Raw genomic sequence first — 47,287 nt, forward strand, 5'->3', positions numbered from 1 at the left:
ATCGAATCGGGATCGGCCGGATCTTCGGGGTCGTACCAGGCCCCTGTGGACAACTGGACGACAGACTCGAGCAGCGCGTCGTCGACGACCACACCGGCCAGGCACGAACCGCGGTCGTTGAACACCCGCACCACGTCGCCGTCCGACACTCCCCTGGCCCCGGCCGCCGACGAGTGCATGCGTATCGGCTCGCGGCCCCGAATTTTCGAGTTCCGGCTCACCGCACCGTGATCGAGCTGACTATGCAGCCTGGTGCGCGGCTGATTGGCGATCAGGTGCAACGGAAACTGCTCGGCCCTCGGTCCGCCGAGCCACTCGGTCGGCTCGAACCACATCGGATGACCCTGGCAGTCGTCGTAGCCGAACCCGTCCACCGTCGCCGAAAAGATCTCGATTTTCCCGCTCGGGGTGCGCAACGCGTTGCCCACCGGATCGCGTCGGAAATCCTCGAAGAACGTCAGATCGTCCTCGGTCTTCATCCGAAACGAACCCTCACGCCGGAAGTTTTCGTATTCCGGAGTGTCGACGCCGTCGGCGCGTAGATATCCGCGCCACTGCTCGTACATGTGCTCGAGCCACTGCTGCGAGCTACGCCCCTCGGTGAACTGCTCGCCCACACCGAGTTTCGTCGCCAGCTCGGCGAACGTGTCGTAATCGTCGCGGGATTCGGCGAAGCGCTCAGCGGCGGGTGACATGGCGACGAGCAAGGGATCGTTGCGCGTGCAGCTCAGGTCCGATCGCTCCAACGACGTGGTCGACGGGACGACGATGTCGGCGTGCTTGGCCATCGGTGTCCAGTACGGATCGTGTACGACGACCGTGTCGGCTCTGCCGAGCGCGCGACGCAGCCGCCCGAGGTCTTGGTGGTGGTGGAACGGATTGCCGCCGGCCCAGTAGACGATCTTGATGTCGGGATAGGTCAATCGCTTACCGTCGTAATCGAATTGGGAGCCCGGGTTCAGCAGCATGTCCGAGACGGCGGCGACCGGAATGAGGTCGGGAACGGGATTGATCCCCTGCGGCAGAGTCGGCAACGGATACGGCACCGGGGCCAGACCGGGCTCGTTCATCGACCCGTACCCGTGCCCGAATCCTGCTCCCGGAACGCCTATCCCACCGAGCATCGACGCCAAGGTGACGCCCATCCACGGGGCCTGCTCGCCGTGCCGCGTCCGCTGCAGCGACCAGGTGACCGTCACCATCGTGCGTTTCGACGCCATCTCTCGGGCCAGATCCGCGATCACCGCGGCCTCGATGCCGCAGATCGTCGACGCCCACCGCGGGGTCTTGGGTGTGCCGTCCGTGCTGCCGAGCAGGTAGCGCTCGAACTCGGGGTATCCCTCGCAGTACTTCTCCAGAAACGCTGTGTCGTGCAGCTTCTCGTCGGCCAGCACGTACGCGAGTGCCAGCATCATCGCCACGTCGGTACCGGGTCGCGGCGCAATCCATCGAGCGTCGCCGCTTATGTCGTTGCGTAGCGGACTCACGGTGACGATCTGCCCACCGCGAGCCCGCATCGCGTCGAGTGAGTCGACCGTCGGATGATCGGACGTACCGCCGTGATTGATGCCGGTGTTCTTCACCGGAACTCCACCGAACGCCACCAACAATTCGGTGTGCTCGGCTATCACGTTCCAGGATGTGGAGCGCGAGAACATCTTCCAGTGCGCGCCGAGAACGTGCGGCATGATGACACCGGTCGCACCGAGTGAGTAGCTGTGCACCGATCGCGTGTAACCGCCGATGCAGTTCAGGAAGCGATGCACCTGGCTCTGCGCGTGATGGAAGCGTCCGGCACTCGCCCACCCGTACGAGCCGCCGTAGATGGCGCTGTTGCCGTATGTGCCGACAACTCTGCGCAATTCGTTGGACAGCAGGTCGGTCAACTCGTCCCACGAGACGTCGACGAACTCATCGCTGCCACGCTTGTCGGTCGGACCCGGGCCGCGCTCGAGCCAGCCTCTGCGTACCGCGGGTGAGGTAACGCGCGATCGATGGGTCACCGACCCGACGAGGTTTCCCAACACCGGGGAAGGGTTGCTGTCGGTCACCTGGGGATGGACCGCAGTGACTTCTCGTCCGTCCGACTCGGCCCGAAACATTCCCCAGTGGCCCATGTGCTGGACGCCGGCCGCTCCGGTCATCGAACCACCCCGGTCATCGAATTCCGAACGCGCTCAACGCTGCCAGCAGTGCATCCGGCCGCTGCGCCGTCGGCACCGGATCCACGAGAGCGAAGTTGCATCCGATCTCCCGCGCGGCACCGTCGGCCTCGTCGCTGTCGCCGACCATCAGCGTCCGCGACGGATCGACGCCCAGAGCGGCGACGGCGTGCCGAAAGATCTCGGGCTGCGGTTTGACGTGACCCACCTCGAACGAGAGCACGAATTCGTCGACGTACCGATCGAGACCGCGATCGACGAACGCAGGACGGATGTCGAAGGCGATGTTGCTCAACACTCCGACCCGAACCGACTCGTGCGCAAGCCTTTTCAGCACCGCTTCGGTGTCCGGATACGGCGTCCAGGAATCTGCGTCGATCACGCGTCCGTACACCGACTCGGCCTGCTGCGGGTCGCTGACCCCCGACTGTGCGAGCACGTGCAGGTACGCCTGTCGGTGCAGCGCCGGGTCGAGATCTCGGTTTCGCCAGGCGTGTCTGGTGGCGTCGTCGAACTCCACAGTCTCCCCGACCGGAGCAGTCATGCGCCGCATCAGCTCTGCAGCTCCCGCTCCGTCGACCGGAGTGCCGTCGGCGTCGTGGACGCCGTCGAACCACGAGGGCTCCTCCTCGAGCCTGAACAGCGTGCCCGAGAAGTCGAACAGGACGGCTTCGATCGCGGGTGTGCCCGTGGTCGTCACGGCAGAGATTCGACGAGCGCGTCCACCTCGACCCGAGGGCCGGTGAAGAACGGAGTCTCCTCGCGCACGTGACGCCTCGCCTCGGTGGCCCGCAGGTCACGCATCAGGTCGACGATGCGGTCGAGCTCGGGAGCCTCGAAGGCCAGAATCCACTCGTAGTCGCCGAGCGCGAACGACGGCACGGTGTTCGCCCGAACGTCCTTGTAGTCGCGTGCTGCCTTGCCGTGGTCGGCCAGCATCGTGCGACGCTCGTCGTCGGGCAGCAGGTACCAGTCGATCGAGCGGACGAACGGGTAGACGCAGATGTACGCGCCCGGATCCTCACCGGCGATGAAGGCCGGGACGTGGCTCTTGTTGAATTCGGCCGGACGGTGCAGCGCGGTGTTGCTCCACACCGGTGTGCTCGCCTTGCCCAGCGCGGTGGTGCGACGGAAATCGGAATACGTCGACTGCAGGTCCTCGATGCGCTCGGCGTGGGTCCACACCATGAAATCGGCGTCGGCGCGCATGCCGGCGATGTCGTAGACCCCGCGCACCGCGACACCCTTGTCCTCACGACCTTCGAAGAACACCTTCGCTTCCTTCGCGGCCGCGGCCCGATCCTCGCCCAGAACGCCGGGCGTGACCTTGTAGACCGAGAACATCAAGTAGCGAAGTGTCGAGTTGAGCGCTGAGTAATCGAGGCGTGCCATGGCCCTATCGTGCCACTTCGATCAGACGAGCGGCAGCGGTGGTGGCGGACGCAATACACGCCGGCACCCCGACGCCGCGCTGCCAGGCCCCGGTGACCTCGAGGCCGGGTAGGTCGGCGACCCCGGCCTCGATGGCGGCGACGCGATCGAGGTGACCCGGCGCGTACTGCGGCAGGCCCCCCGGCCAGCGCTGCACGGTCGCGGCGAGCGGCCTCACATCGATTCCGGCTACCGTCCGCAGATCGTTCGAGGCTGTCTCTATCGACTCCGCATCGGATCGGTCCGACGCCGTGGTGTCACCGAATCGGCCGAGCGAGGCCCGCAGCAGTACCGCGTCACGCTCACCGAGGTGTGGCCACTTGCGGCTCGACAGGGTGAATGCCTTGACGTCCAGGCCCGCGTCCGTGGCCACCAGGATTCCCGAATTCTGGGGTAGCTCCGTGGTCTTGGGGAACGCGAGCGCGACGACGACCGAGGATGCGAGTTCGATCTCCCGCGCGGCCTGCGACGCCGCGGGTGCCACCTCGGCGATGAGCCGACCGAGAACTGGGGCAGGGACCGCGAGCACCACTCCGTCGACGGATCCGACTCCGTCGACGAACCATCCGTCGGACTCGCGGCGGATCTCGCCGACGCCTGCTCCGAAGACCGTCCTGGCATCGGTCGCAGCGACGAGGGCATCGAGCAACACCGCATAGCCGTCGCGCAGTCCGCCGAACACCGGCCCCGGCGACGGGGTGGGCAGTGCTGCCTGCACTGCCTCGGTGAGGTTCGCCGCTCCGCCGTCCAATGCCGCAGCCAACGTAGGCAGTGCCGCGCGGACGCCGATGGAGCTCGACGAACCGGAGTACACGCCGCCGAGCAGCGGATCAACCGAACGGCTGACCACCTGGGAGCCGAATCTGGTGCCCACGAGTTCGGCCACGCTGACATCCGATCCCGCGGTCCAGGCGAAGGGCCGGGCGGTTTCGGTCTCGATGACGTGCAGGTCTTCGGGGTCCACCAGATCCCGAACGGAATCGGCGGACGACGGGATGCCCATCAGGGTGCCGGGCGGAAGCGGGTGTGTTCGACCGCCGGAGAAGACGAGCGGTCGCACCGGTGCCGGGTACACCAGCTGATCCGACAGACCGAGCTCGGCGAGCAGTGCCGGCACCTCGGGACGTCGACCGATGAAGGCCTCCGCACCGACGTCGAGGGAGTCCGTGCCGACCGCGGTGGTGCGCAGCGTGCCGCCGATGCGAGACGAGGACTCGACGAGAGTGATCTCGGCATCCGGCCCGCAGGACTGCCGAAGGCGATACGCCGCGACGAGGCCGGAGATTCCGCCGCCGACGACGGCATATCGCCGCACCGTCACAACGAATGCACCAGCGACACCACGCGCGTAAGAATGTCGGGATCGGTATCGGGAAGCACTCCGTGTCCGAGGTTGAACACATGTCCGCGCGCACCGGCCGCGACAGCGCGGTCTCCCTCGGCGGCGATGCGTCGAACTTCGGTCTCGACGGCGTCCCAACCGGCGAACAGCACCGCCGGATCGAGATTGCCCTGCAAGGCTTTGCCGTTGCCGACACGATGCACGGCGTCGTCGAGTGGAATCCGCCAGTCGACGCCGACCACATCGGCACCTGCCTCACCCATCGCCCCGAGCAACTCTCCGGTTCCGACGCCGAAGTGGATCTTCGGCACACCGGCCGAGGACACGGCCTCGAACACTCGCTGCGAGTGCGGCAGGACGTACTCGCGGTAGTCGGCGAGGGACAGCGCACCCGCCCAGGAGTCGAACACCTGCACGGCGTCGACGCCTGCGGCCAACTGAGCCTGCAGGAAGGTGATCGTCGTGGTGGCCAATGCGTCGAGCAGGGCGTGCCAGGTCGCCGGATCGGACCGCATGAGCGCTTTGGTCTTCTCGTGGTTGCGACTCGGGCCGCCTTCGACCAGATACGACGCGAGGGTGAACGGTGCACCCGCGAAACCGATGAGCGGCGTACCGGCGAGCTCGCGGGTGAGGATCCGCACCGCGTCGGCCACCGGCTCCACCTGATCGACGGTCAGGACCGGCAGAGCCGCGACGTCGGCAGCCGACCGCACCGGCTGCGCCACGACCGGTCCGGTGCCTGCGACGATGTCGAGATCGATACCGGCGGCCTTGAGCGGAACGACGATGTCCGAGAACAGGATTGCCGCGTCCACGTCATGACGGCGAACGGGTTGAAGAGTGATCTCGGCCACGAGATCGGGCCGGAAGCACGAATCCAACATGCCGATGCCTGCACGAATCTTGCGGTACTCGGGCAGCGACCTACCGGCCTGGCGCATGAACCACACCGGCCGACGCGAGGGAGTTCGACCCGCGATCGCGGCCAGGAACGGTGCGTCCGGGAGTTCCCGGCGGGCTGGGGCTGTGGCGTGCGGTTCGGCGTTCATCGGGTTCCATGCTGCCACGCGTCGGGAAAGCTCCCGCCACCAAGGGCGACACACCCACTTCGGTTGCATCACGGCTCGGCGCGCCTCCGCCTCGGGGCAACGTGACGCGTCTAACGTCCGGTGACGTGACCGAACCCCATTCCACCGCCGAACCTGCGCCGTTCCGCGCCGCCATCGACGCGATGCATCGGGCTCAGGTACACCCGGCGATCGAAATCGGTCCGATCCGGCCGCCGCAGCGTCTCGCCCCCTACAGCTACGCGATCGGTGCCGAGGTCAAGCATCCCGATTCCGAACAGGTCGACGAACAGAGCGACGGCGACGCCTTCGGCCGCCTCATTCTGCTGTATGACCCCGACGGTGCCGAGGCATGGAACGGCACCCTTCGACTGGTCGCATACATCCAGGCGGACGTCGACGAGTCCCTCGCCGACGATCCCCTGCTCCCCGAGGTCGGATGGAGTTGGCTGGTCGACGCGCTGGAGTCACGGTCGGAGCCGCTCAACGCACTCGGCGGCACGGTCACTTCGACCAGCTCGGTGCGCTACGGCGACATCGCCGGTCCACCCAAGGCCCACCAGCTCGAACTGCGCGCCTCGTGGACGGCCACGTCCGAGGACCTCTCGACGCACGTCGAGGCGTTCTGCGAGGTGCTCGCCTACGCGGCCGGTTTGCCGCCTGCGGGCATCACCACCCTCGGCCAGCGCAGTTCCAGCCGGACATAGTGGGCGGTTCTCGAACCCGCAGGGCCTAGAGTCACATCTCATGTCAGCCGAGAGTTCTCCCGAGACCACGCCGGACGACGAGGCGAACGCGCCTGTCGCCGTTCCGCTACTGGCCCCGGCTGACGGCGTACCCGACGTGGTCGACACGCCGGACGCCGTGCGCGCCGCTGCCGCTCTGCTCGCAGCAGGTCACGGCCCACTCGCCGTCGACGCCGAACGCGCCTCCGGCTTCCGCTACTCCCAGCGCGCCTACCTGCTGCAGTTCCGTCGCCGCGGCGCTGGCACGGTCCTGCTCGATCCGATCCCGGTCACCGGCGATCTCGCCCCGCTCGCCGAGGTGATCAACCCGCTCGAATGGGTATTGCACTCCGCCGATCAGGACCTACCCGGGCTCGGCGAACTCGGCCTGGTGCCTGCCACGCTGTACGACACCGAACTGGCAGGACGCCTCGCCGGATTCGATCGCGTGGGGCTCGGTGCCATCGTCGAACGCACCCTCGGACTGGCCCTGCAGAAAGGCCACGGGGCAGCCGACTGGTCCACCCGGCCGCTGCCCGACACCTGGCTGAACTATGCCGCGCTCGACGTCGAGGTTCTTCTCGAACTGCGCGACGCGATGGCCGAGGAGCTCGAACAGCAGGGCAAGACGGACTGGGCAGCGCAGGAATTCGCCCACATCCTCACGCTCGGGCCACCCAAACCCAAGACCGACAGATGGCGTCGGACGTCGGGGATCCATGCGATCAAATCTCCCCGCACCCTCGCTGCCGTTCGCGAATTGTGGACCACGCGAGACGAACTGGCAGCCAAGCGTGATGTGGCACCGAGCCGGGTACTGCCCGACTCGGCGATCGTGGCGGCGGCAACAGCGGACCCGAAATCCTCGCGGGAGCTCGAGCAACTGCCGGTCTTCGGCGGTCCCCGTCAGCGCAGATCGTCCCGATTGTGGGCCTCGGCTCTGACCCGTGCGCGGGCGCTTCCGACGTCCGAATTGCCCTCGATGGCAGCCTCGTTCGACGGCCCGCCTCCGGTCAATCGGTGGGCTCGCCGCGATCCCGACGCAGCGGCGCGACTCGCCGACGTACGAGCCGCGATGACCGAGCTCAGCGAATCGGTTGCGGTGCCGGTCGAGAATTTGTTGATGCCGGATCTGCTGCGCCGCCTGGTGTGGGATTGGCAGAATCCGGTCGATTCCGACGTGGACCCGGCCGAGCTGATCGAGGCCCGACTGGCCGACGGCGGGGCCCGACCCTGGCAGCGGACGCTGGTGGTGCCGGTACTGGCGAAGGCACTGGACCCTTCCCAAGTTACCGACGGGTAATACCGGCTACAGTAGTGGACGCGTCCGGGCACCCGGGCGAGTCGTCCGCATCTGTCGGGAGGATCGAAAAGCGTGTCTGTACCCGCGTCCACCAGCTCACAGAGGAATGTCGTCTTCGTCGACGGCATCCGTACCCCGTTCGGCAAGGCAGGCCCCAAGGGCATGTACGCCGACACTCGCGCAGACGACCTCGTCGTCAAGGCAATCCGCGAACTGCTTCGCAAGAACCCCAACCTCCCTCCCGAACGGATCGACGAGGTCGCGATCGCCGCGACTACGCAGACCGGTGACCAGGGCCTGACCATCGGACGTACGTCCGCACTGCTCGCCGGACTCCCCCGCAGCGTCCCCGGCTTCGCCATCGACCGCATGTGCGCAGGCGCGATGACCTCGGTGACCACCACCGGATCGGGCATCGGCTTCGGCCAGTACGACGTCGTCATCGCCGGTGGCGTCGAGCACATGGGCCGCCACCCGATGGGTGAAGGCGTCGACCCCAACCCGCGCTTCCTCGCCGACAAGCTCGTCGATCCCAGCGCGCTGGTCATGGGCAACACCGCCGAGAACCTGCACGACCGGTTCCCGAGCATCACCAAGGACCGCACCGACGCGTACGCCGTCGCCAGCCAGAACAAGTACGACGCCGCCAAGAAGGCCGGCTACATCGCCGACACCCTCGTGCCCGTCGCCACCAAGTCGGCCGCAGGCTGGGGCCTGGCCACCGAGGACGAGCCGCCTCGCCCCGGCACCACCATCGAAGACCTCGCCAAGCTCAAAACGCCGTTCCGGCCCGCAGGCCGCGTCACCGCAGGCAACGCCGCTGGACTCAACGACGGCGCAACCGCCGCGATTCTGGCCGGTGAGGACACCGCGCACGAGCTCGGCCTGAACATCGGAATGCGGATGGTCGGCTTCAGCTTCGCCGGCGTCGACCCGGCGGTTATGGGCATCGGACCGGTCCCCGCGACCGAAAAGCTGCTCGGCCGAACCGGATTGAGCATCGACGACATCGGCCTGTTCGAGATCAACGAGGCCTTCGCCATCCAGGTTCTCGCCTTCCTCGAGCACTACGGAATCGCCGACGACGACCCCCGCGTCAACCAGTGGGGCGGTGCCATCGCGTGCGGCCACCCCCTCGCGTCCTCGGGCGTTCGCCTGATGACGCAGCTGAGCCGCCAGTTCGCTCAGCAGCCCGACGTGCGCTACGGCCTGACGACCATGTGCATCGGTCTCGGCATGGGCGGCACCGTCATCTGGGAGAACCCCAACCACGCTGACTACTCGGGAGCAGCCAAATGAGTGATATCACCACAGCGTTCACCGACGAGGTAGTCACGAACGCATTCACCAAGATCGTCTCCGTACCGGGGCTCGAGGGCTCCATCGCCCTCGTCACGCTCGACAACGGCTTCGATCACACCAAGCCGTCGACCTTCGGTCCCGGCGGTCTGGCCAAGTTCGACGCCGCACTCGACGAGGCGTTCGCAGCGAACCCGGTGGCCATCGCCGTCACCGGCAAGCCGTTCATCTTCGCCGTCGGTGCCGACCTCAACGGTGTGCCGAACATCGAGACCAAGGACGAGGCGCTGCAGATCGGGCAGCTCGGGCACAAGGTGTTCCGTCGCCTGCGCGAGTCGACGATTCCGACGTTCGCCTTCATCAACGGTGCTGCACTCGGCGGCGGCCTCGAAGTGGGACTGCACTCGCACTACCGCACCGTCGCAGAGAACGCCGCTGCCCTCGGCCTGCCCGAGGCCTTCCTCGGCCTGGTCCCGGGATGGGGCGGAACCCAGTTGTTGCCCAACATCATCGGAGCCTCGAACGCCGTCACCGTCGTCATCGAGAACGCTCTCAACCAGAACCGCGTCCTCAAGCCGCAGCAGGCACTCGATCTCGGCATCGCCGACGCCCTCTTCGGCGGAGCCGACTTCCTCGAACAGTCCCTCGCGTGGGCTGCTCAGGTCGTCAAGGGCGAGATCGTTCCCGACCGTCCCGAGATCGACCGCGGACAGGCCTGGGACGACGCCATCGCCCGTGCCAGGGGCATCGTGGCCGGCAAGACCGGTAATTTCGCACCGGGCCCCGTCGCCGCAGTCGATCTGCTCGAGCTCGCCAAGAGCACCGACATCACCGACTCGGCCTCGCTCGACAAGGCCTTCGCGGCCGAGGACGAGGCGCTGTCGACGTTGCTGGTCAAGGACGAGCTCCGCGCCGGGCTGTACGCCTTCGATCTGGTGCAGAAGCGCGCGAAGCGTCCGGCCGGTGCACCCGACAAGTCGTTGGCGCGCAAGATCTCCGGCGTCGGCATCGTCGGTGCCGGCCTGATGGCCAGCCAGCTCGCCCTGCTGTTCGTGCGCCAGCTGAAGGTGCCGGTGATCCTCACCGACATCGATCAGGAGCGCATCGACAAGGGTGTCGGGTACGTCCACGGGGAGATCGACAAGCTGCTCGGCAAGAAGCGTCTGTCCCCCGATGCCGCGAATCGGTTGAAGGCGTTGGTGTCCGGCTCCATCGACAAGTCGGCGTTCGCGAACACCGATTTCGTCATCGAGGCCGTGTTCGAGAACCTCGACGTGAAGAAGAAGGTGTTCGCCGAGGTCGAGGAGTTCGTCTCTGCCGAAACGATCCTTGCTACCAACACGTCCTCGCTGTCGATCACCAAGATGGCTGCAGACCTGAAGCACCCCGAGCGCGTCGTGGGCTTCCACTTCTTCAACCCCGTTGCGGTCCTGCCACTGCTCGAGGTCGTCAAGGGTGAGAAGACCGACGACGCCACCCTGGCAACGGCATTCGCGACGGCCAAGACCCTCAAGAAGTCGGCCGTGTTGTCTGCGGATCTCCCCGGATTCGTCTTCAATCGTCTCGTCACACGTGCGTCCAACGAGATCATCAGCGCCATCGACGAGGGCACCCCGTTCGATGTCGCCGACGGCGCAGTGGGCGAACTCGGCATGCCGATGAGTCCGCTGACCCTGCTGGCTCTCGTCGGCCCGGCCGTGGCACTGCACACCGCGGAGACCCTCGCCGAGGCATACCCGGAGAGGTTCAAGGACTCGCCGGGATTCCGCGCTCTCGTCGAGGCGAAGAAGCCTGGTGTGTGGACCTACGGACCCGAGGGCCAGGTCGTCGATCCCGAGGTCGCCGCGCTGTGGCCGCAGGGCGATTCGCCCTCGACTGCCGAGCAGGTTCTCGACCGGACCCGTCGGGCATTCGCCGACGAAATCCGCATCATGCTCGACGAGGGAGTCGTAGCTGCAGCCGAGGACATCGATCTCTGCCTGCTGCTCGGCGGCGGCTTCGGCTTCTGGAACGGCGGCATCACCCCGTACCTGGACCGCAGCGGTGCCTCCGAGGCAGCGACCGGTCGGCGCTTCCTCGCGCCGGGTGTCGCCAGCGTCTAGTACGGCCCGCCGAGTTCGAGGTTACGGACGGATTTTCGCGTTTTTTCGTCCGTAACCTCGAACTCGGTATCGTCCGCTCGCGCTATGGTGCGATCCGATGAACAACGAACGCGGTCGGCTGATCGGGATCGCCTACCGGATGCTGGGCTCCTACAGCGACGCCGAGGACGCCGCATCCGAGGCTCTCGTTCGCTGGTACCGACTCACCGACGTCGAACGTGAAGCCATCGACGTTCCAGCGGCGTGGCTGACCCGCGTCGTGAGCCGCATCTGTCTCGACCTGCTCGGCTCTGCTCGCGCTCGCCGCGAGGACTACATCGGGCAGTGGCTGCCGGAACCCGTCCGCGGCCTCGACTCCGAGACTCCTGCCGCCGCGGACCCCGCCGACCGAGTTGCGCAGCAGGAATCGGTGACGCTGGCACTTCTCGTGGTACTCGAATCGCTCGGTCCGGCGCAACGAGTCGCATTCGTACTGCACGACGCGTTCGCCGTTCCGTTCGACGAGATCGCGACCGTTCTCGATCGATCCCCGGCTGCCTGCCGTCAACTCGCCTCTGCTGCACGAACTCACGTCCGTTCCCGTCGCCGCTCCGTTGCCGACCCCATCGAGCACGACCGCGTGGTGCGGGCTTTCGCGTCGGCCTCCGCAAGCGGGGACATCGCATCCCTGATCTCAGTGCTCGCACCCGACGTCACGTTGGTCAGCGACGGCGGCGGCCATGTATCCGCGGCCCGCAATGCCATCCTCGGATCCGATCGGGTGGCTCGCTTCGTTCGCGGCATCACTGCCAAGTCGATCGATCTCGACTGGTCGATAGAACCCGTCAACGGCCTGTCGGGCATCGTGATGCGGCGCGACGGCGCGGTGTTCGGCGTCATCGGGTTCGACGTCATCGGGTTCGACACCGCCGACTGCATGGTCGCGAGCGTCTGGATCGTGCTCAATCCGGACAAACTCCGGCACTGGGTCGCCACACACGACAGACATTCGCCTCGGCTGCGTCGTCAGAGAGTGGAGGGCCGCGCAGTGCGGTCCGCATCATCACTCGAGAATCAGGTGGAAACGCGATGAAGCTAGCCGTAGCCGGTGGAACCGGAACCGTGGGAGTGCACGTCGTCGAGGTTGCGCGGGAACGCGGACACGAGGTGGTAGTCCTGTCGCGGTCTGCCGGTGTGGATCTCGTCTCCGGATCGGGACTGCCCGACGCCCTGTCCGGCGTCGACGCGGTGATCGACGTCGCCTCGACGCAGACGATCTCGGCGAAGGAATCGACGGCGTTCTTCGCTGCCGTCACCCGTAACCTGCTGACGGCGGAAGGCGCGGCCGGAGTCCGGCACCACGTGGCGTTGTCCATCGTGGGGATAGACAAGGCCCCGTACGCGTACTACGCCGGAAAGGTGGAGCAGGAGCGCCTCGTTCGCGCTGGAGCCGTACCGTGGACGATCCTGCGAGCTACTCAGTTCCACGAGTTCGCCGCGCAGATCCGGTCGCAGACCTCGTTCGGTCCACTGACGGTCGTCCCGAGGATGGTCTCGCAACCGATCGCAGCCCGCGAGGTCGCCGAGCGACTGATCGACCTGGCGGAGCGGCCACCGGCAGGCCGAGTCGCCGATCTCGGTGGACCACGGGAAGAGCGCATGGCGAAGATGGTGCGGCGCTACGCACGAGCAATCGGTGCGCGCGGCCCGGTGCTCGAGGTGCCGCTTCCCGGCGCGTACGGCCGCGCGATGCGAGACGGAACGCTGGTCACCACACAGGATTCGGATCACGGTCTACAGACCTTCGATCAGTGGTCGGACGCCCAGGCGCGTTGAGTCGCATCTCGCCGAACTCGAAGTTGTGGACGATATTCCGGCCTTTTTCGTCCACAACTTCGAGCTCGACCGGTGGAATATCGGACAATTCGCCGTTTTCGGCGAGCCGTTTTCCACCCGCCGCGAATGCCGTGTCGATTTCGCTCCCATTGCGTCGGTGCGAGGACGATGATGGCGATCGACCACCAAGGACGCTGGTTCACCTCGAAAGCTGGGTCACGTGATGACGCAATCCACCGATCGACACACTGCCAAAGTCATCGGAGTCACCGTTGCCGCCGCTGTCGGCGGCTTCTTGTTCGGGTTCGATTCCTCCGTTGTCAACGGCGCAGTGGACTCCATTCAGGAGAACTTCGCCCTGTCGTCGTTCGTCACCGGCTTCGCCGTCGCCATCGCACTTCTCGGTTGTGCGGTCGGTGCCTGGTTCGCCGGCCGTCTCGCCGACACCTGGGGCCGGAAAAAGGTGATGCTGCTCGGTTCCGCGCTGTTCACCATCTCGTCGCTGGGGTCCGGGTTCGCGTTCAGCGTCCCGGATCTCATGCTCTGGCGTGTACTCGGCGGCCTTGGTATCGGTATCGCCTCGGTGATCGCGCCCGCGTACATCTCGGAGATTGCCCCGGCCCGCTACCGGGGTGGTTTGGCCTCGCTGCAACAGCTGGCGATCACCGTCGGAATCTTCGCCGCGCTGCTGTCGGACGCGGTGCTGCAGAACGCCGCGGGCGGACCGTCGAACGACCTGTGGTTCGGACTCGAAGCCTGGCGGTGGATGTTCTTGGTCGGCGTCGCACCGGCCCTCGTCTACGGCTTTCTCGCCACTCTGATTCCGGAGTCGCCCAGATATCTCGTCGGAAAGCACCTCGACGAAGAAGCGGCCCGCATTCTGGGAGACATCACCGGGGAAGTGGACCCGAACGAGAGGGTCAAGGAAATCCGGTTGACCCTGCGCCGGGAATCCAAGTCCTCGTTCGCCGATATCCGTGGACCGAAGTTCGGTCTGCAACCGATCGTCTGGGTCGGCATCACCATGGCGATTCTGCAGCAGTTCGTGGGAATCAACGCGATCTTCTATTACTCGACAACGTTGTGGAAGTCCGTCGGTTTCAGCGAGAATCAGTCGTTCGTCACCTCGGTGATCACCTCGGTCATCAATGTCTCGATGACATTCGTCGCCATCTTGTTCGTCGACCGATTCGGCCGACGAAATCTGCTCATGATCGGCTCGATCGGGATGTTCGTCGGTCTCGTACTGGCGGCCATCTCGTTCACTCAGGCCGTGGGCAGCGGCGACCAACTCGAATTGCCGTCGCCGTGGGGCCCGGTTGCTCTCGTCGGAGCCAACCTGTTCGTGGTCTTCTTCGCCGCGACCTGGGGTCCGATCATGTGGGTGATGCTCGGCGAGATGTTCCCCAACCGAATGCGCGCCGTCGCCCTCGGTATCAGTACCGCCGCGAACTGGATCGCCAACTTCGCCATCACACTGGCATTTCCGCCGTTGTCCGACACCATCGGACTCGGATTCATCTACTCGTTCTTCGCGTTCTTCGCGATCCTGTCTTTCTTCTTCGTCAAGTACAAGATCAAGGAGACCAAGGGAATGGAGCTCGAGGACATGGAGATCTGACATGCCGATGTTCGTCGTCCAATACACCTACACCCCCGAAACGTCCTCCGGGCGTGACGATCACCGAACCGATCACCGCGCGTGGCTGCGCGAACTCGAGCGCCGCAAGATCCTCCGATCGTCGAGCCCACTCGCCGATCACAGCGGTGCCACGATGATCGTCGAAGGCACCGACAAGGCAAGTGTGGAGCGAATGTTCGCACACGATCCCTTCGCCCTGGCCCATCTGATCGATCGCGTTCAGATCGAAGAACGTGTGGCCGGGACGTAGCAGGCCGTCGAGTCCTTGCGCAGTCCTACGGCCACCACCGCCAGAACGATCACGTAGACAACGCAATACGCGTTCCGTAGTCCGGCGTCGACGATCGGCGATACGGACTGCATGAACGTGCCGATCACCACAACATCGGCCTGTGTGCGATACCAGGCCACGAAAGGTGCAGTGGCGGCGAGCACTCCGAGGACACGCAGCGTGCGGCCGCGCCCGCTCGTTCGCGAACTCGTACACGCGTCGAGTCCGATCACCAGCAGCGGAACACACCACACCCAATGGTGGCCCCAGGAGAACGGCGAGACCATCGGGGCCGTGAGACCACACACCGTCATGGCCAGCAGTGTTCTACCCGCACGGTGAGCTCGGTACGACACCCACATCCCCGCAGCGAGGACGACCACCGCGGCCGGCAACCACACGATCACCGGCGGGTGCTCGGTTCCCCACGCCCGCGCCACCATTCCCCGAACCGACTGATTCGCGGGAGACGTGGTCGACCCCACTCGGTCCGAGGCGAGGATCGCCGAGGTCCAATAGCGCCACGCGTCGGAGGACACGACCACGAACCCGATCACCACCGTGACCAGACCGGTGCCGGCCGCCGTCCATGCCGCTCGCCACTGCCGCTGCACGATCGACATGACGATGAAGAGGCCGGGCGTCAGCTTCAGACCGGCCGCGATTCCGACGCCGACCCCCCGAAGCCGACTGCCCTCGGGCCGGCCGAGATCCCACAGCACCAACACGAGCAACAGCAGGTTGATCTGACCCAACCACAGCGACATGCGCACCGGCTCGAGCCACGAGCAGCCCAGTGCCAGAGCAGCACTTACCACTCTGGTCCGTGTGCAGTTCTCGTATCCGAGTCGTCGCCAACTCAGATGGACGACGACGTAGAGCAATACGACATTGGATATGTTCACCAGCAATCCGGCCGCGGTGTCGGACAGCAACCCCAGCGGAGCGAACAGCACAGCAGCGAACGGCGGATACGTGAACGGCAGTGTGCCGAACAGCGAGAACGAGTACAGCTCTTCGCTACTGAGCACGGTTGCACCGCCGTGTCGGTAGACGAGCGCGTCGACACCGTTGCCGAACAATCCGTACAAGGAGTCGAACGACAGCAGACGATCGTGTGCGGCGAACGCCACCACACCGATCACCGCCGTCATCGCCACGAACCACCGCGAATGCCGTCGCCCGGTCCCGTCGTTCCGGGAATCCGGTGCCGGTGTTCCATCCACGGATTCCATGGCCGCCCAGTCGGGGTCACCGTTGCGTGGAGTCGGATCGATTTCGCTGTCCGAGACGCCGGTTCTACCGTCGAAGACGAGGGTCATGAGCGAAACATGCCAGTCGTCCCGGTTTCGGCATCTACGACACACCAGTCACACAGGTCACATATTCGCAAAGAAAAACATCGAAGCCCGGAGACGACGCCGACGAACCTGCGGGCCGCAACGGCACGCGACGGTGCATTGCCGAGTTCGATTGCTCGGACTGTCGGCTACGGTGCCGGCATCCCGCGGGCCTTCGGTGTGCTGCGTCGTGCACTGGGCGACGCAACGGTGGGAACCGTCGGTTCTGTTCCTTCTCGTGATGACGGCTCCGAGAGCAGTCGCGGGCGCGGTGGCCGGACGACGCGCGTTCTACGGCGTCGACGTCCGGCGAGAGACCGTCGTCAGAGGCTCTTGACCCAGTGCGACACGCGCTGCACGACGTCCTCGCAGGTGAGGCCGAGTTCGTGGTGCAGCTGATCGCGCGATGCGTGGTCCAGGAATCGTTGTGGCACACCGAGATCGCGGCACGGGGTATCGACGCCTGCGCCACGCAGAGCCGCAGACAGTGTCGAACCGATGCCACCGTGCAGGCCACTGTCCTCGAGGGTGACCACGAGCCGGTAATCCTCGGCCAGCTTCAACAGCGACTGCGGGATCGGCAGCACCCACCTTGGGTCGACCACGGCAGCGGAGATGCCGTCGTGCTGCAGCTTCTCGGCTGCATCCATGGCCATCTGCCCGAACACTCCGACGGCCACGATCAGCACATCGCCCGTGGCACCGGACGGCTCGGTCAGCACGTCGACGATTCCGTCCAGTCTGCGCGTCGCGGGCACGGTTTCGGTCACCGCGCCCTTCGGGAAGCGCAGGGCAGTGGGTCCGTCGGACGTTGCGATGGCCTCTGCCAGTTCTTCTCGCAGGGTCTCGGCATCTCGCGGTGCCGCCACCTTCATACCGGGGACGATGCCGAGCAGAGACATGTCCCACACGCCGTTGTGGCTGGCACCGTCGGCCCCGGTGACACCGGCACGGTCCAGCACCACCGTGACCGGCAGTCCGAGCAACGCCACGTCCATCAGCAACTGATCGAACGCGCGATTGAGGAAGGTGGAGTAGATGGCGACCACGGGATGCATTCCGCCCAGCGCGAGCCCGGCCGCCGACGTCATCGCGTGCTGCTCGGCGATCCCGACGTCGAACAACCGATCGGGGAAGCGAACCCCGAACGCGGCGAGACCGGTGGGCGCGGCCATCGCTGCGGTGATCGCTACGACGTCCTCGTTCTGCTCGCCCTGCTCGATCAGTGCCGCAGAGAACACCGAGGTCCAGTCCGGAGCCGACTTGGACCGCGCCAGCCCCGTCAACGGATCGATGATCCCGGTGGCGTGCATCTGATCTGCGACGTCGTTCTCGGCGTGAACGTAGCCCATACCTTTGCGCGTCACCGCGTGGACGATGACCGGACCGCCGTATGCCTTGGCTCGGCGCAGCGCGGATTCCATTGCATGCTGGTCGTGACCGTCGACCGGACCCAGGTACTTGATGCCGAGATCGGTGAACATGACCTGCGGGCTGATGGCGTCCTTCACCCCGGCCTTCATACCGTGCAACATGGCGTAGGCAGTGGGACCGACGATCGGAATGCGACGAACGATGCGGCGACCGTTGTCCAGCACCTTCTCGTACCCGGGCTGAAGGCGAAGGGCCGCCAGATGATCGGCCAATCCCCCGATGGTCGGGGCGTACGAGCGACCGTTGTCGTTGACGACGATCACGAGGGATCGATCGCGGCCTGCGGCGATGTTGTTGAGCGCCTCCCAACACATGCCGCCGGTGAGCGCACCGTCACCGACGACAGCGACGACGTGCCGGTCGGTTTCGCCCTTGAGCGCGAAGGCTTTGGCAAGGCCGTCGGCGTAGGAGAGCGAGGCCGACGCGTGCGAGGACTCCACCCAGTCGTGCTCGCTCTCGACCCGTGACGGGTAGCCGGACAGGCCGCCCTGCTTACGGAGCGTGTCGAACAGACCCGTGCGTCCGGTCAGCATCTTGTGCACGTACGCCTGATGACCGGTGTCGAAGATGACCGGATCGTTCGGGGAGTCGAAGATGCGATGAATCGCCAACGTCAGTTCCACGACACCGAGATTGGGACCGAGGTGGCCGCCGGTAGCGGACACCTTCTCGACGAGAAACGCGCGGATCTCGCGAGCCAGTTCGGCCAGCTCCGCACTGCCGAGGTCGCGCAAGTCCTCGGGCGTCTGAATTCGAGCTAGGACACCCAACGAGATCGCTCCCTTCGGCCGGAAAACACAATGGAAATTTCAGTCTACGGAGTGACCGTGCCCTGCTGCTCCGCCCAGCGTCGTGACGCCGACAGTACCGTCGAACGTCGAGGTGCCCTGGGTCAGCCGCCCCTAACCTCGACGCTGCCGAATCGGACATCACACATACAGTGTGGCCCATGAGCAACGTGGTCGATGCCATCCTGCGCCGAGTTCACGAACTGTGCCGTGACGACACGTCCGGGCAGGTGGCGGACTACATCCCCGAACTCGCTGCCGTCACGCCGGACGGATTCGGTATCGCGCTGACGACCACGGACGGTTACGTCTACGAAGTCGGCGACACCGGACTCCCCTTCACGATCCAATCGATCTCCAAGCCGTTCACGTACGCATTGGCGCTGGCCGACCGGGGCCTGGACGTCGTGGCGAGCAAGATCGACATCGAACCGTCAGGGGAACCCTTCAACGAGATCAGCCTCGATCCCGTCACCGAGCGACCACGCAACCCGATGATCAACGCCGGTGCCATCACGTCGGCGTCGCTCATCGCCGGTCGCAGTGCCGAGGATCGATTCGAGCGCATTCGCGCCTCGTACTCGCGGTATGCGGGGAGGTCTCTGACGTTCAACGACGCCGTCTATCGGTCGGAGGCGCGCACCGGCAATCGCAACCGCGCCATCGGGTACATGCTCCGTTCGTTCGACATCATCGACCACGATCCCGATGCTGCCGTCGATCTGTACTTCCGCCAGTGCTCGATCGATGTCACCGCCGCCGACCTCGCCATGATGGCGGCCACCATGGCCAACAACGGCGTCAATCCCCGGACGCGGGAGCGTGCGCTCGCACCGGCCCTCGTCGAACGAGTGCTGTCGGTCATGACGACATGTGGGATGTACGACGGCGCAGGCGACTGGGTCGCGAGGGTCGGCCTGCCGGCCAAGAGCGGAGTCGGGGGCGGGATCCTCGCGGTTCTTCCGGGACAGATGGGCATCGCCGTCTACTCCCCGCGGCTCGACTCGCACGGCAACAGCGTGCGCGGAGTCGCCGCCTGTCGCGAACTCTCGACACGCCTCGAACTGCACTTTCTGCATGTCACTCGTGCGGCGAAGTCCTCGATCCGGCGTCGCTACGTGGTGACCGAGGCTCCGTCGCGCAAGCGGCGTTCCGACACCGAACAGGCCACTCTGGCCGCCGTGGGCGAACGCGCCCGCGTGTACGAACTGCACGGCGATCTGCTGTTCTCCGGTGCCGAGACCGCCGTTCGTGAGATCGGCGACCTGGATCGGGAACTCGATGCGCTCGTCATCGACGTGCGCGGCGTCGACGAGGTCAGTGCGATCGCCCGCACCATGTTCGAGGACCTTCGTCGGGATCTCGCCGAACACGGCTGCGTGGTGGCTCTGGTCGACCCGAGAGCGATCATGGGGCACACGACCTCGAGCCTCGACCCGTCCGATCCGGCCGGTCGGGTGTACTCGAGCCTCGGTTCGGCCGTTCAATGGGCAGAGAACCTGCTGCTGGATCGTCACTGCGCAGGCGCGCGACAGCCGGCCGTCGTCGCTATCGCAGAGCACCCGCTGCTTGCCGGGCTCTCGGCCGAACAGTTCGAGGCGGTGACGCCCTACCTGGAGAAGCGGCACTACGCGCGTGGCGACGTGATCGTTCGTCACGGTGCCCCGGCGGCAGGCCTGTTCCTGATGCTGCGCGGCGAGGTGACCTCGACGGCCGTCGCCGCCGACGGTGGCAAGCACCGCATCACGACTCTCTCCCCCGGCATGAGCTTCGGCGAGATGCCGTTGCTGATGTCGGTGCCCTTCTTGCTCGACATGGTCGCCGAGACACCGGTCGACCTCGTGGTGGTGTCGGTGGAGCACTTCCAGGCACTCACACGCGACGCACCGGAGGTCAAGCTGGCGCTGCTGGAGAATCTCGCCACCGGCGCCTACGGCCAGATGGCAGCGGTGATCAGAACGCTCGGGCGGTTCGACATCGGCATCTGACCGAATGTCGAACCGCCCGAGGCGACTGTTCTCGTGCTGTGCTCAAGCACCCAACGTGAGCATCGTGAGCACCTCGGTGGGCTGGGCCGACCCGCCTGCGGGTTCCAGCGAGAACGCGAAGTTGGTCGAGGAACCGAGACCGTCGACCACCGTTCCGGACTCCGAGGTCAGCTGATCCTCGGTCACGACGCCGGCCGAGCGAGGTGAGCCGTCCACGAACCACATCTGGTACACGCGACCGGGCGGCGGCTGTGGGACTCCGTCGAGATCGACGACGACCGCGTTCTGGGAAAGCGAGTACGACACGGTGGCCGAGCCGCCACCGGGGAACTCCGCCGACACCTGACGTGAGTCGGGCGCGGCCACGATCTGCTCCGCCTGAGACGGCTGCGCATCGTTGCCCATCGTCTGGCTGACGACCACCACTCCGCCGACGGCGACGACCACCGCGGCCGCAGCCGAGACCATCGAGTACCGCCAGGCCTTCGAGCGCTCCCGCCGATGCCGGTGCAGTGGTGTGACGTTCGGTGGCAACTGGTGGACCGTGGGCTCCTGGTCGCTGACCGCGACCCGATCGAGCACCGAACGACGCAGCCGGTCGGGTGCGGGTGTCGCATCCGCCGCGGCCGCCAGGGCCAGCGTCTCGTGGATCTCGCTCACGAGAATGTCGAACTGGGCTCGCGCGGCGTCGTCGACGCGTAGGCGCTCGGCCTCGATGTCGCGTCGCTCGGCGTCGGTGGTCGCGTGGAGGGCGTAGACCTCCGCGTCGTCGAGTAGTCGCTGCCGTGACGAGTCGCTCATTGCGGGATCACCCCCAGACATGTTTTCAACTTGATCAATCCATCTCGTATGCGCGATTTGATGGTGGGAACCGCGACCCCGAGCCGCTCCGCAACTTCGCGATAGGTGTAACCGCTGTAGTAAGCCATTCGTACCGACTCGCTCTGCGTATCGGTCAGAGTTTCGAGACAGGCCACGACGGCCTCGGACTCGAGCCGCTGCGTCACCGTCTCGAGTACCTCGTCGTGCTCCGGTGTGTGGCTGACTGCGCCGTACGCGGCCTCACGATCGGTACCCGATTGCTCGCTCCGGACACGATCGACCGCGCGACGGTGCGCCAGAGTCATGATCCACGCCAGTGGACTGCCCTGGTTCGGGTCGTAATTGGGTGCCGCGCGCCAGATCTGGAGGAACACCTCCTGCGCTGTCTCCTCGCTGTACCCCGGGTCTCGAAGCACCCGCAGCACCATTCCGTAGACCCGCGACGACGTCGCGTCGTACAGCTCGGCGAACGCCGCCCGGTCGCCTTGGGCAACCGACGCCATCAACCGTCGCAGACGATCGGTTTCGTCGGCACGCAGGTTCTTGAGCTGTGGACTGGGAACAGCGCACACCGCGTCCTGTGCCGCGTAGCTATCCGAGGCATCGGGCGTCGTCCGGTCACGGCCGGCATTCGACGTTCCCGACGCATCCGACATCGGCGCGCTCATCGGAAGGTCGTCCCAACAGACGGGTTCATGATCGAGTTCATCGATCACGACACTAGTGGTCATATCGCTCTCATATCGAAACCTCCGCGTTTTCCCGCCGCAGTACATATTCGGAACAAACCGACCGGAGGATGGTTCGGGACGAAAATTCGTTTGCGCAGATGTGGACCGCATTTCATCCTTGGTGGAGAATCGGACAATCGCGGGGAATCGGGCGGCGGCCCATCGGAGGAATCGAGAGACATGGCGGCGATCGAGACACACGGTCTGGTCAAACGTTTCGGAACGAACACCGCGGTCGACGGAGTCGACCTCTCCATCCCCTCCGGTGGTGTCTACGGCGTGCTCGGGCCGAACGGGGCGGGGAAGACGACGACCATCCGGATGCTGGCCACGCTGCTTCCGATCGACGGAGGCAGCGCCCGGGTGCTCGGTCACGACGTCGCGAGCGAACCGGAGGCCGTACGCCAAAAAGTCGCTCTGACAGGGCAATTCGCGTCTCTGGACGAGGATCTCACCGGTACGGAGAACCTGGTGCTGCTCGCCCGGTTGCTCGGCTACTCCCGTCCCGCCGCCCGATCACGAGCCGAGCAGCTGCTGACGGCATTCGACATCGCCGATGCCGGACCGCGACAGGTCAAGACGTACTCCGGCGGCATGCGCCGTCGCATCGACATCGCCGCCAGCATCATCGTCACTCCCGAACTGATCTTCCTCGACGAGCCCACCACCGGACTCGACCCTCGCAGCCGAAACCACGTGTGGGAGATCGTCCGCGCCTTGGTCGCAGGCGGGACGACTGTGTTGCTGACCACACAGTATCTGGACGAGGCCGATCAATTGGCCGGGCGTGTCGCAGTCATCGATCGCGGCAAGGTCATCGCCGAGGGAACGACGGGCGAGCTGAAGGCGTCGGTGGGATCGAATTCACTGCACCTGCGAGTTCTCGAGGCGTCCCAGCGGTCGGCCGCCGCAGGGATCCTGCGAGATCTACTCGGCAGCAACGTCACCGAGGACCCGGATCCGTCCACCGTCACCGCACGGTTGAGCAACCCGGCGCAGGCCGCACCGGTCCTGCCTGCACTCGAGACCGCAGGCATCTCGATCGCGTCGTTCACGCTGGGACAGCCGAGCTTGGACGAGGTGTTTCTCGCTCTCACCGGGCACGACGCCGGTGCCACAGTCGAATCCGACCGGGAGGTTGCATCATGACCACCGAAGCCCAGCAGACGGCGCCACAGGCGTCGACGATCATCGATGTACTCGGTGCCGCCGGGCCTCGCCCGCCTCGTCCGTCGTCGTTGTCGACGTCGTTGAGCTTCGGATGGCGAGCGCTGCTCAAGATCAAGCACGTTCCCGAGCAATTGTTCGACGTGACGGCCTTTCCCATCATGTTCACGTTGCTCTTCACGTACCTGTTCGGCGGCGCACTGGCCGGGTCGACCGAGGCGTACATCCAGTTCCTGCTCCCCGGCATTCTCGTGCAGACCGTGGTGATGATCACCATGTACACCGGAGTGACGATGAACAAGGACATCGAGAAGGGCGTCTTCGATCGATTCCGTTCGCTGCCCATCTGGCGGCCGTCGCCGTTGGTCGGTGCCCTGCTCGGCGACGTCGTGCGCTACACGCTGGCTTCGGTGATCGTGCTGATCCTCGGATTGATCCTCGGTTTCCGGCCGCAGGGTGGTCTTGTCGGTGTGGTCGCGTCGATCGCTCTGCTGCTGCTGTTCTCGTTCTGCCTCTCCTGGATCTGGACCATGCTCGCGATGATCGTCCGTACCGAGGCTGCGGTGATGGGGGTGTCGATGTTCATCCTGTTTCCGCTCACGTTCGCGAGCAACATCTTCGTCGACCCCAGCACGATGCCCGGTTGGCTGCGCGCGTTCGTCGACGTCAACCCGGTCAGCTTTCTGGTCACGTCGCTGCGTGGACTGATGCAGGGCGATGTCGACACGGGCGGGCTTGGAGTGACGCTGATGCTGTGCGCGGCAATGCTGGCGGTGTTCGGGCCGATCACGATGCGCCTGTACAACCGAAAGTCCTGACGAACGCGCTGCGCTGCGCCTCGATCACGAGGCCGCGCGTGCTCGATGCCTGCGTACTGCGTCGCGATTGGAGCACACCGTTCCGCAGTACCGCTGCCTGCCCGTTCTCGAGGTGTCGGCGAAGGCGAGTGTGCAGTCTGCGGCGGCGCAGCGAGCGAGGCGAGACATCCCGCGTCCGGTCAGATGCAACGCGGTGCCGACGCTCACCAGGGCCCTGATGACCCCGCCGAGTTCGATGTTGGGGTCGCGATAGTGCATGTGCCAGCCGTCGTCGGCATGGTTGGTCAACCGTGGGTAGGCCGACGCCTGTGCCAGTAGAGCATTGAGCTCGTCGGCCCGATCGGTTTCGGTGCTCGCGTCCACCACCCGCGCCCAGTCACGCAGGAACTGGAGGGTGTCGACCAGATCGGCATCCGTGGCGATCCAGTCCGGTACAAGGCCGGCGTCCACGCAGCGTTCGCCCAGCTCGGTCGCCGACGTGGGCGGCGAATTGAGCAGGTCGATACCGAGTTTCACGGCATACTCGCCGTAAGGGTTGATGTGCACAAGACCATTACATCACGATGGACGCATGCACACCGAACACACCACACACACCTGGACCACCCACTCCACCCACGACACGAGCGAGGGGCTCGTCGGATACCAGGGCTGCCGGTGCGGTGCTCAGCGCATCGTGTCCGTTCCCATGCACACCTTCGCCCCGGTCGCCGAAGTTGCACACCGGATCTGATCGATTGCCGCAGCCCTCACCGACGAACGAAACGACCGATGCACTCGACGTGGCTGGTCGACGGAAAGGCGTCGAAAGCGCGCATGTCGTCGAGCTCGTATCCAGCAGCCCGATACAAGCTCACATCCCGTGCGAACGAGGCCGGATCGCATCCGATGTGCACCACCGAACACGGAGACCGGACGGCGACGGCATCGACGACGTCCCGTCCTGCTCCCGCGCGAGGTGGATCGAGCACCGCTACCGACACCGGATCGGTCAACGCATCGATCGAGCGCTCGACCCGACCCGGCACGAACGTGACCTGCGGCAGATCCCGCAGCGCCGAACGGCCGTCCTCGGCTGCCCGACGGGAGAACTCGACACTGGTGACCCGGCCGCTCGGACCCACCCGATCGGCCAGGGCGGCGGCGAACACCCCGACGCCTCCGTACAGATCCCACGCACCGTCACCCGACGTGGCGTCCGCCCATTCCCGCACCACATCGGTGTACACCTGCGGCGCGCCGCGGTGAGCCTGCCAGAACCCGGTGGCGTCGAGGGTCCATGCCCTGCTCGAGACGTATTCGGTCACCCGACCCGATCCGATCACGGCCTTCTCGGGCCGGGAGCGAGACGACGCTGCCCGACGCGCCGACGCTCCACGACGCCCCGGCGATCGGCGTCCGGTGGGCGAGAGTTGCGCCGGCGCGATCTCCACCACATGCCGCTCCCCGTCCCCGTCGAGCACCACCTGCAGCTCGGCACCCGGCCGCCACTGCTGATCCGACAGTCCCACGAACGCGGCAGAATCCATTTGGGGACAGGTGAGTTCGGTGACGATCGAGCTACTGCGATAGCGGTGATAGCCGGGCCTACCGCCGGCATCGACGGCGAGTCGCACTCGGGTTCGCCACCCGGTGCCGTCGCCGGACCCCGGTAGTTCCTCCACCTGCACCTCACGCTCGATTCCGGCGACGCGGCGAAGTTGTTCGGCGACGACGAACGACTTCAGTCGCCGCCCGGCATCGGCAGTGGCGTGGGAGTAGTCGCAGCAGCCCGAGCCGCCCGGTCCGGCAATGGGACAGCGCGCGTCCACTCGGTCCGGCGAGGCCGACAGAATCTCGACGGCATCGGCACGACAGAACGACCCGCCTCGATCTTCGGTCACCTTGGCCAGGACCCGTTCACCGGGCAATCCGTGACGCACGAACATCACCCGGCCGTCGTGGCGGGCCACGCAGAATCCTCCGTGCCCCGGCGCGCCCAGTTCGACCTCCAGCAGCAGCCCGAACCAGCTCTCGCTCACTTGCCCGCCGGAGGCTCGTAGCCGCGACGCGACGCACCGGGCGCATTGCCGAGCACCTCACGCTTGGCCTTCTCGGACGACCGCAGCTGCCACGGCACGCTCGTGACCATCACGCCCGGCTGGAACAGCAGGCGAGACTTCAGTCGCAACGCGCTCTGATTGTGCAGAACCTGCTCCCACCAGTGACCGACCACGTACTCGGGAATGAAGACCGTGACGACGTCCCGAGGCGAGTCGCGGCGAACCCGTTTCACGTAGTCCAGGACCGGTTTGGTGACTTCTCGGTAGGGCGACTCGACGACCTTGAGCGGCACCGAGACGTCACTGGCTTCCCACTCCCGAACCAGTGCGCGAGTATCGGCTTCGTCGACGTTGACGGTCACGGCCTCGAGGGTGTCGGGCCTGGTTGCTCGGGCGTACGCCAACGCGCGCAGGGTCGGCATGTGCAGCTTCGAGACCAACACGATCGAGTGTGTGCGGCTGGGCAGAACTCCGTCCCATTCCTCGTTCTCGAGCTCCCGCGCCACGGTGTCGTAATGCTTTCTGATCATGCGCATCAGGACGAAGATCGCCACCATCGCCACGATCGCGATCCACGCGCCGGCGGCGAACTTGGTGATCAACACGATGACCAGCACCGTTCCGGTCATGCCGAGACCGACTCCGTTGACCACCCGTGAGCGGTGCATGCGCCGCCGTTGCTCGGGATCGGTCTCGGTGGCCAACAGCCGCGTCCAGTGCCGAACCATCCCGGTCTGACTGAGGGTGAACGAGACGAACACCCCGACGATGTAGAGCTGAATGAGCTTGGTTACCTCGGCACCGAACGCGACGACGAAGACGATCGCAGCTCCGGACAGAAAAAGGATGCCGTTGCTGAAGGCAAGACGGTCGCCACGAGTGTGCAGCTGCCTCGGCAGGTACCGGTCCTGGGCCAGAACCGAACCGAGAACGGGGAAGCCGTTGAACGCGGTGTTGGCCGCAAGTACCAGGATGAGGGCCGTGACGGTCGTGATGAAGAAGAATCCAGCGGGGAATCCGCTGAACACCGCCTCCGCGAGCTGCGCGATCAACGTCTTCTGCTGGTACCCCTCCGGCGCGCCGACCAGCTGAATATCGGGATCCAGGGCGTACTTGATGCCGATCTTCTGTGCGAGCACGATGATGCCCATCAGCAATGTGATGCCGATGGCTCCGAGCAGCAACAAGGTGGTCGCGGCGTTACGCGACTTCGGCTTCTCGAATGCGGGTACCCCGTTGCTGATGGCCTCCACCCCGGTCAGCGCCGCACAACCGGAAGAGAAGGCGCGCGCGATGAGGAACGCGAATGCGATGCCGTACAGGTGCGAATCCTCGGCCTTCAGATCGAAGGTTGCCGATTCTGCATGAATGTCGTCGCCGAGAACGTAGACCCTGAACAGGCCGTACGCCAACATCAGGAACATGCCACCCATGAAGGCATACGTCGGGATCGCGAACGCAGCCCCGGACTCGCGGATGCCCCGAAGATTGACGGAGGTGACCAGGACGATGGCCACCACGGCGAACAGCACCTTGTGCTGGGCCACGAACGGAACCGCTGATCCGATGTTCGACGCCGCCGCCGAGATCGACACCGCCACGGTCAACACGTAGTCGACCAACAGTGCGCTACCGACCGTCAATCCGGCCGCGGGGCCCAGGTTTGTGGTCGCGACCTCGTAGTCGCCGCCGCCGGACGGATAAGCGTGCACGTTCTGTCGATAGCTGGCCACGACGACGGCCATCACCACGCAGACGGCGAGACCGATCCACGGGGTGAAGGCGACTGCCGAGATGCCCGCCACCGACAGCACCAGGAAAATCTCTTCCGGTGCATAGGCAACCGACGACATGGCGTCCGAGGCGAACACCGGCAACGCGATCCGCTTGGGAAGCAACGTATGACCGAGCTTGTCACTGCGGAACGGCTTACCGAGCACTAGCCGCTTGGCGGCAGTCGAGACCTTGGACACGCACAGAAGCGTAGGCCGTCCGCCTGCGGACGTCTCAACCACGCGCCCGAAACGGTGTCGGAGCGCACCCTCGGTCGATCCGTCGACGAATCCCCGATACGTTGGTGCACGCCTGCCGGTCGTGGCAGTGTCGGTCGGCAGTGGTCGACCATCGAGATCGGGACGGAGCTGGGCGTTGTACGTAGTTGTGATGGGATGTGGCCGCGTCGGCGCATCGCTGGCCGGGGCGCTCGAACGCATCGGACACGAGGTAGCGATCATCGACCGCGACGAAACAGCCTTCCTGCGCCTGGACCCCGACTTCGCCGGGCATCGCGTCGTCGGCATGGGTTTCGACCGAGATGTGTTGGTGAGCGCGGGAATCGAGAAGGCCGAGGCCTTCGCGGCCGTGTCGTCCGGCGACAACTCCAACATCATCTCCGCCCGTGTCGCACGAGAGACGTTCGGCGTCGACAAAGTGGTCGCAAGGATCTACGACGCCAAGCGCGCCGCCGTCTACGAACGGCTCGGCATCCCGACGGTCGCCACCGTCCCCTGGGCCACCGATCGTTTTCTGCACAACCTGCTGCGCGACGACCCCACCACCAAATGGCGCGATCCCTCGGGCAGCGTCGCCGTCGTCCTGCTCGACTTCCACGACGCCTGGATCGGCAAGAAGCTCTCGGTACTCGAGGACGCCACCAACTCGCGGGCCGCGTTCGTCATCCGGTTCGGCAGCGGACTGCTACCGGACAAGCGAACCGTCATCCAGGCCGGCGACGAGGTGTACGTCGCCGCCGTCTCGGGAACCGTCGCCGAAGCCATTGCGCTGGCAGGCAACCCGCCGCCCCCGGACGACTGATGCACGAGCGCACGTTCCCCACCTCCCCCATCGACCCGAACGGGAAGCCATGAAAGTCGCTATCGCCGGAGCCGGCGCAGTCGGCAGATCCATCGCACGCGAGCTGATCCGCAGCGAACACGATGTGATGCTCCTCGAACGCAAACTCGACCACGTCGATCAGGCCGCCATCCCGGAAGCGGAATGGGTGTTGGCCGACGCGTGCGAGTTGAGTCTGCTCGAAGCCGCGCACCTCGAGAATTACGACGTGGTGATCGCTGCCACCGGAGACGACAAAGCCAACCTGGTGCTCAGCCTGCTGGCCAAGACCGAGTTCGGCGTCAACCGCGTGGTGGCCCGGGTCAACGATCCGCGCAACGAATGGCTGTTCGACGCTGCCTGGGGTGTCGATGTCGCCGTGTCCACCCCGCGCATGCTCGCGTCCCTGGTCGAGGAGGCCGTATCGGTGGGCGACCTCGTTCACCTGATGACGTTCCGTAAGGGTCAGGCCAACCTCGTCGAGATCACGCTGCCGGAGAACACTCCCCTGGCGGGCAAGCCGGTCCGCAAGCTCCAATTGCCCAGGGACGCAGCGTTGGTGACGATTCTGCGCGGCGGTCGGGTGATCGTTCCCCAGCACGACGATCCGCTGGAGGGCGGCGACGAACTGCTGTTCGTCGCGGCCAAAGAGGTCGAGAACGAACTACGCGCCGCTGTCGGCCTGATCTGACGGCCGGTCCTGCTCGCGGACTTCGCTCGACGCTGCGTCGAGCGCACGATCGGCCGCACGCACGGCCCAGAGAGTGACCAACAGCGCCACTCCCGTGAGCGGCCAGCCCATGCCGATGCGGGCAACGGCGAGCCAACCCGTCTGGTCGGAGTCGTAGAGCTGGGACTGAACGATGTATCGGGCACCGAACACCGACGCCCAGGCGATCGTGGCCACGTCGTAGTACCGCACGGCCGACCGGTTGCCACGCCACGACGTTCCGTTGCCGTTGAGGTATCCCCAGATGATGCCGACCAACGGCCAGCGCGCGAGCACCGACAGCACGAACGCCGCGCCGTAGGCGAGCGAGGTGTAGATGCCGAACAGGAAGTAGCCCTTGGCATCTCCCGTCCGGTATGCGATGAATGCGCAGATTCCGACCCCGAAGAATCCCGAAATGGCGGGCTGAATCGGGCTACGACGAACCAGCCGCCACACCAACACCGCAGCGGCGACACCCAGAGCGGACCACAGAGCAGCGGCGAGACCGGCATAGCTGTTCACCGGAACGAAGACGACGACGGGCAAGGTCGAGTAGACGAGCCCGCTCAACCCGCCGAGCTGCTCGAGGACGGTGGGAGCCACCTTCTCGGCGGTCGGCGACGCGTCGGGCGCAGGTTCCGGCGTCGTCGACGGGGGCGGCACGAAATCGTCGCTGTTGGTCACGACAACGAGAGTGCCATACCGGCGACGATCAGCTGTCGTCGCGCAGTTCGTAATAGGGGTTGTAGACGATCTTGCGTCCGTCGCGCTCGCCGACGCGTCCGCGAACGAGCAGAGTCTTGCCGGGCTCGATTCCAGCGATCTTGCGTCGTCCGATCCACAGCAGCGTCACCGTGTCGGTGCCGTCGAAGAACTCGGCCTCGATGTTGGCGTTGGCCGCCTTCGAACAGGCTTCGACGCTGCGCAGTCGACCCAGCATCGTGACTTCTTCACCTCGCGAGCAATCGCACGCCCGCCGAGCCCCGGAGGCTTCGGAGGTTTCGGCCATCTCCTCGGCATCGAGTTGATCGATGTCCTCTGTCAACTTCCGCGTCAGACGGCGAAAGTATCCTGCGGCAGCGGGTGCCATTCTGTGCTCCAGCGGTGTGGGTCGTCCCCTCGTCGGGGTGGTACTTCGCCACTGTAGACCCGAAGTGTCACGCTGACCAACCGTCGTCACAGCGGTGTCGGCAGGCGTGCACAATCGTGTCGTGCACAGCCGATTCCACACCAGCACCGCGGTCGTTCTACCGGGGACGGGGTCCGATGCGCGGTTCGCCGCCGACGCGTTCTCGGCGGCATTCGACAGTGTGGGATTGACCACCGTGGCCGTCGAACCCGACCCGACCGCGGTGGTGGAAAGCTACCTGTCCGCCCTCGACGACGCAGCACATCGCCTCGGACCCGTCGTGGTCGCAGGGATATCCCTCGGGGCGGCCGTCGCGGTTCGCTGGGCTGCCGACAACGCATCGAACACCGCGGCTCTCGCACTCGCGCTGCCGGCGTGGACCGGAGACCCGGCCGGCTCCCCCGCGGCCCTGAGTGCGGAGTTCACCGCGCGATCCCTGCGCGAGCAGGGACTCGACGTCGTCACCGCGGCGATGGCAGCGTCGAGCCCGCCGTGGCTCGCGCACACTCTGCGCAGATCCTGGGCTGCCCAGTGGCCCGCCCTTCCCGGCGCGCTGGACGAGGCGGCTCGCCACCGCAGCCTCGAACTCGACGAGCTCGCTCGGGTAGAGGTACCCGCTGTCGTCGTGGGTGCGGTGGACGATGCAGTCCATCCGATCGAGGTCGCTCGACAGTGGGCTCGGGCACTGCCGAACTGCGAACTGCGCACGGTGACCCTGGACGGCATTGGAAGCGACCCGGGATGCCTCGGCCGAGCGGCCGTCGACGGTCTCGGCGAGCGGTCGGGTCAGCCGCCCAGCTGCTGAATCGCCGATCCCGACGCTCCCCGACGCGGCGCTCGGTCACGCTCGGCAGCGGTCGGCTGCGGAGCCGTTTCCTGTTGCGGCGCTGCAGATTCCGACGTCGGTACCGCAGCCCGAGGCTCCGCGGCCGGTTGCGCCGCGCTCTGCTGAGCTGCCGCCTGCTGCTGTGCGGCTGCCGCGAGCTGCTCGGCCAACACCTGCGGCAACACCACCGGTAGCGGTGTCCGAACGGGGTGCGGTTCGGTACCCCGATCCACCACTGTCTGCCGCAGGATCGTGTGTGCCAGCCGGACGAGCGGTTGGCCCTCGGCCACCGCGCCCGAGGGACCCGCCAGCACGCAGCGAACCATCCAGCGATATCCGTCGACTCCGATGAAGCGCAGGTCTGCGTTGGCCGTGACACCGAGCAGTTCGCGTCCCCACGGACCCGTCTCGACCGTCGTCTCGGCCTTGTCGTTGCGCAGAGACGTCGCCAGATCCGCTGCCACCTCACGCCACTGACCGGGCGATTTCGGTGCCGCGTAGGCCGCGATGGTGATGCGCCCGAACTGCGTGACGATGTGCACTGCCTGCGGGCTGCCTGCCTGCGACATCTCGACCTGGAGTTGCCCGCCCTCCGGCAACGGAATCAGTACCGAACCGAGGTCGAGACGCGTCGCCGCGACCGTCTCGCGATCGTCGTCGAGGTCCCCGAGGTCGTGGGGACCGTCGGCGGCCGTGTTCGCGGCCTCGATATCGTCGTCCTCGTCTTCGACGCTGTCGACGAATGGCTCCGCACCGGGCGCGGAGGCACTGCCGGCGTCGTTCTTCTTACGCCGTCCGAACATGTTCAACTCTCTTCTTCTCGGTTGCTTCCACTGTGCCTGCCCGCGGCGAACGTCGTGGCGGAACTCACTGCTCCAGACTCGCATGGCCACCGGTCGAACCGTGACCACCGGCCCCTCGAACGGTGTCGTCCAACTCGTCGACCTCGACGAAAGTCACCAGCTCGACTCGCTGCACTAGCAGTTGAGCAATACGGTCGCCTCGCTCGAGCTCGATCGGAGTGTGCAGGTCGTGATTGATCAGACAGACCTTGATCTCGCCGCGATATCCGGCATCGATGGTGCCCGGGGTGTTGACCACCGACAGACCCGATTTCGCCGCCAACCCCGATCGCGGATGCACCAGTCCGACGGTTCCGACCGGGAGAGCGATCGCGATTCCGGTCCCCACCAGGACGCGTTCGCCCGGAGCGATGGTCACTGCGGCCGTCGTTCGCAGATCGACTCCCGCATCACCCTCGTGCGCCCGTGTCGGCACCGGAAGCTCCGGATCGAGTCGGCGCACCCGGACCTCGGACAACGGATCGGAGGGCCGGCGCGGGGTGCGGGGTCGGTCGACGGACGGTTCGGTGCCGGTCTCGGTGACTTCGTCGCTCACGTCGAACGAGACTACGCTGGCCGGCTTCGGTCTCGGCGTGGCGACTACCCTGGGACTCGTGACTGCAGATCGACAGGCCGAACACGCGTCGGAGTCCGGCGACTCCACCCCCGACACGGGCTCCACCGCACCCGAGAACTCGGTGCTGTACTCCGAGCGACTGTGGGTACCGATCTGGTGGTGGGGAGCGGGCGCGGCCGTCGCTGTGTTGCTGGCTGCGGAGATCCACATGGGTGCGCCCGGCATCCGTGCCTGGCTGCCCTACGTCGTGTTGCTCCCGCTCATCGCGTGGGCGTTGTTCGCTTTCAGCAGGCTGCGCGTCGAGGTGGTCGCCGGTGCGACCGGTGCCGAGTTACGCGTCGGGTCCGCTCATCTGCCCCTCGATGTGGCGTCCAAGGCCGCCGTCGTTCCCGGGACAGCAAAAAGTGCGGCGCTGGGAAGGCAGCTCGATCCGCTGGCCTTCGTGCAGCACCGCACCTGGGTGAAACAGATGGTGATCGTGGTCCTCGACGACCCCGACGATCCGACGCCCTACTGGCTGATCAGCACCAAACGCCCCGAGGAGCTGTTGGCCGTCCTGACCGCGCACGGTGTCGAGGCGCGCTGACCTACCGGTCGCTCGACGGTCGGAGCCGTCGACACAGACCTGACCGAACCGATCAGGTCTGTGCGGAGAAGGTCACGCCGCGCAGTCGCGGCACATCAGAACACCGTTGGCGTCACTGGCCAGACGGCTGCGGTGATGGACCAGGAAGCAGCTCGAGCAGGTGAACTCGTCGGCCTGCTTGGGAACCACCCGGACCGAAAGCTCCTCACCGGACAGATCTGCACCGGGGAGCTCGAAGGACTCCGCGGTGTCGGATTCGTCCACGTCCACCACGGCGGACTGGGCCTCGTTGCGTCGGGCCTTCAATTCTTCGAGCGAGTCCTCCGACACATCGTCGGATTCTGTTCTTCTCGGTGCGTCGTAGTCGGTTGCCATTGTCCTCGTACCCCTCATCTTCGTGCGTGTGTGTGGTGAAAGCTGCCGATGTGGTCGGCTTGTGGCCGTCGGCTGTGAAGAGGGCGCTTGCTCGCTCCCACCGATGTTCGTATCTGTTCGAATCGTTCGTCGTCGCGCGGTGCCCGAAACTACACCGGGTAGTTCCCAGAACTCGCGGGTTGAAACCCGATCGAGACCTCGCTCACCTGATCGATTGGTGCACCGGCGTCCGATTCTTGAAGCACCGCGGCCGCCAGACAATAGCCGAAGCCGGTAGCAAAGCAGAAACCGAACCGCCGACGAGTCCATCACCTGGGTGCACGCCGCATCAACACCGGGATGGGCAGCTTCATTCCACCCTTCACAGAACACTTCTCGGTGCCGGTTTCGGCCTCCGAATCGGCCACCGCGCACTGGATCGAAGGAGGGTACGGCCGAGTGTGCCGCCCTCGCGCACCCCGGCCATCTACAGTAGGCACCGCGTCGGTGTGAACCGACTCTGCGAACCGGTCTCGGCGACTGCCGACGGAAAGGCGAAGATCACTGTGGTTTCTCTGATCACCGAAGGCCATTCGGTCGACGGCAAAGGTCGTCCGTTCCGTCGACGCCGTGCGTTTCCGATCATCGCGGTCTTCACGGTGCTCGCTCTCCTCGGAGTGCTGGTGTGGGTCAAGGTGTTCACCACCGCCGAGGCCACCTCGGCGACCGCCGAGTGCAATGCCCCGACCACAGCCGCCGCGACGGACGGTACCCAGCCGGTACCGCTCGGCGAGGAAGTGGACCCGTCGACCCTGCTCGACGTCGAGCCCGCCGCCCTGTCCGCATCGAAGGTCCGTGTCTTCAACGCGAACGGTGAGCGCGGACAGGCCGCTCACGTGGCCGCCCAGCTCAGCGATTACGGGTTCGCGAGCGCACCGGACGTCCAGGTCGGCAACGATCCGGTCTACGTAGACCAGAACATGCAGTGCCAGGGGCAGATTCGGTTCGGCCCGGCCGGCCTGGCGGCAGCGAGCGCGGTGTCGCTGGTCGCCCCATGCGCCGAACTCATCGAAGATGCCCGCACCGACGACTCGGTCGATCTGGCACTCGGTACTTACTTCAGCGAGATCCAGCCCAACGACGACGCCGAGGAAGTGCTGCGCACTCTGGCCGGGGCCGCACCCGGTACTCCGCCTGCCCCACTCGATGCCGATCTGCTCGCGGCAGCACGCGAATCCCGCTGCTGACGCGCCGACGGCCTGTCAGCCGGGAATCGGATCGAGGGCGCCCGCGCTGCGCAGGACGGCCACGAAGGCGTCCGCGATCCCCGGGGCCGTTGCCACCGTCACCGCACCCTGCGCACTGCTGCTGTTGGCGGCGGGCACCCTGACGATCGCGCCTGCCTCGGCGGCGATCAGCGCACCCGCCGCCCAATCCCACGGACTGAGTCCGTGTTCGAAGTGAGCGTCCACCACTCCGGACGCGACCATGCAGAGATCGAGCGCAGCCGAACCGATCCGGCGTATGTCTCGCACCTGAGGCAGCAGTTCGGCGATGATCGCGCCCTGCACCGCTCGACGCCCTGATCCGTAGCCGAATCCGGTGGCCAACAACGTCATCGACACGTCGGTCACACCGGAACAGCGCAGCTGCTCCTGCGTACCGTCGGCCCTCTCCACCGTCGCCCCACGCCCGAGAGCGGCCGAGTAGACGAGCCCGCGGGCAACATCGATCACGGCCCCGGCAACACTGACACCGTCGATCTGGACCGCGACCGAGACCGCGTACGCCGGAATTCCGTACATGAAGTTGACGGTTCCGTCGATCGGGTCCAGCACCCAGCGCACACCGTCGAGCGAGTCGTCGTCGCTGCCTTCCTCCTCTCCGAGAATCGCATCCTCCGGCCGCAGCCGCGCCAGCATCTCGCGCAGGACGCGCTCGGTCTCGGTGTCCACGACGGTCACCGGATCGGTCGGCGTGCTCTTGGAGTGCACCGCGCCGTCACCCTCGCTCGAATCGCCGCCGAAGACCTCCGGGCGGCGCCGTCCGACATGCTCGGCGGCTCGCGTCGCGACCCGTACGGCGACCTCGCGCAGCGCATCGACCTCGCGCGTGTTCGATCCCTCGGCTGCCACCTGCTCTTCCGGCAATCGTGTACTGGCGGTGTCGGTCTGCGATCGGTCTGGTGTCGGCACGCGTACATCGCAACACACACCGACCTCCGAGCACCACCGCAGCGACCGCCGATGACGTCAGCGTCCCGCGAGCGCCGAAACGCACTATTGTTCGGAGGCGACGGCATCACACGGATTCGATCACGCCAGGAGCGGCATCCTCATGACACAGGCAGGTTCGGACAACACCACCGCTGCGGCAGCGCGCCACGGATTCGGCGTGGACGTGGGCGGCAGCGGCATCAAGGGCGGAATCGTGGACCTGAGCACCGGAGAGCTCGTCGGCGACCGCCACAAGATCGAGACGCCGCAACCGTCGACCCCCGATGCCGTCGCGCGCACCGTCGCCGAGATCGTCGCGCACTTCGAATGGACCGGCCCGGTGGGCGTGACGTTGCCCGCCGTGGTGACCGGCGGTGTCGCTCGCTCGGCCGCCAACATCGACAAGTCCTGGATCGACACCGACGCCCGCGCGTTGTTCGCGAAAGCCATCGGCACCGACAACGTCACCGTGCTCAACGATGCGGATGCGGCCGGAGTGGCCGAGGACAAGTACGGCGGCGGCAAGGGCAAGGACGGAGTCGTCGTGCTGTTGACGTTCGGCACGGGGATCGGTTCGGCCGTCCTGCACAACGGGGTTCTGCTTCCCAACACCGAATTCGGCCACATGGAGATCGACGGCAAGGAAGCCGAGCATCGTGCGGCGTCGTCGGTGAAGGAGAACCAGGGACTGTCCTACAAGGAGTGGGCCAAGGAGGTCTCGAAGGTTCTCGAGACGTTCGAGGCGCTGTTGTGGCCGGATCTGTTCATCGCAGGCGGCGGCATCAGCCGCAAGAGCGAGAAGTGGATTCCGCACCTGACCAATCGCACGCCCGTGGTTCCGGCAACCCTGCTGAACACTGCCGGGATCGTCGGTGCCGCTCTCGCAGCGGACTCCGCCGTACCGTCCGCCGAGACCGGTACGTCCGCGGGATCGGCACACTGACACGCGGGTTGCCACCTGCATAGGGCAAGGGTCGGTAACAAACTCCTGAGAGGTCGTTACAATGGTGTGTGCCGGTACGCAGCCGGCCGAATCCGAAGACCTCTCCGCCGGAAACAACTCTGGCGTGACGCCGCACGACTTCGTCACGAAAGGGCGTACGTGGCAGCCACCGATATCCGTCAGACCGTAGATTCCGAAACCGAGTCTGCGACACCTGCACCTGCTGTCAAGGCACCCGCTGCGAAGGCACCGGCAAAGAAGGCTCCCGCCAAGCGCGCCGCAGCCAAGAAGGCACCGGCGAAGAAGGCCGCAGCAAAGAAGACAGCAGCCGCACCGGCATCCGGGGACGACGCCGACGAGAGCACTCCCGGCATCGAGGACATCGACATCTCCGAGGGCGACCTCGCCGCTGCCGCCAACGATGTCGTCGAGGTGGTCGCTGCAGGTGACGACACCGAGGAGGACGTCACCGCCGAGCCGACCGCCGAGGACAAGGCATCCGGTGATTTCGTCTGGGACGAAGAAGAGTCCGAGGCACTGCGCCAGGCCCGTAAGGACGCCGAGCTCACCGCGTCCGCCGACTCCGTCCGCGCCTACCTCAAGCAGATCGGCAAGGTCGCGCTCCTCAACGCAGAGGAGGAAGTCGAACTGGCCAAGCGCATCGAGGCCGGCCTGTTCGCGGTCGAGAAGATGCGCGAGTCCGCGGAGAAGGGCGAGAAGCTCCCCGTTGCGCAGCGCCGCGACATGACGTGGATCTGCCGTGACGGTAATCGCGCCAAGAATCACCTCCTCGAGGCGAACCTTCGTCTCGTCGTCTCCCTCGCCAAGCGCTACACCGGTCGTGGCATGGCTTTCCTGGACCTCATTCAGGAAGGCAACCTCGGTCTGATCCGCGCGGTCGAGAAGTTCGACTACACGAAGGGCTACAAGTTCTCGACGTACGCCACGTGGTGGATCCGACAGGCGATCACCCGGGCCATGGCCGACCAGGCCCGCACCATCCGTATTCCGGTGCACATGGTCGAGGTCATCAACAAGCTCGGTCGTATCCAGCGCGAGCTGCTCCAGGATCTGGGCCGCGAACCCACCCCTGAAGAGCTGGCGAAGGAAATGGACATCACGCCGGAGAAGGTGCTGGAGATCCAGCAGTACGCGCGTGAGCCGATCTCGCTCGACCAGACCATCGGTGACGAGGGCGACAGCCAACTCGGCGACTTCATCGAGGATTCCGAAGCGGTCGTCGCCGTGGACGCCGTGTCGTTCACGCTGCTCCAGGATCAGCTGCAGTCGGTTCTCGAGACGCTGTCCGAGCGCGAGGCGGGCGTGGTTCGACTGCGATTCGGCCTCACCGACGGTCAGCCCCGCACGCTCGACGAGATCGGTCAGGTCTACGGTGTCACACGCGAGCGGATCCGTCAGATCGAGTCCAAGACGATGTCCAAGCTGCGGCACCCGTCGCGTTCTCAGGTACTGCGCGACTACCTGGACTGATTCGTTCGCTCCACCTCCAACAACGACCGCCGATCACGTGATCGGCGGTCGTTGTTCTGTGCGCGGGCGTCACACCTGCGGCACCCCGAACGTTCCGTCCGGCCCCGGCCGATAGTCGAGCACTGCCGTGACGGCCGCGATCGGAAGCGGTCCGTACAGGTGCGGAAAGCGCATGGACTCCGGATCGGACGGTACCCCCGGTTCCCACCGAACGGGTGCAGTCAGACGAGTCGGATCGACACGCAGCAGAACCAGATCCGTGCGGCCCGGGAAGAGCCGGTTCGCCGGCAAGTGCACTTGCTCGGGTGTGGACAGATGCACGAAGCCCACGGATTCGTACGAGTCCGGGGTGTAGTCGGCCCGACCACGCATCGCGAGCCACTCCCCTGCCGTACAGATGTGAACGAGGTCGTCCTGCTTGCTGGTCACATGTCCATTCTGCCGTGTCGTGCGCGGGTCAGGGCGGCGGAATGTCGGCAACGCCCCGATCTCTTCGGGTCGGCAGCCCACCGACCACGACTGCCACGATGACGGCCAGGATTCCGAGAGCCTCGTACGTCGTCGGAATCTGAGTCAGCACCACGGCACCGACCACCGTCGCCGTTGCCGGAAGCAGAGCCAGCAACAACGCGAAGCGGGCCCGGCCCACTCGCACCAAGACGTACTGATCGAGAACGTAGGGAACCACACTCGACAACAGCCCGACGCCCAAACCGAGAACCCAGATCCGCCAGTCTCCCAACGCATTCGGGTGCGCGACCGCGAACGGCCCGAACAAGGGAACGGCCAGGAGCACGGACGCGATTGCGAAACCGGCAGCCATGTCGTCGAGTCCCTGGCCTGCGTCGGCAACCGACTTGCCCAGCACGATGTAGGCAGCCCACAGCGCCGCCGAGCCCAGCGCGAACGCGATCCCGACCAACCCCACCTCGCCGCCCTCGAACTGCGCAGAGGCGATGGCTCCGACGCCGGCCACCACCAGCAGCAGCGCGCACACGTCGGCAGGCCTTCTGGACCCGGCAGCGGCGACCGCGATCGGCCCGAGAAACTCGATGGCCACGGCCGCGCCGAGCGGCAACCTGGCGATCGCCTCGTAGAACATCGCGTTCATGCCGATCGTCGCACCGCCGAACGCGGCGGCCGTGATTGCCCGACGCACGGTCCATGCGCCGGCACCGGCCCGACGCCGCCACGGGCGCCGCCAGAGCACCAACACCAGCGCCGCACCGAACCCGCGCAGCCACGCCACCGCGGCCGGATCGACGGTGTCGAACAGGAACACACCGATCGCCGCACCGACGTACATGCACAGCGCACCGATCACGAACAGCGAGGGGATACCCAGCTTCGATGCGCCGGAGAGCGAAGTAGAAGTCGAAGCCACACCGGCGACCCTACTGCCGCGGCACGGGCGGACTCCGATCAGCTGTCAGCGAACACCGTCGACGGCGTTCCTGCTCGTGAACGATGTTTCGTGTTAGTGACAACACAAAGAAACGCGCTCGGGAACAACGCATGACCGCCATACGTCTGACAGAGTGAACGGACCGCGCCATACCGACGCGGCGGACCGGCCCCAGGCGAACGGGACAACCCGCAAGCCAGTACGGAGGAGTCATGCCCGGAACATTGACCAGCCCACAATTGACAGCAGCGGACCGGTGCGACCGGTGCGGTGCAGGGGCTCGCGCGCGTGTCGTGCTCTCGACCGGTGGAGAACTTCTCTTCTGCGGTCACCACGCCACCGAGCACGAAGCCCGTTTGCGTGAAGTGAACGCAACGGTGATGACCGAATCGGACTCCACGGTGTAACCCACCTTTTGTGTCGGGGGAAAACAGGTTCGCCACGATCGACGAACACAACGACGAAGACGGACGGTCACCAGACCGTCCGTCTTTTTCGTGCCCGGACCCGCCGGGGATCTCTACATCTTCCGCAACTGCGCGATTCGCTCACCCAACTGATCCGCCGACGCCATCGCCGTCGGCGGGCCACCGCAGATTCGTCGCAGATCGCCGTGAATCACCCCGTGCGGCTTCCCCGTGCGGTGGTGGTACACCGCAACCAAACTGTTCAGTTCACGCCGCAGACCGGCCAACTGGCCCGCACTGGTGGCCCTGTCGTTGACGACGGCAGGTGCCGGAACCGCCGGCCCGGCGGCCGGCTTGTCGATCTGTTCCTGTTGGCGCTGGCGCAGCAGGTCGCGCATCTGCGTCGCGTCGAGCAAACCGGGCAGACCGAGATAATCGGCTTCCTCGTCGCTGCCCGAGAACGTCGCGGTACCGAACGACGAACCGTCGTAGATCACCTGGTCCAGTTCCGCATCCGCGCCCAGCGAGGTGTACGCCTTCTCCTCCTCGCCCAGCTCGTCCTTCTGCTTGTTGGCGTCGGCCAGCAACTCGTCGTCGAAGCCGTCCTTCTCCCGATGCGGCTTGCCGAGGATGTGATCGCGTTGCGCCTCGAGCTGCGACGCGAGATCCAGCAGCACCGGTACCGACGGCAGGAAGACGCTCGCCGTCTCACCCTTGCGCCGAGACCGCACGAATCGGCCGATGGCCTGCGCGAAGTACAGCGGGGTCGACGCACTCGTCGCGTAGACACCGACGGCCAGACGCGGAACGTCGACGCCCTCGGACACCATGCGGACGGCAACCATCCACCGCTGGTCGCTCTTGCCGAACTCGGCGATGCGAGCAGAGGACGTGGGGTCGTCCGAGAGCACGATCGCAGGCGTCTCCCCCGTGATCACCTCGATCAGTTTCGCGTAGGCCCGCGCCACCGTCTGATCGGTCGCGATGACCAGACCGCCGGCATCGGGCATGCCGCCTGCGCGCAGTTGCGCGAGCCGGGTGTTGGCCGCCAACAGCACCGCAGGCATCCAGTCGCCCTGCGGATCCAGCGCGGTGCGCCATGCCCGCGCGGTCTGTTCGGCATTGAGCGGCTCACCCAGCCGAGCGGTGTATTCCTCGCCTGCACTGTCCCGCCAGCGCGCCTCACCGGAGTACGCGAGGAACACGACCGGACGGACGACGCCGTCCGCGAGAGCATCGGAGTAGCCGTACGCGTGATCGGCCTTGGACCGCATCAACCCGTCCTGATCGGGTTCGTAGTTGACGAACGGGATGGGACTGTCGTCGCTACGGAACGGCGTACCGGTCAGTGCGAGACGTCGGGTGGCGTCTCCGAACGCTTCGCGAATTCCCTCACCCCAGCTCTTCGCGTCGCCGCCGTGGTGGATCTCGTCGAGAATCACGAGGGTCTTGCGTGATTCGGTGCGCACTCGATGCTTGAACGGGTGCGAGGCGATCTGCGCATACGTCACGACCACGCCGTGATAGTCGCTCGACGTCTGACCGGTCGAGTTCGAGAAGCGCGAGTCCAAGGCGATTCCGACCCTGGCGGCCGACTCCGCCCACTGGTGCTTGAGGTGTTCGGTGGGCGCAACGACCGTCACCTGGTCGACGGTGCGATGCGCGAGCAGCTCCGCGGCCACCCGGAGGGCGAAGGTCGTCTTGCCTGCGCCGGGCGTCGCGACCGCGAGGAAATCCTTGGGCGAGGCGACGAGATACTTCGTCAACGCCCGTCGCTGCCACGCACGCAGCGGTGCGCCCCCGATCGCGGGAGCGGCAGTCTGCTCGGTGGACGGTGGTGTGGGATCGAACATGTCAGCGCTCACTGGCCGCCGGTTCCTGGCATCGATGTAAATTCCTCGCGCTCTCGGTAGCCCTGCAGTGTCCGCGGAGGAGCCTATCGCTCCGCACCGACCGATCCCACATCGCTGGGGTGAGTCGGATGCGACACGGCGAGTCGGCTGTTAGGCGAAGTCGCCTGTCGTCAGGAATGCTGGAGGAACCATGAGCGAGTCTGCAGGCGGAACTCCACCACCGGAACGGTTGTCGGCGAGAAGGCCGATACACGCCGCGTGGAAAGTGACTCTGCGCACTCTGAGCAAGGCGTGGGACGACTCGATCTTCAGCAAGGCCGCAACGGCCGCGTTCTGGCAGACGCTGTCGCTGCCACCGCTGTTGCTCGGCGTGCTGGGCAGCCTGGGACTCGTCGGCGGATGGTTCGGACCCAACACCGTCGAGATCATCGAGTCCAAGATCATCACGTTCAGCAACACCCTCTTCAGCGGTAGCGTCGTGGACCAGATCATCGCTCCGACGGTCAAGGACGTTCTCGCCCAGGGCAGCGGGGAGATCGTGTCCGTCGGCTTCCTGCTCTCGTTGTGGGCCGGGTCCTCTGCGATCTCGACGTTCGTCGACTCCATCGTCGAAGCGCACGGTCAGGCCGACGCACGACATCCCGTCTGGCAGAGGTTCTTCGCGCTGCTTCTCTACGTGGGTTTCCTGGTGATCGCGGTCTTCGTGCTTCCGCTCGTCGCACTCGGACCGGTGTACGTGCAGCAGATCCTGCCCGACTCGTGGATCACCGTGGGCAGCGAGGTCATCGACTTCTTCTACTATCCGGCCGTCGGGCTCCTGCTGATAATAGGTTTGACCACGCTGTACAAGGTGGCCCTGCACACCTCGTTGCCCTGGCATCGCCTCCTCGGCGGAGCTCTGCTGGCCGGGGTGTTCTTCATGATTGCGAGCGCGGTACTACGCCGGTACCTCGGCTGGGTGACGAGCACCGGATACACCTACGGCGCGCTGGCGACGCCCATCGCGTTCCTGCTGTTCACGTTCTTCCTCGGCTTCGCCGTCGTTCTCGGTGCCGAGTTCAACGCAACGATCCAGGAGTTCTGGCCCGCCCGGGCGACACGAATGGACCAGATGCGGGAGTGGATCGCGGCGCAGGCCGCCACCGACGACAAGTCGTCGGGACCGGTGACCGCCGTCGCCCGACGGCTGGCCACGGGGCCGATCAAACTGACCGGCGACCGAGCCCGTTCGGATCGACCGGAACCGACCCAGGACCGGCACCCGGGCGACGGTGCTCAGTCGCCTTTCTTGAGACCCTCGTAGACCTTCTTGCAGTCCGGGCACACCGGTGATCCGGGCTTCGCGGACTTGGTGACGGGAAACACCTCACCGCACAGCGCGACGACGTGTGTACCCATCACCGCGCTCTCGGCGATCTTGTTCTTCTTCACGTAGTGGAAGAACTTCGGCCGGTCGTCATCGGTGGTTTCGTCCGGTGCGATATCGGGACGGTCCTTCGTCTGAGTGCTCATGAACACAGATTAATCCGTGCATCCATAGCATGGGGTAACCGGTTCCACAGCTCGTCGTATGCATTCTGTGAGCAGTAGTGCCACAGTGGAGGCATGACGAGAACCCCAGGGTTCGACGGAAGCGCGTACAGCGACTCGCCGGATGGGCCCGTCCTGATCACCGAGGCGCAGCAATCGGTCGAGGAGCAGCACAAAGCTCGCGTCCGCAAATACATGTTCATCATGTCGTTCCGCATCCCGGCGCTGGTGTTGGCTGCCATCGCGTACGGGATGTGGATGAATCCGTGGATCTCCATGGCGATAGTCGGAGCGTCCATTCCACTGCCGTGGATGGCGGTGCTGATCGCCAACGATCGGCCGCCCCGCACCAAGGACGAGATGAGCCGATACGACTACCGGACCGTGGACAGGCCGCAACTGGAATCGAGCAACCACCGCGTGATCGAACCGGGCGACGACTGACGTCCCGGCCGTCGCCGGTGCGACACTTGCGTCGTGACTGCACCGAATCCCACGTCCCCGCTCACCGTCGCCTGCTCCGGTCTTCGTGAGGCCTTCGAGCGGGCGGGATACGACGCCGACGGCGTACTGACACTGCTCGGCGAAGACGCCCACGCTGCCCTCGGTCGCAGCGAACCGGTGCCGGTACGTGATGCCAGTCGGGACGGGGGTGCGCTGGGTGTTCTGGTACGCCTGTTCCTTCTCGTCGACGACTGTCCCGAGTCCGACGTCGCCGACGCCATCGCGCCACTGACGGTCGCCGACGCCGTCGCAGCCGGAATTCTCTCCCGGTCGGGATCGACGGTGCGGACGCTCCTCGACATTCGGCCTCTCGACGCCGGCCACGGGACTCGGTGGATCGTCTCGGATCCCGACGGCAGCATGCGTGCCGCCGAGACCGCTCCCGATCACGTGCTGGGCGTCGGACAGGCTTCCCTGTCTCTGTTGCGCGGCACGCCCACGTCCCCGGCGACCAGTGTTCTCGACGTCGGTACCGGCTGCGGCGTCCAGGCCGTACACGCCTGCGGCTACGCAGAGCAGGTGACCGCGACCGACATCAGTCCGCGATCGATGGACCTCGCTGCGGCGACGATGGCGCTCAACAACCTCGACGTCGAGTTGCTGCACGGTTCCTGGTTCGAGCCCGTCGCCGGGCGTCGGTTCGATCGCATCGTCGCCAACCCGCCCTTCGTCGTCGGCCGCGCCGAAGTGCAGCACTCGTACCGCGATTCCGGCCTCGACCTCGACGGAGCGAGCGCTCTGATGATCGGCCGAGCCCCGGACCACCTGACGCTCGGCGGTACCGCGGCGATCCTGGCGTCCTGGGTGCACGTCCGCGGCGAGGACTGGCGCGCGCGGGTGGCGTCGTGGCTGCCTGCGCACGGCATCGACGCCTGGGTCGTCGAGCGTGACGTCGCCGATCCCGCGCTCTACGTGGGCACGTGGATGCGCGACGGCGGACTCGATCCACGCGATCCCGACGCGGCCGCGGTGGCACAGTCCTGGCTCGATCACTTCGCCGCCGCCGACGTGGAAGGAATCGGTTTCGGGTTCGTGTATCTCCGCAGGACGGACGAGCCGACCGATCTTCTCGCGGAGGAACTCACCCATGGCTTCTCCGACCCGCTCGGCAACGAATCGATCGAGTACTTCGCGCGGCTGGACTGGCTGCGGGAGCACGACATTCTCGACTCGGTGCTCACCGTCGACCCGAACACCGCGCTCGAACGCGTCTACCTTCCCGGCGAGGAGGGCTGGGCCGAAGTGGCGGTGCGGGTCCATCGCGGGAACGGCCCGCAGTGGCAACACGACATCGACGAACTCGGTGCGGCTCTGCTCGCCGGGCTGCGACCCGACGGTCTACCGGTCGGTGAACTGGTGGAATTGCTCGCTGCTGCGCACGGCGAGGACGCCGAGGAACTGGCAGTGCATGCGGTGACGATGATGCAGGGTCTCGTCCGGCACGGGTTGGTTGTGCCGGCTCGATGAGTCGCCGACATCGACCCGGGAGAGCGCGCGTTCCCGGCGGCTTCACTTCTCAGCAACTTCTCAGGACGAACATGAAGTAATCCCTGGTCACGCGGGTATCCACGGGATCGGCGTGGGAACTTATCGGAGTCTCCCAAGCGTTGAGCCTTGTGAGACACCACCGACCAGGAGGCAAGTCATGACCAGCCCCAGCACCACGATTCGTCCGCGGCCCACCGATGCCGATCTGGACGCTCAGAGCCCAGCAGCCGATCTCGTTCGCGTGTACCTCAACGGCATCGGCCGCACCGCATTGCTGACGGCTGCCGAAGAGGTCGATCTGGCCAAGAGGATCGAGGCCGGTCTCTACGCGAAGCAGGTTCTCGAGAACACGAAGCGACTGAGCGCGGTCAAGAAGCGCAACCTCGCCATCATCGTTCGCGACGGAAGTGCTGCGCGTAGCCACCTGCTCGAAGCGAACCTTCGCCTGGTCGTGTCTCTCGCCAAGCGGTACACCGGTCGCGGTATGCCCCTGCTCGACCTGATCCAGGAGGGCAACCTCGGACTCATCCGCGCGATGGAGAAGTTCGACTACGCCAAGGGCTTCAAGTTCTCGACCTACGCGACGTGGTGGATTCGTCAGGCCATCACCCGCGGCATGGCAGATCAGAGCCGTACGATCCGGCTGCCAGTCCACCTGGTCGAACAGGTCAACAAGTTGGCCAGGATCAAGCGTGAGCTGCATCAGCAACTCGGCCGCGAGGCAACGGACGAGGAACTGTCGAGCGAATCGGGCATCGCGGTGGAGAAGATCGCGGACCTGCTCGACCACAGCCGTGACCCGGTCAGCCTGGACATGCCGGTCGGCAGCGACGAGGAAGCGCCTCTCGGCGACTTCATCGAGGATTCCGAGGCGACGTCCGCCGAGAACGCCGTCATCGCCGGCCTGTTGCACAGCGACGTCCGTGTGGTCCTCGGAACTCTCGACGAGCGAGAGCAGCAGGTCATCCGTCTGCGCTACGGCCTGGACGACGGACAGCCCCGCACCCTCGATCAGATCGGCAAGCTCTTCGGGCTCTCCCGCGAGCGTGTCCGCCAGATCGAGCGCGAGGTGATGGTCAAGCTTCGGCAGGGCGACCGCGCCGAGAAGCTTCGGTCCTACGCCAGCTGAGCACAGCCACCGACCGGTGGAGCAGCGGTGACCGTCCCCGTTCGCTCCACCTCACGCGGTAGCCGGGCCGACGTTCTCTCCCCCCCCCCCCCCCCCCCCTCCCCTCCGCCGCCCCTTTTTTTTGTCCCCCCCCCCCCGCGGAGGGGGCGGCGCCCCCCACACGCCCTTGGGGGG

47 protein-coding genes (1 of these 47 running past the window's edge) are annotated in these 47,287 nt (G+C 66.0%); 25 read left to right on the forward strand and 22 right to left on the reverse strand.

Annotated features, from left to right (window positions below; genetic code table 11):
* The 5 genes in view from CH306_RS22530 to hemE are tightly spaced (at most 13 nt apart) and all read right to left on the reverse strand, a layout consistent with a single transcriptional unit that may run on beyond the window.
* Positions 1–2,144 carry the 5' portion of a molybdopterin-dependent oxidoreductase gene (locus CH306_RS22530; protein WP_179272744.1) on the reverse strand. 178 nt of this gene lie to the left of the window's left edge, so 2,144 of the gene's 2,322 nt are visible here — the first part of the coding sequence; the start codon lies at positions 2,142–2,144; its stop codon lies off the left edge, out of view.
* A gap of 13 nt (positions 2,145–2,157) precedes the next feature.
* Entirely contained in the window at positions 2,158–2,862 is a 705-nt protein-coding gene (locus CH306_RS22535; protein WP_032397942.1) for an HAD family hydrolase, read from the reverse strand.
* Positions 2,859–3,554 carry a hydrogen peroxide-dependent heme synthase gene (gene hemQ / locus CH306_RS22540; RefSeq protein WP_094647979.1) on the reverse strand — a complete coding sequence of 232 codons (696 nt, stop codon included), beginning with the start codon at positions 3,552–3,554 and terminating at the stop codon, positions 2,859–2,861. Before hemQ ends, CH306_RS22535 begins: the two co-directional genes overlap by 4 nt.
* 4 nt (positions 3,555–3,558) lie before the next feature.
* Positions 3,559–4,914: a protoporphyrinogen oxidase gene (locus CH306_RS22545; protein ID WP_094647980.1), complete on the reverse strand. Its 1,356-nt coding sequence runs from the start codon at positions 4,912–4,914 to the stop codon at positions 3,559–3,561.
* Entirely contained in the window at positions 4,911–5,984 is a 1,074-nt protein-coding gene (gene hemE / locus CH306_RS22550; protein WP_045195375.1) for a uroporphyrinogen decarboxylase, read from the reverse strand. Before hemE ends, CH306_RS22545 begins: the two co-directional genes overlap by 4 nt.
* A gap of 125 nt (positions 5,985–6,109) precedes the next feature.
* Between hemE and CH306_RS22555 the strand changes: the two genes are divergently transcribed.
* The 8 genes from CH306_RS22555 (at position 6,110) to CH306_RS22590 (ending at position 15,138) form a co-directional block, all read left to right on the forward strand.
* Positions 6,110–6,709 (forward strand): DUF3000 domain-containing protein, encoded by a 600-nt coding sequence (locus CH306_RS22555; RefSeq protein WP_032397938.1) that lies wholly within the window; start codon positions 6,110–6,112, stop codon positions 6,707–6,709.
* 40 nt (positions 6,710–6,749) lie between these two features.
* A complete protein-coding gene (locus CH306_RS22560; protein WP_094630061.1) occupies positions 6,750–8,030 on the forward strand; it encodes an HRDC domain-containing protein in 1,281 nt (426 codons plus the stop codon).
* 72 nt (positions 8,031–8,102) lie between these two features.
* The gene (locus CH306_RS22565; protein WP_045195380.1) at positions 8,103–9,329 is read left to right on the forward strand and encodes a thiolase family protein; all 1,227 of its coding nucleotides are present in this window, start codon (positions 8,103–8,105) and stop codon (positions 9,327–9,329) included.
* Positions 9,326–11,431 carry a 3-hydroxyacyl-CoA dehydrogenase NAD-binding domain-containing protein gene (locus CH306_RS22570; RefSeq protein WP_032397935.1) on the forward strand — a complete coding sequence of 702 codons (2,106 nt, stop codon included), beginning with the start codon at positions 9,326–9,328 and terminating at the stop codon, positions 11,429–11,431. The genes CH306_RS22565 and CH306_RS22570 overlap by 4 nt, the downstream gene beginning before the upstream one ends.
* A gap of 97 nt (positions 11,432–11,528) precedes the next feature.
* Positions 11,529–12,503: an RNA polymerase sigma factor SigJ gene (sigJ, locus tag CH306_RS22575; protein ID WP_094647981.1), complete on the forward strand. Its 975-nt coding sequence runs from the start codon at positions 11,529–11,531 to the stop codon at positions 12,501–12,503.
* Positions 12,500–13,246 carry an SDR family oxidoreductase gene (locus CH306_RS22580; RefSeq protein WP_094647982.1) on the forward strand — a complete coding sequence of 249 codons (747 nt, stop codon included), beginning with the start codon at positions 12,500–12,502 and terminating at the stop codon, positions 13,244–13,246. Before sigJ ends, CH306_RS22580 begins: the two co-directional genes overlap by 4 nt.
* Positions 13,247–13,469: 223 nt before the next feature.
* Positions 13,470–14,867: a sugar porter family MFS transporter gene (locus CH306_RS22585; protein WP_094647983.1), complete on the forward strand. Its 1,398-nt coding sequence runs from the start codon at positions 13,470–13,472 to the stop codon at positions 14,865–14,867.
* 1 nt (position 14,868) lies between these two features.
* Positions 14,869–15,138 carry a YciI family protein gene (locus tag CH306_RS22590; protein ID WP_032397932.1) on the forward strand — a complete coding sequence of 90 codons (270 nt, stop codon included), beginning with the start codon at positions 14,869–14,871 and terminating at the stop codon, positions 15,136–15,138.
* On the opposite strand, the gene CH306_RS22595 is transcribed toward CH306_RS22590, so the two are convergent.
* The gene (locus CH306_RS22595) at positions 15,108–16,481 is read right to left on the reverse strand and encodes a glycosyltransferase 87 family protein (RefSeq protein ID WP_094630065.1); all 1,374 of its coding nucleotides are present in this window, start codon (positions 16,479–16,481) and stop codon (positions 15,108–15,110) included. The genes CH306_RS22590 and CH306_RS22595 overlap by 31 nt on opposite strands.
* A 172-nt stretch (positions 16,482–16,653) precedes the next feature.
* On the opposite strand from CH306_RS22595, the gene CH306_RS28820 reads away from it, so the two are divergent.
* Positions 16,654–16,836 (forward strand): hypothetical protein, encoded by a 183-nt coding sequence (locus CH306_RS28820; RefSeq protein WP_143544573.1) that lies wholly within the window; start codon positions 16,654–16,656, stop codon positions 16,834–16,836.
* Here CH306_RS28820 and dxs read toward each other — a convergent pair.
* On the reverse strand, positions 16,823–18,703 hold the full coding sequence (dxs, locus tag CH306_RS22600; RefSeq protein ID WP_094647984.1) for a 1-deoxy-D-xylulose-5-phosphate synthase: 1,881 nt from the start codon (positions 18,701–18,703) through the stop codon (positions 16,823–16,825). The two genes, CH306_RS28820 and dxs, sit on opposite strands and share 14 nt — an antisense overlap.
* A 179-nt stretch (positions 18,704–18,882) precedes the next feature.
* Between dxs and glsA the strand changes: the two genes are divergently transcribed.
* Positions 18,883–20,709: a glutaminase A gene (gene glsA / locus CH306_RS22605; RefSeq protein ID WP_094630066.1), complete on the forward strand. Its 1,827-nt coding sequence runs from the start codon at positions 18,883–18,885 to the stop codon at positions 20,707–20,709.
* Positions 20,710–20,751: 42 nt separating this feature from the next.
* Here the strand turns inward: glsA and CH306_RS22610 are convergent, their stop codons facing one another.
* Positions 20,752–21,510 (reverse strand): anti-sigma factor, encoded by a 759-nt coding sequence (locus CH306_RS22610; protein WP_094647985.1) that lies wholly within the window; start codon positions 21,508–21,510, stop codon positions 20,752–20,754.
* A complete protein-coding gene (locus tag CH306_RS22615) occupies positions 21,507–22,262 on the reverse strand; it encodes a sigma-70 family RNA polymerase sigma factor (protein ID WP_094630067.1) in 756 nt (251 codons plus the stop codon). The genes CH306_RS22610 and CH306_RS22615 overlap by 4 nt, the downstream gene beginning before the upstream one ends.
* A 180-nt stretch (positions 22,263–22,442) precedes the next feature.
* Here CH306_RS22615 and CH306_RS22620 point away from each other — a divergent pair, with 180 nt between their 5' ends.
* Positions 22,443–23,411, forward strand: coding sequence for an ATP-binding cassette domain-containing protein (locus CH306_RS22620; RefSeq protein WP_094647986.1), 969 nt, complete (start codon positions 22,443–22,445; stop codon positions 23,409–23,411).
* Complete coding sequence (locus CH306_RS22625; protein ID WP_094647987.1) at positions 23,408–24,247, forward strand: ABC transporter permease; 840 nt, start codon at positions 23,408–23,410, stop codon at positions 24,245–24,247. The genes CH306_RS22620 and CH306_RS22625 overlap by 4 nt, the downstream gene beginning before the upstream one ends.
* Positions 24,248–24,271: 24 nt before the next feature.
* On the opposite strand, the gene CH306_RS22630 is transcribed toward CH306_RS22625, so the two are convergent.
* Entirely contained in the window at positions 24,272–24,793 is a 522-nt protein-coding gene (locus tag CH306_RS22630) for a CGNR zinc finger domain-containing protein (protein ID WP_032397925.1), read from the reverse strand.
* A 25-nt stretch (positions 24,794–24,818) separates the two neighbouring features.
* Between CH306_RS22630 and CH306_RS29190 the strand changes: the two genes are divergently transcribed.
* Positions 24,819–24,980, forward strand: coding sequence for a hypothetical protein (locus CH306_RS29190; protein WP_176459288.1), 162 nt, complete (start codon positions 24,819–24,821; stop codon positions 24,978–24,980).
* A gap of 16 nt (positions 24,981–24,996) precedes the next feature.
* Here the strand turns inward: CH306_RS29190 and CH306_RS22635 are convergent, their stop codons facing one another.
* Both CH306_RS22635 and CH306_RS22640 read right to left on the reverse strand, forming a co-directional pair.
* A complete protein-coding gene (locus CH306_RS22635) occupies positions 24,997–26,268 on the reverse strand; it encodes a class I SAM-dependent RNA methyltransferase (protein ID WP_094647988.1) in 1,272 nt (423 codons plus the stop codon).
* A complete protein-coding gene (locus tag CH306_RS22640; RefSeq protein ID WP_045199809.1) occupies positions 26,265–28,262 on the reverse strand; it encodes an APC family permease in 1,998 nt (665 codons plus the stop codon). The genes CH306_RS22635 and CH306_RS22640 overlap by 4 nt, the downstream gene beginning before the upstream one ends.
* A 175-nt stretch (positions 28,263–28,437) precedes the next feature.
* Between CH306_RS22640 and CH306_RS22645 the strand changes: the two genes are divergently transcribed.
* Entirely contained in the window at positions 28,438–29,103 is a 666-nt protein-coding gene (locus tag CH306_RS22645; RefSeq protein ID WP_045199811.1) for a potassium channel family protein, read from the forward strand.
* Between the two features lie 49 nt (positions 29,104–29,152).
* Positions 29,153–29,812, forward strand: a complete 660-nt coding sequence (locus CH306_RS22650; RefSeq protein ID WP_032397923.1) for a potassium channel family protein — start codon at positions 29,153–29,155, stop codon at positions 29,810–29,812.
* On the opposite strand, the gene CH306_RS22655 is transcribed toward CH306_RS22650, so the two are convergent.
* Positions 29,786–30,436, reverse strand: coding sequence for a DUF3159 domain-containing protein (locus tag CH306_RS22655; protein ID WP_256981241.1), 651 nt, complete (start codon positions 30,434–30,436; stop codon positions 29,786–29,788). The two genes, CH306_RS22650 and CH306_RS22655, sit on opposite strands and share 27 nt — an antisense overlap.
* Before the next feature lie 109 nt (positions 30,437–30,545).
* Entirely contained in the window at positions 30,546–30,923 is a 378-nt protein-coding gene (locus CH306_RS22660; RefSeq protein ID WP_032397922.1) for an OB-fold nucleic acid binding domain-containing protein, read from the reverse strand.
* A gap of 121 nt (positions 30,924–31,044) precedes the next feature.
* Between CH306_RS22660 and CH306_RS22665 the strand changes: the two genes are divergently transcribed.
* Positions 31,045–31,767 (forward strand): alpha/beta fold hydrolase, encoded by a 723-nt coding sequence (locus CH306_RS22665; RefSeq protein WP_254924113.1) that lies wholly within the window; start codon positions 31,045–31,047, stop codon positions 31,765–31,767.
* Here CH306_RS22665 and CH306_RS22670 read toward each other — a convergent pair.
* Positions 31,749–32,591, reverse strand: a complete 843-nt coding sequence (locus tag CH306_RS22670) for a DUF3710 domain-containing protein (RefSeq protein WP_045195399.1) — start codon at positions 32,589–32,591, stop codon at positions 31,749–31,751. The two genes, CH306_RS22665 and CH306_RS22670, sit on opposite strands and share 19 nt — an antisense overlap.
* A gap of 64 nt (positions 32,592–32,655) precedes the next feature.
* Complete coding sequence (dut, locus tag CH306_RS22675; RefSeq protein ID WP_032398419.1) at positions 32,656–33,108, reverse strand: dUTP diphosphatase; 453 nt, start codon at positions 33,106–33,108, stop codon at positions 32,656–32,658.
* A gap of 220 nt (positions 33,109–33,328) precedes the next feature.
* On the opposite strand from dut, the gene CH306_RS22680 reads away from it, so the two are divergent.
* Positions 33,329–33,793, forward strand: coding sequence for a DUF3093 domain-containing protein (locus tag CH306_RS22680; RefSeq protein ID WP_045199816.1), 465 nt, complete (start codon positions 33,329–33,331; stop codon positions 33,791–33,793).
* 72 nt (positions 33,794–33,865) lie between these two features.
* Here CH306_RS22680 and CH306_RS22685 read toward each other — a convergent pair whose 3' ends face one another.
* Complete coding sequence (locus tag CH306_RS22685; RefSeq protein WP_027496891.1) at positions 33,866–34,168, reverse strand: DUF4193 domain-containing protein; 303 nt, start codon at positions 34,166–34,168, stop codon at positions 33,866–33,868.
* A gap of 545 nt (positions 34,169–34,713) precedes the next feature.
* On the opposite strand from CH306_RS22685, the gene cei reads away from it, so the two are divergent.
* Positions 34,714–35,394 carry an envelope integrity protein Cei gene (gene cei, locus CH306_RS22690; RefSeq protein ID WP_094648030.1) on the forward strand — a complete coding sequence of 227 codons (681 nt, stop codon included), beginning with the start codon at positions 34,714–34,716 and terminating at the stop codon, positions 35,392–35,394.
* 15 nt (positions 35,395–35,409) lie between these two features.
* Here cei and CH306_RS22695 read toward each other — a convergent pair whose 3' ends face one another.
* The gene (locus CH306_RS22695) at positions 35,410–36,297 is read right to left on the reverse strand and encodes an inositol monophosphatase family protein (protein ID WP_373453534.1); all 888 of its coding nucleotides are present in this window, start codon (positions 36,295–36,297) and stop codon (positions 35,410–35,412) included.
* A 187-nt stretch (positions 36,298–36,484) separates the two neighbouring features.
* Here CH306_RS22695 and ppgK point away from each other — a divergent pair, with 187 nt between their 5' ends.
* Positions 36,485–37,306, forward strand: coding sequence for a polyphosphate--glucose phosphotransferase (ppgK, locus tag CH306_RS22700; protein ID WP_052050332.1), 822 nt, complete (start codon positions 36,485–36,487; stop codon positions 37,304–37,306).
* Positions 37,307–37,465: 159 nt separating this feature from the next.
* A complete protein-coding gene (locus CH306_RS22705) occupies positions 37,466–38,797 on the forward strand; it encodes an RNA polymerase sigma factor (RefSeq protein WP_032397920.1) in 1,332 nt (443 codons plus the stop codon).
* 69 nt (positions 38,798–38,866) lie between these two features.
* Here CH306_RS22705 and CH306_RS22710 read toward each other — a convergent pair whose 3' ends face one another.
* Together CH306_RS22710 and CH306_RS22715 are read right to left on the reverse strand one after the other, a co-directional pair.
* Positions 38,867–39,226, reverse strand: coding sequence for a DUF952 domain-containing protein (locus tag CH306_RS22710; protein WP_032397919.1), 360 nt, complete (start codon positions 39,224–39,226; stop codon positions 38,867–38,869).
* Between the two features lie 28 nt (positions 39,227–39,254).
* The gene (locus CH306_RS22715) at positions 39,255–40,181 is read right to left on the reverse strand and encodes an EamA family transporter (protein ID WP_094630072.1); all 927 of its coding nucleotides are present in this window, start codon (positions 40,179–40,181) and stop codon (positions 39,255–39,257) included.
* A gap of 233 nt (positions 40,182–40,414) precedes the next feature.
* Here CH306_RS22715 and CH306_RS22720 point away from each other — a divergent pair, with 233 nt between their 5' ends.
* Positions 40,415–40,609 carry a DUF7455 domain-containing protein gene (locus CH306_RS22720; RefSeq protein ID WP_027496884.1) on the forward strand — a complete coding sequence of 65 codons (195 nt, stop codon included), beginning with the start codon at positions 40,415–40,417 and terminating at the stop codon, positions 40,607–40,609.
* A gap of 113 nt (positions 40,610–40,722) precedes the next feature.
* Here the strand turns inward: CH306_RS22720 and CH306_RS22725 are convergent, their stop codons facing one another.
* Positions 40,723–42,462 carry a DEAD/DEAH box helicase gene (locus CH306_RS22725; RefSeq protein ID WP_032397917.1) on the reverse strand — a complete coding sequence of 580 codons (1,740 nt, stop codon included), beginning with the start codon at positions 42,460–42,462 and terminating at the stop codon, positions 40,723–40,725.
* A 190-nt stretch (positions 42,463–42,652) separates the two neighbouring features.
* Here CH306_RS22725 and CH306_RS22730 point away from each other — a divergent pair, with 190 nt between their 5' ends.
* Positions 42,653–43,765 carry a YihY/virulence factor BrkB family protein gene (locus CH306_RS22730; RefSeq protein ID WP_254924115.1) on the forward strand — a complete coding sequence of 371 codons (1,113 nt, stop codon included), beginning with the start codon at positions 42,653–42,655 and terminating at the stop codon, positions 43,763–43,765.
* Here CH306_RS22730 and CH306_RS22735 read toward each other — a convergent pair.
* Entirely contained in the window at positions 43,738–43,974 is a 237-nt protein-coding gene (locus CH306_RS22735) for a DUF3039 domain-containing protein (RefSeq protein WP_032398413.1), read from the reverse strand. The genes CH306_RS22730 and CH306_RS22735 overlap by 28 nt on opposite strands.
* Before the next feature lie 93 nt (positions 43,975–44,067).
* On the opposite strand from CH306_RS22735, the gene CH306_RS22740 reads away from it, so the two are divergent.
* The 3 genes from CH306_RS22740 to CH306_RS22750 all read left to right on the forward strand — a co-directional run bounded on the left by CH306_RS22740 (position 44,068) and on the right by CH306_RS22750 (position 47,113).
* Complete coding sequence (locus tag CH306_RS22740) at positions 44,068–44,436, forward strand: DUF3099 domain-containing protein (protein ID WP_032397916.1); 369 nt, start codon at positions 44,068–44,070, stop codon at positions 44,434–44,436.
* A gap of 33 nt (positions 44,437–44,469) precedes the next feature.
* Positions 44,470–45,963, forward strand: coding sequence for a N5-glutamine methyltransferase family protein (locus tag CH306_RS22745; RefSeq protein WP_094647989.1), 1,494 nt, complete (start codon positions 44,470–44,472; stop codon positions 45,961–45,963).
* 178 nt (positions 45,964–46,141) lie between these two features.
* Positions 46,142–47,113: a sigma-70 family RNA polymerase sigma factor gene (locus CH306_RS22750; protein WP_032377730.1), complete on the forward strand. Its 972-nt coding sequence runs from the start codon at positions 46,142–46,144 to the stop codon at positions 47,111–47,113.
* The last annotated feature ends 174 nt before the right edge of the window (positions 47,114–47,287 follow it).

It is taken from the genome of Rhodococcus sp. 15-725-2-2b (assembly GCF_002259075.1).
In the GTDB taxonomy this organism is placed as follows: domain Bacteria; phylum Actinomycetota; class Actinomycetes; order Mycobacteriales; family Mycobacteriaceae; genus Rhodococcoides.

Excerpts from the sequence above, each read along its gene's own strand:
- hemQ (WP_094647979.1), bottom strand. The coding sequence starts at position 3,554 with ATGGCACGCCTCGATTACTCAGCGCTCAACTCGACACTTCGCTACTTG.
- hemE (WP_045195375.1), bottom strand. The coding sequence starts at position 5,984 with ATGAACGCCGAACCGCACGCCACAGCCCCAGCCCGCCGGGAACTCCCG.
- CH306_RS22560 (WP_094630061.1), top strand. The coding sequence starts at position 6,750 with ATGTCAGCCGAGAGTTCTCCCGAGACCACGCCGGACGACGAGGCGAAC.
- CH306_RS22570 (WP_032397935.1), top strand. The coding sequence starts at position 9,326 with ATGAGTGATATCACCACAGCGTTCACCGACGAGGTAGTCACGAACGCA.
- sigJ (WP_094647981.1), top strand. The coding sequence starts at position 11,529 with ATGAACAACGAACGCGGTCGGCTGATCGGGATCGCCTACCGGATGCTG.
- CH306_RS22580 (WP_094647982.1), top strand. The coding sequence starts at position 12,500 with ATGAAGCTAGCCGTAGCCGGTGGAACCGGAACCGTGGGAGTGCACGTC.
- CH306_RS22585 (WP_094647983.1), top strand. The coding sequence starts at position 13,470 with ATGACGCAATCCACCGATCGACACACTGCCAAAGTCATCGGAGTCACC.
- CH306_RS22590 (WP_032397932.1), top strand. The coding sequence starts at position 14,869 with ATGCCGATGTTCGTCGTCCAATACACCTACACCCCCGAAACGTCCTCC.
- CH306_RS22595 (WP_094630065.1), bottom strand. The coding sequence starts at position 16,481 with ATGACCCTCGTCTTCGACGGTAGAACCGGCGTCTCGGACAGCGAAATC.
- glsA (WP_094630066.1), top strand. The coding sequence starts at position 18,883 with ATGAGCAACGTGGTCGATGCCATCCTGCGCCGAGTTCACGAACTGTGC.
- CH306_RS22610 (WP_094647985.1), bottom strand. The coding sequence starts at position 21,510 with ATGAGCGACTCGTCACGGCAGCGACTACTCGACGACGCGGAGGTCTAC.
- CH306_RS22615 (WP_094630067.1), bottom strand. The coding sequence starts at position 22,262 with ATGACCACTAGTGTCGTGATCGATGAACTCGATCATGAACCCGTCTGT.
- CH306_RS22620 (WP_094647986.1), top strand. The coding sequence starts at position 22,443 with ATGGCGGCGATCGAGACACACGGTCTGGTCAAACGTTTCGGAACGAAC.
- CH306_RS22625 (WP_094647987.1), top strand. The coding sequence starts at position 23,408 with ATGACCACCGAAGCCCAGCAGACGGCGCCACAGGCGTCGACGATCATC.
- CH306_RS29190 (WP_176459288.1), top strand. The coding sequence starts at position 24,819 with ATGCACACCGAACACACCACACACACCTGGACCACCCACTCCACCCAC.
- CH306_RS22650 (WP_032397923.1), top strand. The coding sequence starts at position 29,153 with ATGAAAGTCGCTATCGCCGGAGCCGGCGCAGTCGGCAGATCCATCGCA.
- CH306_RS22660 (WP_032397922.1), bottom strand. The coding sequence starts at position 30,923 with ATGGCACCCGCTGCCGCAGGATACTTTCGCCGTCTGACGCGGAAGTTG.
- CH306_RS22670 (WP_045195399.1), bottom strand. The coding sequence starts at position 32,591 with ATGTTCGGACGGCGTAAGAAGAACGACGCCGGCAGTGCCTCCGCGCCC.
- CH306_RS22685 (WP_027496891.1), bottom strand. The coding sequence starts at position 34,168 with ATGGCAACCGACTACGACGCACCGAGAAGAACAGAATCCGACGATGTG.
- ppgK (WP_052050332.1), top strand. The coding sequence starts at position 36,485 with ATGACACAGGCAGGTTCGGACAACACCACCGCTGCGGCAGCGCGCCAC.
- CH306_RS22720 (WP_027496884.1), top strand. The coding sequence starts at position 40,415 with ATGCCCGGAACATTGACCAGCCCACAATTGACAGCAGCGGACCGGTGC.
- CH306_RS22725 (WP_032397917.1), bottom strand. The coding sequence starts at position 42,462 with ATGTTCGATCCCACACCACCGTCCACCGAGCAGACTGCCGCTCCCGCG.
- CH306_RS22730 (WP_254924115.1), top strand. The coding sequence starts at position 42,653 with ATGAGCGAGTCTGCAGGCGGAACTCCACCACCGGAACGGTTGTCGGCG.
- CH306_RS22735 (WP_032398413.1), bottom strand. The coding sequence starts at position 43,974 with ATGAGCACTCAGACGAAGGACCGTCCCGATATCGCACCGGACGAAACC.
- CH306_RS22740 (WP_032397916.1), top strand. The coding sequence starts at position 44,068 with ATGACGAGAACCCCAGGGTTCGACGGAAGCGCGTACAGCGACTCGCCG.
- CH306_RS22750 (WP_032377730.1), top strand. The coding sequence starts at position 46,142 with ATGACCAGCCCCAGCACCACGATTCGTCCGCGGCCCACCGATGCCGAT.